Below are 40,774 nucleotides of genomic sequence, written 5' to 3'. Positions count from 1 at the left end.
CCCCCGAGGCCCCCAGCCGAGGAGCTGAGCGGGCCCTATATTCGGCCCATGCTCCGCATCCCGAAAACCGCCGTGGTGGTGCTCGCGCTGGCCCTCGCTTCCGGGGCCCTGGCCGCGAGCGGCAGTCCCCAGCTGCAGACCTACTTCCAGGGCTCGGTGGACAGCCCCACCTACCAGCAGCAGGCCTTCCAGCGGGTGGCGAAGGCCTGGAAGCAGCCGGGCCCCAAGGGCACGCCGGCCCTGGGCAAGAAGACCATCGTCCAGGCCGTGCTCGACAAGGACGGCAAGCTGGTCTCCACCGCCATCCTCACCGAGTCCGGCGCCAAGGCCTGGGACGCCGCCGCGCTCGCCGCGGTGAAGAAGGCGGCGCCCTTCCCGCCCATGCCCAAGGGCACCACCACGCCCACGGTGGAGGCCCACTTCCACTTCGCGTGGGTCAGCTCACCTTGATGACAATCTTCCCGAAGTGCGCGCCCTGCTTCATGTGCTCGAAGGCGGCGCGCGCTTCCGCGAAGGGGAACACGCGGTCCACCACCGGGTGGACGTCATGGAGCGTGAACGCGCGCGTCAGCGCCTCGAAGGACTGACGGTGGCCCACGAACACGCCCTGCACGCGCAGGTTCTGCATCAGGATGGGGACCAGGGACACGGAGCCCGCCCCACCGGACAGCACGCCGATGACGGACACGGTGCCGCCCACGCGCAGCGCCTTGAGTGACTTCTCGAACGTCCCCGAGCCGCCCACCTCCACCACGTGGTCCACGCCCACGCCTCCGGTGAGCGTGCGCGCCGCCTTCTCCCAGTCCGGGGTGGTGACGTAGTTGATGCCCTCCTGCGCGCCCAGCTTCAGGGCCCGCTCCAGCTTGTCGTCGCGGCTGGACGTGGCGATGACGTGCGCGCCGAACAGCCGGGCAATCTGCAGCGCGAAGATGGACACGCCGCCCGTGCCCTGGACCAGCACCGTGTCCCCGGCCTTGAGCGCGCCTTGCGTGACGAGCGCGCTCCACGCCGTCACCGCCGCGCACGGCAGCGTGGCGGCCTCCTCGTCGGTGAGGTACGCGGGCGTGGGCACCACGCCGTCCTCGTGCAGGAGCATCGTGTCCGCGAGCGCGCCATCCAGCGGCCCGCCCAGCGTGGTGGCGGTGATGGCCTTCGTCGGCTCACCGGCCTGCCAGCCCTGCGCGAACAGCGTCATCACCCGGTCGCCTGGCTTCACGCGGGTGACGCCCGGCCCCACCGCGTCCACCACGCCCGCGCCGTCCGAGTTGGGCACCAGCGGCAGCTTCTGGCGCGGGTTGTAGCGGCCCTCCACCATCATCAGGTCGCGCGAGTTGAGGCTCGTGGCCTTCACGCGCACGCGCACCTGGAAGGGGCCAGGCACGGGGTCCGGCCGCTCCGCGCGCACCAGGTTGTCCAGACCGAAGGCACCGCGAATCTCGTAGACGTTCATGGCTCAAGAACTTAGAGCCGGGACCTTCCACCGAACAGGGTCCCACCATGTCACTGCTCCAGAAGTTGATGGAACACGCCTCGCTCCACGAGCCCTGCGGGACGGCCGGGAAGCGGGCCCAACTCAAGGCCGGACTCCCAGCCTCCGCCGCGACGAAGCAGGTGGATGGAGACCTGACGCTGACGGAGGGAACGGACCTCGTCTTCGAAGAGGGCCGCGTCCACGTGAAGGGCCACCTCCTCCTGGAGGACCAGTCCCGCCTGCTGGTCGCGGGGGACCTGGTGGTGGAGGGCAACATCATCCACGAGGGGTTCGACTACGCCCTGCTCTTCGCGGGCGGAGCCATCCAGGCGGACAACCTCCTCTTCCACGGCGAGCTGGTCGCGCTGGGCGGCCTCACGCTGCGCGGCGCGGCCTGGACCTACTACAACGACTACTCCACCTACGCGGACACGCTGACGGCTCGCGCGGTGGTGGCCGACGACCGCGCGGACGCCGTGGACCAGGTCCACGCGGACACGCACCTCCAAGGACACTCCCAGGTCATCGCGGGGGCGCTGGAGCAGTTGCTGCACCCCGAGGCGTGGGCCAGATACCAGCAGGGCTCCTACGCCGCGCTGGCCAGACACCTGCGCCAGGGTCAGCCTTTGCTGCGCGATTCACCTCCACGGCGCAAGTAATTGCCGGGAGCACCCGGGACGTCCTTCTTCTGGAAATACAGGACCGGCATGTTCGTTCTGTCTTTCGCCCAAGGAGGGCTTTACCCATGTCACGTTTCTTCAGTCGTCCCGCGGTGCTGGCGTGCGCGCTGGCACTGGGGCTCCAGGCCTGCGGCGGCAGCGAGCTTCCCCCCGAGTCCATCGCCCCGAGCGCGCCCGAGGTCCAGGCGCAATCCCTGACACAGGACGCGGCGCCGGACATCCTGGCGCAATTGCAGGCGGTTCCCGGCCTCACGGTGTTGCAGGAGCGGCCGCCCAGCCCGTCGGGCGCGCGCATCTTCGTGCTGGCCTATGACCAGCCGGCGGACCACCTGCACCCCAATGGCACGCGCTTCCAGCAGCGGATGACGCTGGTCTTCCGGAACGCGGAGGCGCCCATGGTGCTGGCCAGCACGGGCTACGGCATCAGCACGTCCCCCGGCCAGACGGAGCCCGCCTTCCTGCTGCAGGGCAACCAGCTGCAGGTGGAGCACCGCTTCTTCGGGCCCTCCATTCCGCAGCCCGCGAACTGGCGGCTGCTCAGCATCGAGCAGGCGGCGGCGGACCACCACCGCATCGTCCAGGCGTTCAAGCCGCTCTTCCCGGGCAAGTGGATCAGCACCGGCGGCAGCAAGGGCGGCATGACGTCGCTCTATCACCGGGCGTTCTTCCCGCGAGACGTGGATGCCACGGTGGCCTACGTGGCGCCCAACAGCTACGGCACGCAGGACCCGCGCTACGTGAAGTTCCTGAGCAAGCTGGGCACGCCCGCGTGCCGCGAGAGCATCCGCGGCTTCCAGCGTGAAGTGCTGGAGCGGCGCACGGAGACGGAGCCGCTCTTCCAGGCGACGGCCGCGGCGTACTACGGCAGCACCTACGACTTCCTGGGCGTGGACAAGGCGCTGGAGTTCAGCGCCCTCGAGTTCGCCTTCGCCTTCTGGCAGTACGGCGACGCGTCGCTGTGTGACGAGATTCCCCCGCCGGGAGGCTCCGCGCAGGGGCTGGTGGACTTCCTGGATGATGTGGTCGGCCTCTCGTACATGAGCGACGGGGACCTGGACTACTACGCGCCCTACGACTTCCAGGCCGCCACGCAGCTGGGCAGCTACGCGTCCGACGAGGCCCACCTGCGCGGCGTCCTGCGCTATCCCCGGGGCTACGACCCGCGGGCGCTCGTGCCCTTCGACATGCGGCCGTACCCCTTCAACCCCTTCGTGATGCCCATCGTAGAGGGCTGGGTGAAGGCGTTCGGCGAGCGCATCCTGCTCGTCTACGGAGAGAACGACCCCTGGTCCACGGGCGCGTTCAGCGTGAGCGCGCGCAATGACTCCTACCGGTTCTACCAGCCGGGCGGCAACCACGGCTCCCGCATCACGGGCCTGCCGGAGGCGGAGCAGGCCGTGGCGCTGGAGCGGCTGCGGAGCTGGGCGGGGCTGCCCACGGAGAGCGCCGCCACCCTGAGCCTGCGGGCCCGGAGCGCGGCGTCCGCGGACCTGCCCGTCACCACGGGCGTGGTGGACCGCCGCCGCGGCCCGCCGCGCGACTGACCCTTTCAGGGCCGTTCGGCCGTCACCTCGCGGGCCACGTCCAGGAAGGCGCGGAACGCGGGGGACACCTGGGCGCGGCTGGGGAAGTAGAGGAACAGGCCTTCCATCCACGCCGCGTAGGGTTCCAGGACCAGCTTCAGGGTGCCGCGCTTCAAGCGCGGCACGATGGTGGGCTCAAAGGCATACATGAGCGCCAGGCCCGCCTCCGCCATCGCCACCAGCACCTCCTCGTTGGTGGCGAGCACGGGGCCGCGCACGGGGATGCGCCAGCTCTTCTTGCCGCGCTCCAACTCCCACGCGTACTTCGCGCCGGTGGTCGGCAGGAGGATGTTCACGCAGTCGTGTTCCAGCAGGTCCTCCGGACGCTGGGGCGTGCCCTTGCGCTTGAGGTACGCGGGCGAGCCCACCACCACGTAGCGGAACCGCTTGGACAGACGCACCTGCACCATGTCCCGCTCGACGGCCTCGAACGGGCGGATGCCCGCGTCCAGGCCCTCCGCGACGATGTCCACGAAGCGGTCCTCGATGCGCAGCTCCACCTCCACCTGGGGATGGCGCTGGGCGAAGCGCAGCAGGATGGGCGTCACCACCGTGGACAGGGAGATGGTGGGCACGGACAGCCGCACGCGGCCCGTGACCTCGCTCGCGCTGGGCGCGCACGTGACCGTCTTCAGCCACACGGACCGCAAGAAGCAGGACGCGCTGCGGATGGGCGCCCACGAGGTGGTCGTGTCATCGAGGCCGGAGGAGATGGCGGCGAAGGCGAACAGCCTCGACTTCATCCTCGACACCGTCTCCGCGGCCCACGACGTCAACGCCTACCTGGAGCTGCTGCGGCGCGACGGGCACCTGGTGCTGGTGGGCTTCCCGGCCCGGCCGCTGGAGGTGGCCCCCCTCTCGCTCCTCTCCCGGCGCGCGAGCTTCTCCGGCTCCGGCACCGGCGGCCTGCCGGAGACGCAGGCCATGCTCGACTTCTGCGGCGAGCACGGCATCGTCTCCGACATCGAGCTGATTCCCATTCAAGGCATCAACGAAGCGTTCACGCGGCTGGAGAAGGGCGACGTGAAGTACCGCTTCGTCATCGACCTCAAGAGCCTGGGTTGACCTTCATGGCGAGCATCGGGCGGTACGCCGCCCGGTAGGACCAGGCCAGGAAGATTTCGGCCGCCAGGAGCATCACGGCCAGGCCCAGGCCCGACGGCGCGAGGAAGGCGTGCGTCAGGAAGATGTTCACGATGACCGGGGCGATGAGCGCCAGCGCCAGCGGGACGAAGCGGTTGGCCAGCAGCAGCAGGCCCACCACCGTCTCCGTGCCCTTCACCAGCGCGAACAGGAAGCCCGTCGCCTTCATCGCGATGCCAAAGGCCACCGCCGGATCCGCCGGGTTCAGGTCCTTGGGCATGGGAATGAACTCCAGGAACCCGTTCAGGCCGAAGACGAAGAACACCAGCCCCATGAACACGCGGGCCGCCGTCGGCAGGAAGCGGGCGAACGACTTCTTCTTCGGGGTGGCGTCCACCCCGGGGGTGGAGGAGGAAAGGGTGGCGTCCATGACGTGCTCCGTTCAGGTGGAAATCGCGGGCCTTCTACTCCACGTCGAATCGGGCCCACACGAATCGACACTCCCCGCGTTTTTCAGCGGTTCGGCACTCCGCCTACATGGCCGTACGTCCGAGCGCGCAGCCGCAGCACCTGGTACGTGGCGCCGCAGAGGAACAGGCCCAGCAGCGTCGCCAGGGCGGCCTGCACCAGGGGGGACTGCGGGCTGTCGGCCAGGGGCTTGCCGGCGGGCAGCCGGGTCAGCGTCTCGTTGATGCCCGGCACCAGCAGCACCATGAAGCTGGCGGAGTACGTGAGGGTCCGCACGTACTCCGTGGCGCGGCCGAACACGCCCAGGCCTGGCGCCGCCGCGCCCACCGCCATGAGCAGCAGCGCCACGAGCCCCAGCGCGTGGCCCGGGTTGAAGCCGCCCGTGCTGGACAGGCCGAACGACGTCACCACCGACGTCACCATGCTGGCGACGTACGCCTTGCCGACGCGCGTCCCCGGGTCGATGCGACCGTCGCGCACGAAGGCCCAGACGCCGAAGACGATGGGAGGCACGCTCACGAGCGTGTGGATGATGCCCAGGATGGACAGGGGGTTCGCCATGACAGGACTCCAGATGAGAGGGATTGAGCTTCAGGCCAGCAGGTATTCGCGGATCATCACGCGGGCGCGGTGCAGGCGGCTCTTCACCGCCGCCGGCTCCAACGACAGGCGCTCGGCCATCTCGCGGATGGAGAGCGCTTCGAAGTCGCGCAGCACGACGACCTCCAGGTACTGCGGCGGCAGCGACTCCAGCGCGGACGCCATGTCCAGCCGCAGCGAGTCCGGCGTGTGCGCGGACATCCACTGGTCCACGAGCGCTTCCTCGTAGGGGTCGTTCCTCAGCACCGTGCGGGCCAGCCGGCGGCACTCGCGCTGGACGATTCGGAACATCCACCCGGAGAACGACGCCAGCTTGCGCACGGCGGACAGCTGGCGGGACATCACCAGCAGGGCCTCCTGGACCGCGTCGTCCACGTCGCTGATGAGGCAGCGCTTCTGCGCGTAGCGCCGGAGGTTCGGCTGCTGGAGCTGCAGCAGGTGCACCATCGCGTCGCGGTCGCCGGCGTGGGCCGCGAGCAACAGCGCGTCGGGAGTGGTGGTCGAACCCATGGAGGCGGCCTCATGCGACGGGGAAAATCCCCATTCGCCAGATAAGAGGCGGCCACGAGGCGAATGGATTCGCGGCCCTGCTGATTTTTCTTCGGCCCCGTCCAACCGCTGGAAATGCCAGGGGTTTCAGCGCCAGAGGTTGGTGCGCGCCAGCTCCAGCACCTCGTTGGTGCGGCCGTTGAGCAGGGCCTTGATGCCGAACAGGGTGAAGCCCGCGGCCATGGCAGCGGTGATGCGCGGTGGCATCACCAGCTCCGCCTTGCTGACCACCGCGTCCACCAGCACGGGGCCGGGCGTCGCGAGCGCCAGTTGGACGGCTTCATCCACCTGCGCCGGGTCCTCCACGCGCAGGCCCTTGACGCCCACGGCCTCCGCCAGCGCGGCGAAGTTCGGGTTCTGGAGCGCCGTGCCCACGTCGAGCATGCCGCCCACCTGCTGTTCCATGGCCACGAAGCCCAGGGAGCTGTTGTTGAACACCACGACCTTGATGGGCAGCCCCAGCTGCACCAGGCCAATGAAGTCCCCCATCAGCATCGTGAAGCCGCCGTCACCGGAGAAGGAGATGACCTGCCGGTCCGGGAAGGCCTTCTGCGCGCCAATGGCCTGCGCCAAGGCGCTCGCCATGGAGCCGTGGTTGAAGGAACCCACCAGCCGCCGGCCGCCCTTCATGGTCGCGTAGCGCGCGGCCCAGACCGTGGGCAGGCCCACGTCGCAGGTGAAGATGGCGTCGTCCGCCGCCTGGAGGTCGAACGCGCGGGCCACCTGCGGCGGGTGGATGGGCTTCCTGCCCACCGTGCCCTGCCCCAGCGAGTCCAGCTCCTCGCGCGTCTTGCGGTAGTGCACGAGCGCGCGCTCCAGGTGCTTCGTGTCGCGCTTGGCTTCGATGCGGGGAAGGAGCGCCTGGACGGTGGCGGACACGCTGCCCACCACGCCCAGGTCCACCCGCGTGCGCTTGCCGATGTTCTCCGCGCGCACGTCCACCTGGATGATCCGCGTATCGGCGCTGTCCGGGTAGAACTGCCGGTAGGGGAAGTCCGTGCCCAGCATCAGGAGCACGTCGCAGTCGATCATCGCCCAGTATCCAGACGCGTAGCCGATGAGCCCCGTGAGCCCCACGAAGTGGGGGTTGTCCTTCTCCACGAACTCCTTGCCTCGGAGCGCGGAGACGACGGGCGCCTGGAGCCGCTTCGCCAGCTCCACCACCTGAGCGCCCGCGCCCTCGCAGCCCGCGCCGCACAGCAGCGTCACGCGCCCGCCGCGGTTGAGCAGCGCGGCCATCTGCTCCACCTGCGCGGATGAGGGCATCAGCTGGGACAGCGACGCGCGCAGCGACTCCGGGGTGGGGGTGCGCGCTTCCTCGGCCTTCAGCATGGCGATGTCGCCGGGGAGCACCACCACGGCCACGCCGCCCTTGCCCACCGCGCTGCGGACTGCGATCTCCGCGGTGCGCTGCATCTGGTTGGGCCCGGAGACCAGCTCGCAGTAGTGGCTGCACTCCTTGAAGAGCGACTCCGGATGGGTCTCCTGGAAGTAGCCGGTGCCCAGCTCCACGGTGGGAATCTGCGCGGCGATGGCCAGCACCGGAGCCCGGTTGCGGTGGCAGTCATACAGGCCGTTGATGAGGTGCAGGTTGCCGGGGCCGCAGCTCCCCGCGCACACGGCGAGCTGCCCGGTGAGGTGCGCCTCCGCGCCCGCGGCGAAGGCGGCGGCCTCCTCGTTGCGCATGGGCACCCATTCGATGTCGCCCCGGCGGCGCAGCGAGTCCGTGAGGGCGTTCAGGCTGTCGCCCACCACGCCATAGATGCGCTTCACCCCCGCGAGCGCGAGGACCTCCACGAACTGGTCCGCCACCGTCTTCTTCATGGTCCATCCCTCGCTTGGGCCGGTTCACCCCGGGCGAAGATGTGCACCGTCCCGCTGGCTCGCGACCGACCGTGCAGCCGGGCCCCAAGCAAGGCTGGCTGCCCGGTGCAGTCGGGCGGTCGCCATTCGCCGCGCCCCGAGCACCGTTCGCCGCGCCATTCAGGTCACTGGCGGCATGGCCCCTGGAGGCAGGTACCGTCCGCGACATCGTGGGGCCATGCGAAGCCCCCTGCTGTTGTCCGCTGTCACGGCGCTGCTGCTCACCCTGCCCGCCTCCGCCGCCGAGGACCCGGGCCGCGCCCACGTCCGCACCGCCGCCGAGGCCATGGGCGGCGAGGCCCGGCTCCGCGCGCTCAAGGGCCTGCGTCTTCGAGGCGTGGGCCACTGGAACCTGCTGGAGCAGTCCGAGCGCCCCACGCCGCCCTTCCTCGTCATGTACGAGCAGTTCGAAGAGGTCCGCGACCTGCGCCGGGGCCGCCTGCGCCAGAAGTCGGAGAGCCGCGGGATGGTGATGGATGAGTGGAAGGGAGTGACGATGCTGCTCGCTGAAGGTGTCGCGGCGGCGGACTTCCAGGGGAAGTGGAGGCCCCTGGGCGCGGCACAGCTCCAGGACATGCAGGAGCGGCTGGCCTTCGCGCCCGAGCACGTCTTGCTCGCGGCCCTGGACGCCAAGGACCTGCGAGCCCAGGCGGACACGGTGCTGCAGGAGGTGCCCCACCACGTCGTCGCCTTCCACCAGGACCGCGCGAGCGTGCGCCTGTTCCTCAACGCCCGCACGGGACTGCCCACCGCCGTGGAGACGGTGGACGCGCATCCGGAGGACCCGTTCTGGAGCGTCTGGGGAGACGTGCGAACCGTGTTGTCCTTCCAGGCGTGGACGTTGGAGCCGGGAGGCCTGCGCTACCCGCACCACTGGGAGTGGGCGCGCAACGGCCAGCTCCACCATTCCGTCACGGTGACGGCGGTGACGGTGGATCCGCCGCTCGCGGACGTGGACTTCGCCGTGGCGGATGACGTGAAGCAGGGCTTCGAGGCCCGCCGCGCGAGGAAGCTGGACGAAGCCCCCGTGGTCCGTCCGGAAGCGCCGCCCGTGGAGGTGGCGCCCGGTGTGGTGCAGCTGCCGGGAGCATGGAACGTGGCGCTGGTGGCGCAGGACGACGGCGTGGTGGTGGTGGAGGGCCCGCTCGCGTCCGGCTACTCGGCGCGAGTGATGGACGAGGCCGCGAAGCGCTTCCCGGGCCTGATGGTGAAGGCCGTGGTGTCCACCAGCGACGCATGGCCGCACATCGGAGGACTGCGCGAGTACGTGGCCCGGGGCATCCCGGTGTACGTGCTGGATCTCAATCGCGCGTTGGTGGAGCGGCTGGTGGCGTCGCCGCGCACGCTCGTGCCGGATACGCTCGCCAGGAAGCCGCGAGCAGCGAAGCTCCAGGTCGTAAACGGGCGGCGCGTGCTGGGCGCCGGGAAGAACCGGCTGGAGCTCGTCCCGGTGCGCACGGAGACGGGTGAGCGGATGTTGTTCGCATGGCTGCCGGAGCACCGGCTGCTCTACACATCCGACCTGGTGCAGCCCCAGCCGGACGGCTCGTTCTTCAACGTGCAGCAGGTGGACGAAACGGTGGAGGTGGCCGCGCGAGAGAAGCTCCCGGTGTCCCAGGTGTTTGGCATGCACCTGAAGCCCACGGATTGGAGCGCCCTCACCACCGCAGTGGACAAGGTCCGCAAGCCCTGAGGCCCTCGGCCAAGAAACCTGTCGCCACCGATGAGAAGGTGAGAACCCAGCCGGGCCTCCCCGTCGGCGGCGCACAGCGAAAACCTGTCCGACTGTCGGACAGGTTTTGGAAGACCGCGCCCGGCGGGCGGTGGACAACCTGGGCTGTCTGGAGGCTTCAGCGGGCCCGGCCCAGCCGCCGCTCCAGGTGCTCGCGGCGGCTACGGCTTACTCGCAGGCGCATGCCGCTTCGCAGCACCACCACCTGCTCCGTGGGCGAGGGCCGGTGCACTTCTTGAATGCACGCCACGTTGACGATGGCGGAGCGGTGGATGCGCACGAAGCGCTCCGGGTCCAACCGCGCCTCCAGCGCCGCCAGGCTCTCGCGCAGCACGTGGGCCTTGCCGTCCGCGTGCAACGTGACGCAGTAGTCGTCCGCCTCCACCCACTCGATGTCCGCGACGGGGACGAGCACGGAGCGCAGCCCCACGCGCACCAGCAGCCGGTCCGCGGGATGCTCGGCGCGCCTTGGTGCCGGGCCCGCGTCCGCCAACAGGTCCGCGAGTCGCCGGCCCAGCTCGGCGGCCTCGCCGGCGCGCAGCCTCTGACGAGCCCGGGCCAGCGCCTCGTCGAAGCGCGTGTCGTCGAAGGGCTTCACCAGATAGTCCACCGCGTGCACGTCGAAGGCCTTCACGGCGAAGGTGTCGAACGCGGTGATGAAGATGACAGCGGGCATGTGCTCCACGCCCACTTCGCGCAGCACTCCGAAGCCATCCAGCTCCGGCATCTGCACGTCCAGCAGCACCAGGTGGGGACGCTGGGCACGGATGGCATCCACCGCTTCGCGGCCGTCGCGGCACTCGCCGCACACCACCGCGTCTGGATGGCGTGCCAGGGCCTGCCGCAATCCCTTACGGGCCAGCGGCTCGTCATCCACCAGCAGCACCCGCAGCTCAGCCATGCGCCACCCCAGCGGCGCCCGGCTTGGAGCGCCAGGGCAGCAGGACCGTGGCCACGGTGCCCTGCCCTTCCGCGTTGGCGACTCCCAACCGTCCCGCTTCGCCGTAGAGCTGCGACAGCCGCGCGCGCGTGTTCGAAAGGCCGATGCCCCTCGCCGCTTCCAGGTCGAAGTCCCAGGGCAGCCCCGGACCATCGTCACGCACGGTCAGCTCCAGCGCGTCTCCGCACCGCCGTGCCCCGATGCGCAGCACCCCGGATGCGGAGCGCACGCCGATGCCGTGGCGGAGCGCGTTCTCCGCGAGCGGCTGGAGCACCAGGTGGGGCACTCGGGCCTCCAGCGCTTCCGGCTCCACCGCCCACTCCACTCGCAGCCGGTCCGCGAAGCGCAGCTGCTGGAGCTCCAGATAGCGCGACAGCACGGCCACCTCGTCGCGCAGGGACACCTCCTGGGTGGCTCCCTGCTGGAGCAACTGCCGGAGCAGGTCGCTCAGCAGCACCAGCATGCGCGCGGCCTCCTCCGTCTCCTTCTCGCGCACCAGCACCACGATGGCGTTGAGCGTGTTGAAGAGGAAATGCGGCTGCAATTGCGTCTGGAGCGCGAGCAACCGTGACTCGGCCAGCTGCACCGCGAGCACCGCGGCCTGCCGCTCGCTGTCCCTCGCCCGCTGGGAGGCCCGGGTGGCGGAGGCCACCGCCAGCACCGTCGCGTAGGCCATGCCCATCATCGGCAGCCAGCCCCACCATGCACGCAGCCAGCGCGCGGCCCAGGTGGCATCACGCCCGGGCATGAACTGCGCCGTCGTCAGCGCGTACACGGCGGCGAACAGGGCACCCATGCCCAGACACGCCGCCAGGTGCACGAGGACGGAGCGCGGCCTCGGAGGACTCAGAGGCTCGCGCGCGGCGAGCCGGGTGAGCCACGGCGTGAGGGGCAGCCACACGTACCAGGCGGGCATCTGCGCCGCGAACACCCGCCACAGCGCGGGCGCCCCGGCCATGTCCCGGCTGAACGTGTACGTCTCCAACGCGGAGAAGAGCGCGGGCACGGACCACGCGGCGGCCCGCTTCGCCCAGGCACGCCACGCGCTTCCAGAGATGTCTTCCACGGTGCCCACGAGGCCCGTGAGTCTACCGGCGGGCGCCACGGACTTCACCGCCTGCGCGAGGGCTCAGGGGAAGCCGCTGAGCACAATCTTGCCCAGCGTGCGGCCCGTCTCCACCGCCGCGTGCGCGCGCCGGAGGTTCGCGGCGGAGAGCGGACCGAAGTCCTGCGTCATGGTGGTCCGCAGCGTCCCCGCCTCCACCAGGTCCGCCACCGCGTCGAGCAGCCGCTGCTGGGAGAGCGGATCCGCGTCGTAGAGCGCGCGCGTGAACATCAGCTCCCAGTGGAGCGCCAGGCTCTTGCGCTTCATCGCGTTCACGTCGAGCGGAGTCTGCGGGTCGTCGATGATGCCCAGGTGTCCGAAGGGCGCCATCAGCTCCACCAGCTGCGCGAAGTGCTGCTCCGTCGCGGTGAGCGCCATCACGTAGCGCACGCCTCCCGGCACCAGCGCCTTCACCTGCTCGGCCAGGGGCTGGCGGTGGTCCACCACGTGGTGCGCGCCCAGGGACTTGCACCACTCCACCGTCTCCGGCCGCGACGCCGTGGCGATGACCGTGAGGTCCGTCAGCTTGCTGGCGATTTGAATCGCCATGGAGCCCACGCCGCCCGCGCCGCCCACCACGAGCAGCGCGTCCTTGCGAGTGCCCGTCTTCTGTCGAGGCACGCCCAGGCGCTCGAACAGCAACTCCCACGCGGTGATGGAGGTGAGCGGCAGGGCCGCCGCCTGGGCGAACGTCAGCCCCTTCGGCTTGCGGCCGACGATGCGCGCGTCCACGACGTGCAGCTCGGAGTCCGTGCCGGGCTTCGCGATGGAGCCCGCGTAGAAGACCTCGTCACCAGGGCGGAAGCGCTTCACGTCCTTGCCCACGGCCTCCACCACGCCGGCCGCATCCCAGCCGAGCACGCGCGGCGAGGACTCCACCTTGTCCTTGGGCGCGCGCACCTTCACGTCCACGGGGTTCACGGACACGGCGCGCACGCGCACCAGCAGGTCTCCGGGACCGGGCGTGGGGTCCGGCAGCTCCACGTCGGCGAAGGCTTCGGGATGATCACTGGGGAGGTACTTCGTGAGGGCGACGGCTCGCATTGGGGGCTCCTTTGCGTGCAACATCGTCCCGAAGGTCGGAACGGACAAGTACGCAGGATTTCCGCCCATACGCACGAAAAGGGAACCATGGCCCGGCACAAGACCTATGACTGCTCCGCCGGTTGTCCGGTGTCCGCGACGCTGGATGTGATTGGGGGCAAGTGGAAGGGGCTCATCCTCTACCACCTGCTCGAAGGCACCCTGCGCTTCGGCGAACTGCGCAAGCGCATCCCGGACGTCACGCAGCGGATGCTGACGCAGCACCTGCGCGAATTGGAGGAGAGCGGGCTCGTGCACCGGCAGGTGTACGCGGAGGTGCCTCCGCGCGTCGAATACAGCCTCACGCCGCAGGGCCAGACGCTGCGAGGCGTGATTGCCGCGCTCAAGTCCTGGGGAGAAACGTACCTGGGCCGGAAGGCTCCAGAGCCCGCGGCCTCGAAGCGCCGGCTCGCCGTGGCGGGGCGCTGAAGGGAAGCGCGCCCTACCCCGCCGCGCGCACCAGGCGCAGCACCAGCACGAAGTGCAGCCCCGCGCCCACCAGCGTCATGGCGTGGAACACCTCGTGGTAGCCGAAGACGCCGGGCAGGGGGTTGGGCCGCTTGAAGGCATACGCGAGCGCGCCCAGCGTGTACGCCAACCCCCCGGCGATGATGAGCACGATGGCGGAAGACCCCACCGCGCGGAAGACGTCGCCGAAGTACGGCATCATCGTCCACCCCACCCCGATGGCCAGCGCCGCCGTCACCCACTTGGGCGCGCCCACCCAGAACATCGACTGGAGGATGCCCAGCAGCGCCCCCGCGTAGAGCCACGCCATCAGCGGGTTGCCCACCTCGGGAGGCAGCCCCAGCAGGATGACCGGCGTGTACGTCCCCGCGATGAGCAGGAAGATGGCCGCGTGGTCCGCCCGGCGCATCCACGCGCGGGCCTTCGGCGACCAGTTCACCCGGTGGTACGTCGCGCTGATGGTGAACAGCCCCACCAGGCTCAGCGCGTACAGCGCCGACGCCAGCATCGTGCGAGGCGTGGGCGCCATCGCCACCAGCACCACGCCCGCGCCCACCGAGAAGGCCGCCGCCCACTGGTGCAACACCCCGCGCAGCTTCGGCTTCTCCATTCCCAACACCACCGCGCTCACGCGCGCCCCATGACGGACTCGACACCCTTCGAAACGAAGCATTTCATGACGGTGGCGACTCCACGCCTTCCCTACGGAATGGTAGGTTTCGGTCCGGTAAGTTACCGACGGGTAGGTTAGAGGTCAACTTGAAGAAGAAACAGCGGCTCACGGGCGCGGAACGCCGGATCCAGTTGATGGAGATCGGCCGGTCGGTCTTCGCCTCGAAGGGCTACGAGGCAACCTCGATTGAAGAGGTCGCCCAGCAGGCGGGCGTGTCCAAGCCCATCGTCTACGAGCACTTCGGCGCGAAGGAAGGGCTGTACGCGGCCATCGTGGACCGGGAGCTGGAGGACCTGGTGGCGCGCGTGTCCGCGAGCATCGCGCAGGGCACGCCCCGGCAGCGCTTCGAGGACGCGGTGCTGGCGTTCATGTCCTACGTGAAGGAGGAGCCGGCGGGCTTCGCGGTGCTCACGCGCGACTCACCCACGGCGGCGGCGCGGCGCGGACTGACGCGTGTCATCGACGACCTGGCCCAGCGCGTGAGCGACGTCTTCCGCAGCGAGTTCGAGCGCGCCGGCTACCCGTCCAAGGTGGCGCCCATCTACGCCAACGCGCTGGTGGGCATGGTGACGCAGGTGGGCCACTGGTGGGCCGCGGAGGGCAAGTCCTTCTCCACGGAGAACGTGGCCCGCCATGTCGCCGCGCTCGGGTGGATGGGATTGAGACACCTGCCCAAGGACCCGGCGGCCCCCGGCGCGAAGCGCGAGCCGAAGCGCCGGAGCTGAGGCTACGCCTTCGGAGGCCGCGCCTTGAGCGCCGCCTGGATGCCTTCCAACGCGCCCGGGTCCTCGATGGTGGTGAGGTCGCCCGGCTCGCGGTCCTCCGCCACGGCCTGGATGCTGCGGCGAAGCAGCTTGCCGGAGCGCGTCTTGGGCAGGTTCGCCACCACGTACACCGCCGCCGGGCGGGCCACGGCGCCCAGCGTCCGGCCCACCGTGTCCATCACCTCGCGCGAGAGGGCATCCCGGTCCTCCTCGCGTTGCAGGCGCACGGGGTCCTTGGGCACGGCGAAGGCCATCACCACCTGGCCTTTCAACTCGTCCTTCACGCCCACCACCGCCACCTCCGCGATGGCCGGATGGCCGCTGATGGCTTCTTCAATCTCACGCGTGCCCAGGCGGTGGCCCGCCACGTTGATGACGTCGTCGGTGCGGCCCAGGATGAAGTAATCCCCATCCGCGTCGCGCGTGGCCCAGTCGAAGGTGTTGTAGAGGGGCGTGTCGAAGCTCGCGAAGTACGTGGAGACGAAGCGCGCATCGTCGCCCCACACCGTGGACAGACAGCCCGGCGGCAGCGGCGGCTGAATCACCAGCACGCCCTTCTGGTCCGCCGCCGTCACCTCTTCGCCGCTCAGCCCATCCACCAGCTTCACGCGATAGCCATAGATGGCCGCGCCCGGTGAACCCAGCTTGCGCTTGCGCGGCTCCACCCCGGGAACGGGCCCGAGGATGGGCCAGCCCGTCTCCGTCTGCCAGTAGTTGTCCAACACCTGCGTGGACGGCAGCGCGTCCGAAATCCACGCGTGCGTGGGCGCGTCCAGCGGCTCTCCCGCGAGGAACAGGTAGCGCAGGCTGGACGTGTCGTGGCGCTTCAAGAACGCCGCGTCCTGCTTCTTCAGGATGCGGATGGCCGTGGGCGACGTGAACATCACGCTCACCTTGTACTGCTCGATGAGCCGCCACCAGACGGCGGCATCCGGGCGGATGGGCAGGCCCTCGTAGAGCACCGTCGTCATGCCGTTCAGCAGCGGGCCGTAGACGATGTACGAATGGCCCACCACCCAGCCGATGTCTGAGGCGGTGAACATCACCTCGCCGGGCTGGCCCGTGTAGATGTGGCGCATGGACGCGGCCAGCGCCACCGCGTAACCGCCCGTGTCGCGCTGCACGCCCTTGGGCTTCCCGGTGGTGCCGGACGTGTAGAGGATGTAGCTGGGCTCCGAGGACTCCATCCACTCCACCGGAACCTGGGCGCCCTCGTGCTCGCGGCCCAGCGTGGCGAAGTCCACGTCGCGCTCCGGCGTGACGGGGCTGTTGGGCACGAGCCCCCGGTCCACCACCAGCACGCGCGCGGGAGGGTGCTTCGCGAGCGTGAGGGCCTCATCCACCAGCGGCTTGTAGGGGACGACCCGGCCCGCGCGCATGCCCGCGTCCGCCGTCACCAGCAGGACAGGCCTCGCGTCGTCGATGCGCGTGGCCAGGCTGTGCGCCGCGAAGCCGCCGAACACCACCGAATGGATGGCCCCCAGGCGCGTGCAGGCCAGCAGCACGAAGACGGCCTCCGGCACCATGGGCATGTAGACGATGACGCGGTCCCCGCGCTTCACGCCCAGCGAGCGCAGCATGGCCGCCGTCCGGTTCACCTCCGCGTGGAGCTGCGCATAGGTGTACTGGCGGCGCTGGTCCGTCTCGGTGGACTCGAAGACGAGCGCCAGCTGGTCCGCGCGGGTGGCCAGGTGCCGGTCCACGGCGTTGTGGCACAGGTTGGTGCGCCCACCGACGAACCAGCGCGCGAAGGGCGGCCGGGAGTCGTCCAGCACCGCATCGAAAGGCCGCTCCCAGTCGATGAGCCGGGCCTGCTCCGCCCAGAACGCCTCCGGCGCTTCGATGGAGCGGCGGTAGAAGTCCAGATAGCTGCCCATGCGGACGCTCCTGCGAAGGGGATGTGCCCGGACGATAGTGGCGGGCCCGCGAGGGTGGGAAGGACGGCTTCCGGAAGATGCCCGGGACTCATCAGCGCGACGGGCGTAACCCCATCAGCACCGACACCGTCCAGCGCATCTACTGCCGCACGTCCGCGGACGCAGCGGGCAATGAGTCGGTGCGGTGCTACGCCGTGTCCGCGGCGAACGTGTCCGCGACCTGCTACTCGGCCCTGCCCGCGCACGTGCGCAGCGCGCAGTCCGCTGGCGACGCGTCCTTCATCGATTTCACCTGGGACGTGAACGGCGTCTGTCAGTCCATCGACGTGCTCAAGGGCTCGCACCTGGAGCCGAAGGCGCCGTAGTCCCGCTGCTTGCGCCACGCCCCCGGAGCCTCTTGATGAAGACCTTCCTCCAGACACGGACGATGATCAGCGGCGCTTCCACCAGGCCCTCCGCGCCGGCCCGCGCGAGGAGGTCGAAGCGATGGAGCGCGACCTCTCCCTGGCCATCAACAGCGGGCAACTCCGGCCAGCGCTGGGCGACGAGCGGTAGCGCGCGACACGACGCAAGCGCGTCCTGTCAGCACGCAGCGTGGGGCGCGTGCGCGGGCCGTGGATGTGATCACGCGGGGTTGAGCTCTGGTCCTGACCTTGCAGTTGGAGAGGGTGCGTCCGTGAAACAGGTTTTGTTTCACGGCAGGTGTCCCCCTCCCGCCAGGTCCTTCCGTGACGATCTCCACGACCCTCACCATCCAGAACAACTCCGGCTGCCCCATCGATGACCGCGGCACGCCTGACTACAAGGACGGCACGCTCAGCGGATCCGCGCCCGCCACCAGCATCGCGGCGGGCTCCAGCACGACCTTCAAGATCGAGCAGAAGAACTCCGTCTCCCCCGGCCCCGAAGGCACGGTGACGTACAAGCTGGAGACGGGGAACGAGCAGGTGCCCCTCTCCTTCTACTGGGACTTCGCCAGCGGCCCGGTGCACGAGGAGCACTACACCGCCACCACGAACGCCAGCCTCGCGCCGGTGGTCATCACCCAGACGGACGCGAGCGGAGACCACCACGCGACCACCTACCGGGTGGACTTCAAGCCACGCGCGCCCCATGAGTGGGACCTGGTGTGGGCGCTGTCCGTGGGCCTCATCAACAAGCAACTGCACGCGCTGCGCTACTACCAGCTCATCCCGTCCTCCTTCACGCAAGCCGCCAGCGGAGGCGCGCAGCTCACCGTGACGGCCATGGGCGACCCGACCGTGTCGGTGCCCGACGACCAGACGACCCACCTGGACGTGCACCTGCCCTTCACCACCGCGACCCTCCAGTACGTGGAGTCAGGCGCGACGAAGACGCAGGACCTGTCGGGGACGACGGTCATCGTGTCGCTGGACCTGTCGCAGGCGCAGGTGACGGACCCCAACACGCTGGCCGCCACGTCGGAGGCGAAGCAGCACATCCAGGGCCTCCAGTCGCTCAACTACTCCGTCTACCGCCTCTTCCTGGACCTGGCCCAGCCGTCGCTGTTCCGCGCGCTCCAGGTGGTGAACGCGAGCAACCAGTCCGTGTCACTCAGCCAGGCCGCGCAGAGCGCGCTCCAGGCCACGCTGGCCGGCGTGGGGCACATGGACGTGGCGTACACGACGCAGGCCCCGGGCAGCCCCGCGAGCATCATCCCCACGCTCGCGAAGGAGCGCACGACCCGCTACAGCACCAACGGGAACTTCAGCACGCTCAACGTGTGCATGATGAGCCGGGGCCGGAAGGAGCCCAACTGGAGCTCGCGCTTCGGCTTCACCGCGCCGCTGGCCGCGACCACCAACCCGGACGGCACCCCGGCGGAGGCCCGCGCGAGGCTGTTCCTCAGCCAGGACACGCTGGGCGAGGGCTACCTCAAGCCGACGGTGCTGCCCGCCATCCTGAGGGCCTCCGGCATCCCCGGCACCCTCTCGCGGCTGGCGCCGCTGATGTACCAGTGCGTCGGCTCGCGCGACAACTCCAGCAAGAACGACGGCCGGGGCGAGTTCGTCCAGGTGGACAACGGCTTCGACCAGTACGTGCGCGGCACGGAGACCGTCGTCTTCACCACCCAGCCCAACCTCACCCAGACCGACCGCTGCACGGTGGCGATGAACGGCCAGTTCCAGGTGAACATCGAGGCCAGCCAGTATCCCCTGGACTTCATCGGGCTGGGCCTGAAGGACGTCCTGGGAAAGGCCACCTACGTGCAGCCCTGGACGGGCACCATCACCATCGCGGCCGGAAACGGCGGCAAGCTGGTGACGTCCGTGAGCATCGTGCTGGGCAAGGCCCCGGCGCCGGACGTGGACAAGACCCTGGATGGCTGGGTCTTCAACGCGTTGGACAAGCTGTTCAACTGGTCCTCCACGTCACCGCAGGACGAAATCACGCAGAAGGCGCAGGACTTCGCCAACAACCTGGCCGCGACCTTCCAGAACAACGCCTCCATGTCGCTGGATATCGAGGACTGCGTCGTGCTGCCCACGGGCTCCGCGCATGACTACAGCCAGTTCGTCTTCAACTCGGAAGGCGCCGTCCAGGTGGACGTGTCCTTCCCCGGCTGAAGCGCCCCCGTCCCTTCCAAAGACATCCAAGGAACCCATCCATGTCCCAGACTTCCCAGACGGGCTCGGCGACCGTTTCCTCCAGCCTGATGTACAACTACCTGGCCGCCACCTCCGTGGACGCGGCCTATCCCCTCGCCTCCGCGGAGGACACCGGCGGCTCGCCGCTGCTGTTCAGCGTGGGCGCGTCCTCGGCGAACACCGCGCGCAAGACGCTGTGGGTGATGTTGCGCGACACCACCGTGACGACCGGCTGGCGCCAGGTCGAGCTCAGCCCGGACGCGAACCACGACGTGCAGGGCTACGCGGTGGTCCAGGCCCCCTCCGGCCAGGTCATCATCGCCGTTGCCATGGATGACGGCGCGGGCGGCAGCCACGTGTTCGTCTCCCCCACCCTCACGCCCACGCCGGACGGCGGCCCGTGGAACACGCTCAACACGGCGTGGGTCCAGCGCAACGGCGCTCCCGGCGGCATGCCCGTGCAGCGGCTCCTGCTGGGCGACTTCGTCAGCGCCAGCGAGGCGCCGCTGCTGGTGGCGGAGGTGAGGAACACGAACGGCTCCACCGGCCGATACTTCGTGGACGCGTCCACGAGCGCCACGAACAGCGCGTGGGTGAACTGGGCGCCGCCCAAGGACATGCAGACGCTGCACGACGTGGTGGTGGCCCGAGCCTCCATCACCGGCATCTCCTACCGGGGCACCTGGTCGCTGTTCGACGACAACACCGGTAAGCGGTGCCTCACCTTCACCAGCCTCCTGGACCCGTCCACCAACACCACGCATTCGCTGTCGGTGACGGCGCCGTCGGGGGGCCGCTGCCTGTGGGCGCTGGAGGACCGTCAGAACCAGGGCCTGAGCGCGCTGTACGTGGGCGGTGACGGGCTGTCGTGGTTCCCCTCCACGGGGCTGAAGAACGCGAAGAGCACCGCGCTGGCCATCGCGTCCTCGGACGTGCTTTCCGGCGTCACCTCCGTGTTGGCGCAGCAGGACTCCCAGCGCGTCAGCGTGTGGGCAGTGGACGGAAGCCAGCGGCTGTTCTCCTTGAACAACACGGTGGGTGCCACGGAGGGCTGGTCCGCGCCGCTCCAGCAGCGCGAGCACGTGGCCCGGCTGGCCCCGCGCCGCAACCAGAAGCGCTCCACGGGGGAGCTGTTCGTGACCTCCACGGACAACAGCCTCATCACCTACCTGTGGCAGGACCCGGACACCACCGCCTGGCAGAACACGGACATGGTGTTGCCCACGCTGGCCAACGGGCAGGAGTTCCCCAGCTACACCACCGTGGTGCGCTTCACCGACGCGCAGGGCGCGGCGCTGGTGGGCCAGCCGGTGCAGGTGAACGCCTCCGAGTGGTCCCGCGTGATGGTGAACGGCTACTGGACGGACCTGGACACCAGCACGCGCGTGGAGGTGAAGACAGACGCCAGCGGCACGGTGACGCTCATCAACAAGGTGTCCGACGTGGGCACGCCCGTGTTCCGCTTCAGCGCGCCGTTCCTCGCGCAGGACGTGACGGCGGACCCCAGCGCGGAGCTGCGCGCGAACCTGGCCGCGAAGCTGAAGGGCCAGGACCTGTCCCAGTGGACGAAGTCGGACGGCACGCCCATGGTGCCCCCCGGCGCGGACCCGGACCTGGTGGCGCAGGTGCAGGCGTCGCTCCAGCAGCTGATGGACAACATGGACAGCCTGCCCGCGGACGGCTCGTCGGCGCCCCTGGAGCCGGCGGCGCCCACGGCGATGGCGAAGACCCAGACGTCCTTCGCGGTGCTGGGCAACGTGACGAACGCCATCGAGACGGCCGCGGGCGACGTGCTCCAGGCGCTGAAGAGCGCCGCGGGCACCGTCTACGAATACGTCATCCAGCCCATCCTCAGCGGCACGAAGACGCTGCTCCAGTTCTTCGTGAAGATTGGCGAGCAGGTGGTGACGTTCGTCGTGCGCACCATCAAGGAGGCGCTCCAGCTCATCAGCTGGCTGTTCCAACAACTGGCGGTGCTGCTTGAAGACATCATCGCCTTCCTGGGCTTCCTGTTCGCGTGGGACGACATCCTGGCCACCCAGCGCGTGATGGAGGCGATGACCAAGGACGTGGTCCTCGCGCTCGCGGGCAGCATGAAGGGCATGGAGGCCTCCATCACGGAGTACTTCAACGGGCTCATCGCGAAGTGGGACGGCGTCTGCCAGACGGCGCTGGGCATGCCGGACGTGACGACGCAGCAGGTGGTGACGCAGACACAGGCCGCGCAGACGCCGGAGCAGAAGTCCGCCACCGACTGCCTCACCACCAGCCCGGGCGCGACCTTCTCCACCTACCAGGTGTCCCACGGCGGCATCGGCGACAGCACGGCCGATGACTCCGATGCGCCGGTGGCGCAGGCCGTCACCGACTTCCTCCAGACGGTGGGGAACATCCTGTCGGACGTCGCGGACTCCGTGAAGGAGCTGTGCCAGGGCCTCCAGACGATGGTGCAGCAGGGCACCGTCAGCTTGCACTCCATCGTCCAGCTGCTGGCGGGCGAGGCCGCGAAGACGCTGCTCGCCGCCGCCAGGGACCTGCTGGTGGGCCTGTGCGAGGTCATCGCGGACGTGAGCCAGTCGATTCTCGACGACGTGCTCCTGCGCCCGTTCAACATCCCGGTCCTGAGCTGGCTGTACAAGAAGCTCACGGGCGAGGACTCGCTGACGATGCTGGGGGCCCTCAGCCTGCTCGCGGCCATCCCCGTCACGATTGTCTTCAAGCTGCTGACGGGCCATGCGCCCATCCCCGAACAGAAGCAGTCCAGCTTCATGCGCGTCATGACGCCCTGGCGGACGACGTCACTGGTGGCGCTGCCCGAGTCGAAGGACGACAACGGCGACAACGTGATTGGCGACTCCGCCCACAACTACTCGGTCATCGGCGGTGCGCTCTCGATCATCTCCTCGTTCTGCTACACGCTCTTCCTGACGGGAGGGCAGCTCACGAAGAGCGCGCCCGCGCAGCGGTGGTTCTCCACCGGGCAGACCGTCGCGACCTGGACGGGGGTGGCGGGGAGCTTCCCCTTCGACGAGGACGTGCCCTCGCAGCAGTTGGACCGGATGGTCTGGGCGCTCTATTCCCTGGAGGCCGTGGTCACCGGGCTCGTGTCCCTGCTGAGCTGGACGCGGGGCGCGGATGTGGAGGCGAAGGGATTGGCGAAGGCGCTGGAGATGACGGACAGCACGCTGCTCACGTTCATGGGACTCGTGAGCCTGGTCCTGTCTGTCGTCAGCTACATCCTGGAGCTGGATGGGGAGATCGCCCCCTCCGTGCCCTACCACTCCACCTTCTGGGACACGGAGAAGTTCGGCGCCAACGTCCTGTCCTTCGGCGGCATGACGGGAGAGGGCGTGGCGGGCCTCATCCCGGGCGAAGCCGACAAGGCGCTCATCCTCGCGGGCTCGGCGGTCGCGGAGTGGGGAGCGCTCCTGCTCGACGTCACGCGCTGGGCGGACGCCGTCCTCTACAACAACCCGGGTGACGGCTCGAACAAGAAGCTCTTCCAGCTCTGGTGAATCACACGCCCCCGTCCCCTGGCACGAAGCCGGGGGACGGGAGGTGTTTCACCGGAATGGCTTAGCGAGCCTGGGCGCCGTCGGCGCTGACCAGGGCAGTGGCCTCGTTCACGATGGTGTAGCTGCCGGCGGAGCCCTTCACGTCGATGCCGGAGAAGTGGCGGTAGGGATAGGCGCCGTCGCCGATCTGCTCCACCAGCTCCAGGGTGTCACCGGTGAGCTGCTGGCCATTCACCTGGGTGGTGAAGGTCTTGCCCTTGAGGCTCATGCGCCAGATGCAGGCGCCGTCCTCGGTCTGGGGCACGGAGTCCGCGCGCACGGCGAACGGGAACGGCAGGTGACGGAAGTCGATGGCCGCGAAGCCCCAGGCCATGTACACGTTGCCCATCCAGTCCGTGAAGATGACGACGCGGGCCGCGGGCTCATGGGTGCCGCCGCCCTGGAACACGCCGTCGCGGTACACGTTGACGCGATAGGTGGAGCCACCGGCCGTGCCGGTGAAGGCGGGCGCCACGGACAACTGCGACCCGTTCGCGCTCGGCGTGACGCTCAGGGTGCTGACCACCTGGTCCGCGTCACGCGCGGCCAGCGAGAACTGGCCCTGACCGCCGCCCAGGTTCATCCGCGCGGCCTGCTGCCAGCCCGTCGCGTTGGAGAAGTGGCTGGCCACGCCGTTCGCGGTCCCCTGCGCGAGCCCGAACACCTGGAGCCCCTCCGCCGTGGCGGCCAGCTGCGCGTTGCCCACCGCGCAGCTCTGGATGCCATTGAACCGCGAGACACAGCCCTGCGCCTGCGACTCCTGCGTGCCCGTGGGGGCCTGCGCGCTGTCGTCCGGCCCCTGGCAACCCGCCAGCGCCAGGAACGCCGCCGCCATCACGAATCCGGTCTTCATCGTCCGCATGTCTTCAACCTCGAAAATGGGGTGTGTTTCACCCGGTGGGTGAAACACCGCGCGCGAGACATCCGCCCCGCGAGCGGTGCCGACGGCTTCTGCACCCGCCGAGCCAGTAACATGCGAAAACAAATTTTCCGGATTCCCTCGGAAACACCGCTGACGCGGCAAGTCGCAGTAGCCCCGCATGTCACACGCGCCTGGGTCTGTAGCGTGCGCCGTCACCGTTGGGCCTCCACCGGTCTGGCTCGGGTACACTCGAGCGCTCGGGAAGGTCTTTTGTGCCCCCGTCCAGGAGTCGCCGCATGCACGCCGCCCCTTCCGACTCCGCGGTCCTTCCGCCCTCACTTCCCGCGGGGCTGCCGTGGGTGGGGCAGGGGCTGGAGTACCGGAAGGATCCGCTGGGCTTCTTCCTGCGCTACGCGGACCGGGGCGCGGTGGTGCGGGCCCGCTTCGTGGGGACGGACGTCTACCTGCTCAACACGTCGGAGGCCATCGAGCACGTGTTGGTGAAGAACTTCCGCAACTACCCGAAGGACGCGTTCCAGAAGCGCGCCCTGGAGGCGGTGGTGGGCCACGGCCTGTTCACCAGTCACGGCGACTTCTGGATGCGGCGGCGGAGGATGATGCAGCCGGCCTTCCACAAGAACCTGCTGGCGGCGCACGGGAGCGTGGCGGTGAAGGCCGCGAACACCTGGATGGCGTCACGGCGGGAGGGAGCGTCCTTCGACGCGTACCCGGAGATGATGGCGCTGACGTTGGACGTGGTGGCGGAGACGCTCTTCGGCGCGAACCTCTCCGCGCAGGCGAGGGAGCTGGGACGGGCCATGGAGGCGGTGATGCTGCATGCCCAGCACCTCTTCGACACGCCCATCACCCTGCCCGCCTGGGTGCCCACGCCGGGACAACTGCGGTTCAGGGCCGGCCTGCGCGCATTGCACGCCGTCGTGGATGACGTGGTGGAGCGCCGAAGGAGGCAGGGAGGCACGGGTGACGACCTGCTGGGCCTGATGCTGGAGGCCCAGGCCGAGGAAGGCGAGCACCTGACGGACGCGCAGCTGCGCGACGAATGTCTGACATTGATGATCGCCGGGCATGAGACGACGGCCGCCGCGCTGGCGCTCAGTCTGTGGTTGCTGGCGCGCCATCCGGAGGCGGAAGCAGCGCTGCGGCGGGAGCTGGCCACGGTGTTGGGAGGCCGCGAGCCCACGGTGGCGGACCTGCCGTCACTGCCGTACTGCGAGCAGGTGGTGAAGGAGTCGCTGCGTCTGTATCCGCCCGCGTGGGGCATGAGCCGGGTGGCGGAGCAGGACGACAGGATGGACGGCGTCCACGTGCCAGCAGGGACGGTGGTCGCGTGGTCCCAGTGGGCGCTGCACCGGGACGCGAGCCACTTCCCGGAGCCGGAGTCCTTCCGACCCGAGCGCTGGGCGGACGGGCTGGAGCGGCGCATCCCGCGCTTCGCCTACTGTCCCTTCGGAGGAGGGCCCCGGCTCTGCATCGGCGCGGGCTCCGCATTGATGGTCATTCGCCTGGTGCTGGCCACGGTGCTCCAGCGCCTCCACTTCGACGCCGCGCCAGGGCCCGCACCCGAGGTTCTTCCCGCCATCACCCTGCGTCCAAAGGGCGGCATCCCGCTCACGCCGAGTAAGGTGTTCCTTCGGGAGTGAACACTGCATCCGCCCCTGCCCCAGGGGTGAGCGATTTTCCGGCCCCGGACGCTTCCGGTTCCGGGGTGCCGGTCCCACTTTTGGCGGTGAGGAGTCACACACCCCATGGATGCGGACGGCACATCCGAGCTGGGAGCCGCGAAGGTTCCCCTCGTATCCAACCAGAAACAGCAGCGCACGCGGCGCACGCCCCGGAAGCTGAAGCCCTCGCGGCTGCAGGCAGTGGACTTCCGCTCCGTGGAGGAGCGCATGGACGCGGGCCGCGCCCTGCGCAAGCGCTGTCCCCGGAGCAGCCACGCCGCGTGGAAGGCCTTCCGGGGACGCGACCCGCTCGCGCAGCTCAAGGAGTCCGACGCCACGCGGTTGCCGTGGCTGGTGCCCGTGCGCCATGAGCGCATGTCCGAGTCCCCGTTCGCCTTCCTGCGCGGCACGCCCTTCGTCATGGCGCGCGACCTGGCCCACACGCCGCACAGCGGCCTGCGCAGCCAGATTTGCGGAGACGCGCACCTGGCCAACTTCGGCCTGTTCGGCACGCCCGAGCGCAACCTCATCTTCGACCTCAACGACTTCGACGAGACGCTGCCCGGCCCCTTCGAATGGGACGTGAAGCGCCTGGCCGCGAGCTTCGTCGTGGCCGCGAAGCAGAACGGCCTGGGTGCCCGCTGCGGCAAGAAGGCCGCGCGCAAGGCCGTGGAGTCCTACAGGCTCACGATGCGCGAGTTGACGACCCGAAGCCTCCTGGAGGTCTGGTCGCTCCACGTGGACGCAAAGGAGCTGAAGAACTCCGACTCCGTCGACACCGCGAAGCTCGCCGCGGAGGCGGTGGAGAAGGCGAAGCGACACACGAGCGCGCACGCGGTGGAGAAGCTCACCGTGGAGCGCAACGGCCAGCGACACCTGGCCTACCAGCCGCCCCTGCTCTTCCCGCTCAGCGCGGTGAAGATGGACGTGTCGGCCACGGAGCTGGACCGGCGCATCAAGCGGCTCACGGTGGGCTACCTGGAGTCGCTGGACGGCGCGGTGAGGGATTTGTGCCTGCGCTACCGGCGCAAGGAGTGGGGCTTCAAGGTCGTGGGCGTGGGCAGCGTGGGGCTGCAAGCCTACGTCGTGCTGTGTGAAGGCAACGGCGGGGAGGACCCGTTGGTGTTGCAGCTCAAGGAGGCCAAGGCCTCCGTGCTGGAGCCCTACGTGGGCCCCAGCGAGTTCCACAGCGCGGGCGAGCGCGTGGTGGTGGGCCAGCGGCGCATGCAGGCCTTCTCCGACCTGTTCCTCGGCTGGACGGAGGTGGAGGGCATGGGCGCCTTCTACGTGCGACAGCTGCGCGACATGAAGGGCTCGCTGGACGCGGAGAAGATGGAGGGGCCGGTGTTCCAGGACTACGCGGACGCGTGTGGAGCCACCCTGGCCCGCGCCCATGCGCGCACCGGCGACGCCGCGCTCATCGCGGGATACCTGGGCACCAAGGACCACTTCGACGAAGCCGTCACCGAGTTCGCCTGTGCCTATTCGGATCAGGTGGATTCGGACTACGGGCACTTCATCGACGCGCAGGCGAAAGCCCTGGAGGCCCTGACACACTGAGGTCAGGATGCGGCGCTTCCTGAGCTTGGGGAGCGCCATGAGGCTGGCCGGAGCCGTCACGCTGTTGCTGCTGCTCGCGACGGGGTGTGCGACCCGCCGCATTGTCCATATTGATACCGGGAGCGGACCCCGGGTTGTCCACGAGCCAGTGGAGGCCGCCCCGGTCCAGGTGAGCGAGGACGCATTCACGTCCGCCCTCACGCAGCTCATCCTGGACATGCGAATGGACGTTGCCATCCGTGAGGCGGAAGCAGCGGATGCGCGAGGGCGGGTGCGGTCCAGGACGCTGCTCGCCTCCGCAAAGGGCCTCGCGGACCCTGGCTCGGGGAGTTCGCCTGAATCGTTGTACGCGCGCCTCTGCCCCGAGAAGGATGACTGCCTGGCCCTGGTAGGCGGGACGGGGCTGACGTTCTCGCGCAAGGACCGGACGCTCATGGCCCTGTCCTTCGCGCTCGATAGCGTGTGGGAGAGCGTCGAGGCTGAGGTTGGCAAGATGCTCAACCCGGCGGTACTCAAGGCCATGGTGACGTCGGCCGCGCTGAGCGTGCTTCTCACCATGACGCTGCCCGAGCCTGTCACCAAGGTCATCGCCGTGGCGCTGACGGCCGCCATGGTGGCCTACCTGGGCATCGTGCCGGTCTGGGAGATTGGGCGGGGCTTCGTGCGGCTTTGGGACGACGCAGGGACGGCGACGAGCGTCATCGAATTGCAGGACATCGGTCACCGGTTCGGGCGGGTGTTGGGGACCAACGGCACGCGGGTCCTGGTGCTGCTCGTCACGGCGGCACTTGGCGGGAAGAACGCAATGGCGGCCCAGAGCCCCAAGCTTCCGGGCTTCCCCCAAGCCGCGCTCCGAGGGCAGGCCGAGGCGGGATTCTCACTCGGGGCTGCGCTGAATGGGGGCGTGACTTCCATGGCGATGCCCGCCGCGGGTGTGCTCAACGTCACGTTGGCGCCTGGAGCAACGGCTGCTCTCGCGATGTACTCGGACGGGAGGCATCCTGGCGATGCCGAAGGTCCCGTCCACCACATCTGCACGAACAAGAACAAAGTCTCCACTGCATCAGGGGGGCCTTGGACGCCAGCGTGTGAGGAAATCTTCGAGAAGGCCGGCATGACGCTTGAGGATGCCGCCAACAAGGTGCGGCTCAAGGGACACGAAGGGCCTCATCCTGAAATTTATCACAATCAGGTCGTGAATCGCCTGCAGACGGCCGTAAGGACGTGCAGAACCACGGAAACCTGTCGCGCGAAGCTACTGAATGAACTCGCCAATATCGCAAATGAGTTGCTTACAGCGGGTTCGGACCTGCGTAGCTACATCGTGAAGTAGGAGGGCAGCGTGGAACGGAACTTCTATTGGGTGAATATCGCGAATGTGCCTCAGTGGTACATCACGACACCTGTGCCCGCATCCGGCGGAGCGTTCGATGAGCCGTGGATGTTCGGAGAGGGCCACGCTCTTCCGGACCCTGGACCCATCAAGGCTCGGGTTAGAAACCCAGGTCAAAAGCGCACCCTTGTGTTTGCAGGAGTTGAACGCACACCCATCGGCAGTGAAGCGGTCGCGAACATTTTCAAGATGCACGCCCCCAACGATGCTCAATTATTCCCAATCACCATCGAAGGGGAATCCGAGCGACACTTCATTATCAACGTAACAAAGACAGTCGACTGCATCGACGAAGCGAAGTGCCGAGAAGTGCAGCACTACGCCGAAGACGACCCTTTTCCTGAGTATGCAGGGGAGTACCGCTGGATCTACGGCCTGCGGATCGACCCCTCGAAGACCGAGGGCGCACACGCCTTGCGGCCGACGAGATTCAAGACAGCGTTCATTGTCTCCGAGGAGATCAAGGCCGCCCTCGAGCAGGTGGGAAACCTGGGAGTGTCGTTCGAGAGCGTGACGGGTCCGCAACGCACACCCTGAGGGAGAAGCGCTCCACGGGCAAGAGAGCCTGAAGCGCCTCTCTTGGAGATGGCCGTCCCTGAAGGGCCCCTGCTACCATCACCGGGGTTCCCCGGAGCGGCACTCGCATGCGTCAACCCGCTCCCCCTTCGCTCCGGGTGCGCCGAGAGAATGCCTTCGCCTGAGCCGAGACGATTGCTTGCGATTGGAACTCTGGATGCGGCTTCCATTGTTGGTGCTGTCCCTGTTCTGGGCGGTGGTCGGGTGTAGCGGTGCGACGAAAGCCGTCCGGCTCGACACGGGGCGCGGTGCGCCTGTCGTCCATGTGCTTCGTGCGGATGGAACGGCCCGGCCGGTCCCGATTGAGTCGGGGGCGCTGAAGGAGGCCGTGGCGCGGCTGGCCCCGGGGCTTCGGTTGTCACCGAGGGCCCAGGATGCCGCCCGGCGCCTCTTCGAGGTGGAGCCCCGGAGCGGTTCGTACCTGGTGGATGTGCAGCGCCGCCGCATCACGCCTCTCGGGCCGGGTGAGCACCTGTCCTCCGAGCAGACTCAGCCAGACGTGGAGCTGACCCGCGCCTACTTGCGCTGGTGCGGACGGACCGGACGGGCCGGTGACTGTCTGGGGCTGCTGAAGGAGAGCCCGGTCATCACAGGGGACGCGCGCTTCGCCCTGGCGCTCGCGCTGGCGAAGGGGGCGGTGCTGGAGGAGCTGTGGGAGGCCGTGAAGGACATGGCGAATCCCGAAGCGCTGATGCAGGCCGCTCTGTGGACAGCGGTCACGTATGCGCTGCTCTGGACCGTGCCGGAGCCCGCGACGAAGGGCGTGGCGGCGGTGCTCTCGGCAGGGCTCATCGCCTACGTGGGCATCGACACGTTCTGGGCGCTCATCCAGGGCTTCCGGCACCTGATGGCGGAGTCAGATGCCGCGCTGACGTTCGACGAGCTGCGCGGAGCGGGAGAGCGATTCGGCAAGGTGATGGGCCGGCAGGCGGCGCGGGCCTTCGTGATGCTGGCGACGGCGGCCATTGGAAGCACGGGCGCGACGCTGGGGGCGAAGCTCCCGGGCCTGCCAGGGGCAGCCCAGGCCGCGGTCCGGTCCGAGACGGAGGCCGGTGTGCTCTACGCGGCCGTGGGACAGGTCGAGACGGTCGCCATCGCCGCGGATGGCTTCACGTTTGGCCTCGCGCCGGGCGCCGTGGCCATGTCATCGAATGGCCCGGCGAAGTCTCGCTTGAGGGCGTGGAAGTCCTTCAGTGGATTCAAGAACGCGATGGGTCCGGCGGGACCTGGAAAACAGTGGCACCACATCGTCGAGCAGACGCCCGGCAATGTGCAGCGCTTTGGTCCGGAGGCCATCCACAACACCGAGAATGTCATCGCCATTGATGAGCAAAAGCACAAGGTGCTCAGTGCGTTCTACTCATCGGTGCAAGAGGTCTCGGGAGGTCGAGTCGTTCGAGAGTGGCTTCGGTTGCAACCCTATGAAGCCCAGCGTGCATTCGGATTGAAAACCATGAGGAGGTATGGGGCCATCCCATGAGGACAAAGGACTTCAAGACGCTGACGCTGGAAGAGTTGATTGTGCGATTTCGCGAGCTTTCGGCGAAACACGGTCAGTTGTTGAACGCGCTCAATACTCGCGCCGCCAACAAGGAGTACAAGCACGCAGCCGCCGTCCGGCGAGAACTGCAAACGCGCGGGACTGAGGCGGAGGCGGCCTTGCTGGGTTTGCTCTCCGACCCCGAAGAAGGGACGAGGTATTGGGCGGCGACAGCTGCCTTGCGGTTCGCCCCCAGTGAGGCAGAGGCGACGCTCTCCTCGTTGTCTACGCCCGCGTCGAGTCTGATGGGGCTCAGTGCGGCCATGACCCTTGATGCGTGGAAGAACGGAACCCTTCCCCTTGAAGAGTAGAACCGCTCCAGTGGGTGGGCCGGAGAAGTATCTGGCGATGACTCTGGAGGGATGGGTCAGAGAATTCGCGGATAACGTCGCCGCCCAGACTGACGCGATCTGGCAGGGCGACGCGAAGGCCGGAAACCGACGCGCGAGGAAATACATCTCCGCTTTCGAGCAACTCCGGGCGCATGGGGATGCAGGCCGCGAAGCGCTCACGGTGCCCTTCAGTCATCCAAGGATGGATGTGCGAGTCATGGCCGCGGCCTACCTGCTTCGCTACCGGACGCATGAGGCACGCGAGGTCTTGATGGAGGCGGCCAGGGGCGAAGGATTCGTGCCTTTCAAGGCAGGACAGACCTTGAAACGCTGGGATGAGGGCACCTGGGCCCTGGATCCGAAATAGCGACGCGGGCGCTCAGCCCGCCATCCGCGTCCAGTCGTCCTCGTGAGCAAAGAGCCTCACGCCCAGGCGTTCGCAGACCTCCGCGTGCACCTGGGCGGCGGGGCCTCCCACCCAGAGGGGCAGGCCCTTGGGCAGCGCGGCCTGGATGCGCATGAGCAAATCCTCGAACACCGTGGCGCCCCGGTTCATCACCGCCGACAGGCCCACCACGTCTGGCTTTGCCCGGGCCACCATCTCCCCCAGTCCTTCCGCCGGCACGCGCTGCCCCAACAGCGTCACCCGCATGCCCGCGTGGCGCAGCCGCAGCGCCACGCCCAACAGGCCAATCTCGTGCTCCTCCTCCGGGAAGCACGCCAGCACCGCGTGCTTGCGTCCTCCCCGTGGGGCACCGTGCAGCAGGCTCACCAGCCGCTCGCGCACCACCTGCGTCACCAGGTGCTCCTGCGCGACCGTCAACGTGCCCGCGTGCCAACGGTCGCCCACCTCGCGCTGCACCGGCACCAGCACGTCCTCGAAGGCCTTCAACGGCGGTAGCGCTGTCAGCACCTCGTCCAGGATGCGCACGACGCGGGGTTGGTCATACGCCTCGGCCGCGGCCATCACCGCCGCGCGCCACGTCTCCGGCTGCGACCCGGTCCGCGCCTGAAGATTCTCGATGGGCGCGGAAGGCGCCACGTCCAGCTCCGCGCGCAGCTGGGGCAGCAGCTTCGCAGCCTCGCTGATGGCAACACCCTCGTCCGTCAGCGCCTTGAGCCGCTTGAGCAGGGCTACGTCACGGTCGGTGTAGACGCGATAGCCCGCGGGCGTGCGCTCCGGCTCGAGCACCCCGTAGCGGCGCTCCCAGGCCCGGATGAGCTCCACCCGGACCCCCGACAACTCCGCGGCGATGTGGATGCGATAGGTGCGCTCAGCCATGGTGTGCGTGCTTCACGGTCGGTTTTGCGCGTTTCGCGCCTGCTGCCAGACGGCGATGAGCTCCTCCGCGGACTCCGCGTACTGCGCGCCCAGGGTGAACAGCGTCTTCAGGTGCTCCCGCGCCCCAGGCCCGCCTACCACCACCGGCACCGGCGCGCACGCATGCATCGCTTCGGACAACACCGAGACGAAGTCGGCCGAGTCCCGGCGGCGGATGAACGACAGCGCCACCAGGTCCGGGCGCACCTGCAAACAGGCCCCCTCCAACGCCTCCGCGGGCGTGTCCGCCCCCAGCAGCGTCACCCTCCAGCCCCGCGCCTTCAGGTGCACGCCCAGCGCGAGCAGCCCGCCCTCGTGGTGGTCCCTCGCCGGACACGCCAGGACTCCCCGGGGCCCTTCGCCCACACGCTCCATCCCCGCCAGCAGCATGCGCAGCCGATGCCGCACCAGCGCGGACGCCATGTGCTCGCGCGCCACGTCCAGGCGCGAGGCCATCTCGCGCAGCAGCGGAATGAGGACGGTGTCGCAATACGTGGTCGCGGACAGCCCCACCTGGGCCGCTGACAGCGCCGCGTCCGCGGCCTCCGAGTCCAGCACCATCACCGCCGCCCAGAAGCGCTCCACATGCCGCGCCGACGGAGGGACGGACGTCCGGGGCTCGTCGCGCACCTGGGCGATGGCCTCGCTCACCGAGAGCCCCTCTTCCATCAGCTTCGCCACCCGGCGGACGGCCTCCACCTCGTCGCGTGAGTAGACGCGGTAGTTGTTCTCGCTGCGCTCCGGGCGCGGGAAGCCATGGCGGCGCTCCCAGGCGCGCAGGGTGGCCTCGCGGATGCCGGTGAGCCGGGCGATGGTGCGGATGCGCAGGCTCATGGGCTCAAGCCCCGCGCACGGTCCCAGCGCTCCGCCACGCCGCGTGCCCCCGCCATCTTCCGCGTGAACCCCTCCAGGCTCGTGGCCTCGGACACCCGCCGCACCACCGTCTCCAGCCCGCTCTGGAAGCGCTCCAGCGGACCGGCCTCGTGGACCTCGCCCACCTCCAGCAAGACGTCCGGACGCTCGTGCTCGAAGAAGGCGTAGCGGATGGCGATGGGCACGCACTCCGCCTTCGCCGCGCGGGCGAGCAACTCCACACCGCGCTCCAGCTTCAGCGGGTGGACGCCGAAGGGCCGGTGCTCGCCTTCCGGAAAGACACACACGGCCGCGCGCGGCTTGCGCAGCAACTCCTTCGCGTACCGCAGGGAGGACAGGGACGACATCGCGTCCTGCTTGCGAATGCTGAAGGCGCCCATCTTCGTGTGGAAGGGATAGCGGCGGAGGTTGTCCTCGTCCATGAGGCAGTACCCGTCCCAGCCCGCCGCCTGGCAGAGCTGGTGCAGCACGAAGCCGTCCCACCAGTTGGAGTGGTTCAGGTAGACGAGCCGGCCCACGCCGTCGGTGGGCAGCTCGCCGCGCACCCACAGGCCCCGGAACGTCGAGCGGACCTTCCACCCGATGTACCGGTCCACCGCCCACCCGAAGGGCCCACCCTTGGCCGCGCGAATCAAGACGCCCGAGCCTCCCGGAGCCGCAGGAGCGCCGTGAACAGCGCGAGCCCCAGCGACACCAGCACGCTCGTGATGAGGAAGAAGAGGATCTCCTCCAGAGGTACGGCGCCGATGTACACGCCCACGTGGCGTCCCTCTCCGAAGTTCCAGATGCCGGTGGAGATGGCCAGGTGATCCGCGACGGACAGGTACACGCCCACGACCAGGGCCGGGGGCAGCACCGCGCGCAGCACCTCGCCCGAGCGGGCCTTGTAGTGCATCACGAGCGCCGCCAGCTGGATGGCAATCACGGGCAGCGTCCACGCCAGCAGGTGGATGAGGTACGCCCAGCGTGTCTCCATCATGGCGACACCTCGGAGGGCTCCAGGGTCCGCTCCGCGCGGACGGACTTCCGCTCGTGAGACACGGGCTGAGGCTTCTTCGCCAGCACGCGCTCCAGCCGGTCGCGCGCCCACAGGCCCACGAGCAGCGTCTGGAGGCCGAAGAAGAGGTACTCCTCCAGCGGCAGGTAGCCCAGCTTCACGCCCCAGATGCGCTCCGGGTCGAAACCCCACAGGCCCCACTTCACGGCCATGTTGTCCCACGGCGACGTGGCCGCGTAGACGACGATGAACAGCAAGCCCATGGGCGCGAGCCCGCGCCACGACAGCGTGCGGCGATAGCGCACGAGCAGGAACAGGATGGGCAGGACGACGAAGATGCCCAGGAAGCGCGCGTAGGTCATCCCGGGCCTCCACTCCACTGCGACGCCACCCGCACCATGCGTCCCCCAGCTTCCAGCGCGTAGGTATGGCCGCGCCAGGTCACCCTTCCCTGCCGCGTCAGCGAGGCCGCGAAGGCCGCGAGCAGCAGCAATTCACCCTGCATCCAGTCCGTCAGCGCGTGGCCCCGGTCCACTTCCGAAGGCACACGGCTCAGCGCGGCGAGGCGCAGCGACAGCAACGTGCGCACGGCGACGAGCGCCGCCACCGCGAGCCACACAGCGGGCTCATGAAGCCACGCGGCGAGCAGCAGCAGCGGCACGGTGGGCGTGAAGAGCAGCGGCACGGTGGGATACAGACCGGGCCGGTGGCTCGCGAGCACCTGCATCCAGCGCGTGAAACGCTCCAGCGGCACGCGCCACGACGTCCCGTTGGCGACAGGCACCCACGCGGGCGCGGGGCTCAGGGCCACGTCCAGGCCACGCGCGTGCAGTCGCTTCGCCAGCTCCAGGTCCTCGCCAATGTGGTCCGACAGTCCGACCAGTTCTTCCGCCGCGCGCGGTGACAGCCCGAGCGCCTTGCCGCACACGGCCTGCGCGCCCGCGCTCATCGCGTGCAGCGCGCGGAAGCTGTGATGCGTGTAGCGAAGCAGTCCCGCCATCGCGCGGCCCGCCGCGTCCATCGCGCCCACGGGCGTGGGAGCAGCGGTGCTCAAGGCGGCGCCGGCCACGAGCGGAGAGGCCAGGCCCTCCACCAGCGCGCCCGTCACCGCCACGTCCGCGTCCACCGCGAGCACCACCCGTCCGCGAACATCAAGCGTCTCCAGGGCGTAGAGCAGATGGCCCACCTTGCGGTTGGGGCACACGGGGTCGCTCGGAAGCCAGCGCACGCCCTCGGCCAGGCGCGGCCGGTATGGAGACAGCACCACCTGCTCCAGCGGTCCCGCGTAGTCGATACGGTGCGCCAGGTTCTCCAGCTCCAGCGGCGTGGGCGCATCCACGGGGCGCAGGAGCAGCACGGAAGGCAGTGGCCCTCCGACCGTCACGGTTGCACGGCGATACAGCCGAGCCAGCGCCACCGCGCTGAAGCCACCGGCCATCGCCGTCCACCCGAGCGTGAAGAAGCCGAGCGCGTTCATGGCGTCCGCCCCTTGCGCTCGCATGAATGCAGCGCCTGCCCACGCGCGTTCATGGCGCGATTCGAACGCCGTGCGCACTCATGCCGACGCATGGCCGCCTTCATGCCGCCCTCCCCACGCGCGTGCGGAAGTGCGCCATCCAGCGGATGAACGGGGAATGGAAGCGGCGGAAGTCCGCCACCTCGCCCATCGTGTCCAGCGTGTCCCGCCGCGACTCCAGGCGCGCGTAGAAAGGCGACGACTCCAGCAGGCGCGGTACGCCCACCACCTCGTTGCCCGTGTGCAGCTTCGAGGGGACGCGCAGCCCCCAGCCCGTCAGGTTCGTGGGACGCGCCTCGGGGTTCGGGCCGCGCTCGCACACCACGCCATTCGCGCTCGCAATCATGCGCACCGGCGCCACGCCGTCCGGCAGGTGGTAGTCCACCACCGTGTGGTTCGCGTGGTGCGTGCGCGCCCAGTGCCAGCCGGACAGCCGCGCGCCCAGCAACTCCTGGCCGTGGTTCGTGTCGTGGTAGCCCATCCCCTCCGCCGTCACGCCCAGAGTGGACACCTCCAGCCGGGCCTCGGAGCGGGGCGCCAGGGCCTGCCAGTAATGCGGCAGGCCCGGCATGAGCCGCACCTCCGTGCCCCGCCCCGTCAGCGGCCGCAACGTCAGGCTGGCGCGCACTGGACGGCCCCACGGCGCCGTCCGGTCATCCACGTCCATGCGCACCGTGCCATCCACCGCGTGCGTCAACGTGGAGCGGCCGATGCGCAGCCGTCCCGGCCCCTGCAACTCCACGCGAGGGTACTCGCTCAGCACCCACAACTTGCGCACACCCTGGTGGTAGAGCGCGAAGTTCACCGCGCTGTACGCCAGCGGATGTCCGCCGCGCCGAGCCGCCACCGAGTAGCGCGGCGAGAACAATGACCCCAGCATGAAGATGCACACCGCGCTGTACGGCCCGGCGGTCACGTCCGCGTAGAACCAGCGGTACGCCCCCGCCAGGTCCGGCAGCGCGGGCAGCGCGCACGACTCCGCCGCGTCGGACAGGAGGTTCTGCGCGAGGACGGACTTCATGCCCCCTCCCTCAGGTGCGCGGATGCCATCTGGGCCGCGAACCGGCCCGACAGCATCACCAGCGGCACCCCGCCGCCCGGGTGCGTGCCGCCGCCCGCGAAGAACAGCCCCGGCGTGCCGCCCCGGATGCGCGGCCTGCGGAACGGACCGAAGCGGCCGTGCGGCAGGAAGCCGTAGATGGAACCACCCGGAGCCCCGCGCGCCGCCAGGTCCACCGGCGAGCGCTGCCCCACCACGCGCACGCGCCCCTTCAACGCCGGGTAGTGCCGCACGAGCTTCTCGAACATCTGCTCGCGCACGCGCTCCGCGCTGGATTCCCAATCACGCCGGGCCTGATCCGCCCTGCCCTCCTCCAGCGGCATGGCCGGCGCGTTCACCATCACGAACAGCCCCGTGCGGCCCGGCGGCGCCATGCTCGAATCCGTGGCGGACGGGTTGCAGACATACACCGTGGGATCCTCGGCGAGCTGACCCGCGAAGAGTTCATCGAACTCCTTCCGGTAATCTCCGCCGAACATCACCGCGTGGTGCGGCACCGCCGTGCGCCCCTCCACCTCCAGGAGCAGCACGAAGCCAGACAGCGACAGCGGCTCCGACTCCCGGCGCAGCGACGCCAGCGGATCCGCGTTCACCACCACGCTGTCGAACACCTCCGCGACCGGCTCCACGCGGTAGCCTTCGGTGACACGCTCGAAGCGGGCGCGCGTGTCCAGGTGCACCGTCACGCCCAGCCGCCGCACCGCCTGCCCCAGCGCATCCACCAGCGCGCCGATGCCGCCGCGCACGTGGTGCACGCCATACGCATGTTCGATGTGCGGGATGAGCGCGAACGCCGCGCTGGACGCATAGGGCGACCCGCCCGCGTAGGTGGCGAAGCGCCCCGCGTACTGCCGCAGGTGATTCGTCTGGAAGTGCTTCGCCGCCAGCGCGTGCAGCGTGTCCATCTTCATCCCGGCCAACATCGCGCCGATGCCCCGGCGGGCCACGCGCGCCATGAAGCCGGCCATGCCCTCGAAGGGGGCTTCCAGGTAGGGCTCGCCCGCCGCGCGCCAGATGGCCGCGGCCTCCGCGTAGAAGGAGTGCACGCCCTTGCGCTCCACGGGCCGCAGCTCCGCGGCGCTGTCCGCCATGCGCTCCAGGTCCTTGTACGCCGTGAAGCCGCACCCGTCCGTGAAGTGGTAGGTGCACTGCGGCTCCAGCTCCGTGAACGGCGGCAGCAGGTCCAGCGCGCCCAGCTGCTCGAACGTGCCGCGCACCAGCGCCGGCAACGTGAGCAGCGTGGGGCCCGTGTCCAGCGTGAGCCCCTCCACCATCACCGCCTGCGCCTTGCCGCCCAGCGTCGGGCCGCTTTCGAACAGCGTCACCGCGTGGCCCTCCTTCGCCAGGAGGCCCGCGGCCGTCAGCCCACCAATGCCGCCGCCAATCACCGCCACGCGCGAGGCCTTCATCGCGAGCCTCCCGTGCCCGTGGGCAACAGCGGCACCGGCGCGGACGGCAGGGCCAGGGGCGCCTCCGGCAGCGCGGCCCGGGGCCGAAGGAACACGGTCGCCGTCAGCTCCAGCTTGCGTGCCGTCGTCGTGTGCGCCCGGCCGCTGAACACGTCGTAATCCCGCGCCTCGATGTCGCGCAGGATGTCGCCGTAGATGGAGCCCATCAGCCGCACCATGCGCTGGCTGCCAAAGCCGGTGAGGTAGCGCACGCCCGCCGCCGCCCGCGCGTAGTACGCCCGCGCGCGCTGGATTTGAAAGCGCATGAAGTCGCGCCACTTCGCGTCCACCCGCCCCGCGCGCAGGTCGTCCTCGGTGATGCCGAAGGCCCGCAGCTCCTCCGAGGGCAGGTACACCCGGCCGCGCTCCAGGTCCTCGCGCACGTCGCGCAGGATGTTGGTGAGCTGCATCGCGCGGCCCAGGTCCGCCGCCGGCTCCACCGCGCGAGCGTCCACGCAGCCCAGCACCGGCGTCAGCATCAACCCGACCACACCTGCAACCCGGTAGCAGTACAGGTCCAACTCCTCCCACGTGTCGTAGCGCACCTTCGTCAGGTCCATCTCCATGCCGGAGATGAGGTCCTGGAAGGGCTGCTCGGGAATCCGGTAGTGGTGGATGGTGTGGCGCAGCGCCGCGAACTCGCTCGGGTCCCACGGCGACGGCGCGTCCGCGGAGGGCTGGCGCGCGGACGGCGGGCCCAGCTCCTTCGAGGCCAACTCCGGCAGCGACAGGTACACCTCCGCCACGCGCTCGCGAGCCCGGGCCAGGCGCGTCGCCAGGTCCATGGGTGCTTCGCCCGGCAGCGCGCTCTCGCCCGCGTCCACCAGGTCATCCAGCCGTCGGCAGAAGGCATACAGCGCGAAGGCCGCCTTCTTCCGCTGTCCGAAGAGGAGATACGACGCGAAGAAGAAGCTCTTCGCGTGGTGGCGCGTGACGACCCGTGCGCGCCGGTAGCCCTGCGCGATGAGCGCCGAGGAAGCGGTGACGCTCATGCCGCCACCTCCACCGCCGGAGCGCCCGCGCGAGGCGACAGCGCCACGCCCTGCTTCTGGGCCCACTCCGTCAGCCGTTCGGTGACGAGCCGCGCGGAGATGAGCACCGTGGGCAGGCCCGTGCCCGGCTGCGTGGAGGCGCCCACGAAGAAGAGGTTCTTCACGTGGGGGTCCACGTTGGCCGGACGGAAGGGACCAATCTGGAAGAAGTTCTGCGCCAGCCCGAACGCGCTCCCGCGCGCCAGGTTGTACGTGCCCGCCCAGTCATCCGGGGTGAAGACGCGCTCCACTTCGATGTCCGCCTCCAGGTCCGGGTACCCCAGCTCCGCCATCCGCTGGAACACCTTCGCGCGCACCTTCGGGCCCTCCACCTTCCAGTCCATCCCCGGGTGCTGATGCGGCACCGGCACCAGCACGTAGAGCGAGTCCTTCCCCTCAGGCGCCAGTGACGAATCCGTGCGCGTGGGCACGTTGACGTAGAAGCTGGGGTCCTCCGGCACGCGGAAGCGCTGGAAGATGTCTTCGAACGAGCCCGCGTAGTCTCGGCCGAACATCACGTTGTGATGCAGCAGGCCCGGCACCTTCTTCTTCATGCCCAGGTAGAGCATGTAGCCGCTGGAGGTGAAGCGAAGCTTCTCCCCTCGCTTGAACGGCGCGTCCTTCGGATCCAGCAGCTTCTCGTACGCATACGGCAGGTCCGCGTTGCACAGGACGGCGTCCGCGGACACCACCTCGCCACCCGCGAGCCGCACGCCCGTGGTGCGGCCGCCTTCGGTGAGGATGCGCTCCACCGCCTGGCCGTAGTGCAGCGTCACGCCCTCCTCGCGCGCCAGGCGCTCCAGCGCGAGCGGAATGGCATACAGGCCGCCCTTCGGGAACCAGATGCCCACGCCCAGCTCCGTGAAGGGCAACAGGCCATACACCGCGGGCGACTCGAAGGGAGACACGCCCAGGTACATGGTCTGGAACGTCATCGCCGCGCGCAGCCGGTCGTCCTGGAAGTAGCGGCTGACGTCCGCGTACATGCGGCGGTGCGCGCGTGCCTTGAAAATCTTCGCCAGCACCCGGGGGGAGAAGTAGTCGCTCACGCCGTTGAAGTTGCGGCCCACGAAGTGGTCCAGGCTGATGCGGTACTGCTCACGGCCCTGCGCCATGAAGGCCAGGTAGCGCTGGAAGCTGCCCGGCTCCACGCGCTCCAGCTCGCGGCCCATGGTGCACAGCTCGGACGTGAAGGTGACGTCCGAGCCGTCGCGGAAGTGCACCCGGTAGTTCGGGTCGCACCGCACCAGCGTGAGGTAGTCCTCGATGCGGCGGCCCAGCGCGCGGAAGGTCTCCTCGAACACCTCCGGCATCAGCACGATGGTGGGGCCCACGTCCCAGGTGAACCCATCCACCTGGAGCTGGTTGCACCGGCCTCCCGGGCCGTGCGTCTTCTCGAAGACCTGGACGTCGAAGCCCTGCCTCGCGAGCCTCGCCGCCGCATCGAGGACTACCTCACGCTGGTGCGGTGCGACCCGAAC

General features: G+C 69.3%; 38 protein-coding genes and 1 pseudogene. 17 read left to right on the top strand and 22 right to left on the bottom strand.

Going from position 1 to position 40,774, the window contains the following annotated elements; genetic code table 11:
* The coding region (locus D7V77_RS12260) for a TonB family protein (protein WP_368666189.1) at positions 1 to 450 on the top strand (450 nt) is incomplete at its 5' end.
* Here D7V77_RS12260 and D7V77_RS12255 read toward each other — a convergent pair.
* Positions 437 to 1,450, bottom strand: coding sequence for an NAD(P)-dependent alcohol dehydrogenase (locus tag D7V77_RS12255; RefSeq protein WP_120576453.1), 1,014 nt, complete (start codon positions 1,448 to 1,450; stop codon positions 437 to 439). The two genes, D7V77_RS12260 and D7V77_RS12255, sit on opposite strands and share 14 nt — an antisense overlap.
* 47 nt (positions 1,451 to 1,497) lie before the next feature.
* Here D7V77_RS12255 and D7V77_RS12250 point away from each other — a divergent pair, with 47 nt between their 5' ends.
* Positions 1,498 to 2,130 (top strand): hypothetical protein, encoded by a 633-nt coding sequence (locus D7V77_RS12250; protein ID WP_120576452.1) that lies wholly within the window; start codon positions 1,498 to 1,500, stop codon positions 2,128 to 2,130.
* 86 nt (positions 2,131 to 2,216) lie between these two features.
* A complete protein-coding gene (locus D7V77_RS12245) occupies positions 2,217 to 3,695 on the top strand; it encodes a S28 family serine protease (RefSeq protein WP_120576451.1) in 1,479 nt (492 codons plus the stop codon).
* A gap of 5 nt (positions 3,696 to 3,700) precedes the next feature.
* Here the strand turns inward: D7V77_RS12245 and D7V77_RS12240 are convergent.
* A pseudogene (locus tag D7V77_RS12240) lies at positions 3,701 to 4,336 on the bottom strand (LysR substrate-binding domain-containing protein); the annotation flags it as partial.
* Between D7V77_RS12240 and D7V77_RS12235 the strand changes: the two are divergent.
* Positions 4,221 to 4,799 carry a zinc-binding dehydrogenase gene (locus tag D7V77_RS12235; protein WP_368666188.1) on the top strand — a complete coding sequence of 193 codons (579 nt, stop codon included), beginning with the start codon at positions 4,221 to 4,223 and terminating at the stop codon, positions 4,797 to 4,799. The pseudogene D7V77_RS12240 and the gene D7V77_RS12235 sit on opposite strands and share 116 nt — an antisense overlap.
* Here D7V77_RS12235 and D7V77_RS12230 read toward each other — a convergent pair.
* The 4 genes from D7V77_RS12230 to poxB form a co-directional block, all read right to left on the bottom strand.
* Positions 4,783 to 5,247 (bottom strand): DoxX family membrane protein, encoded by a 465-nt coding sequence (locus tag D7V77_RS12230; protein WP_120576450.1) that lies wholly within the window; start codon positions 5,245 to 5,247, stop codon positions 4,783 to 4,785. The two genes, D7V77_RS12235 and D7V77_RS12230, sit on opposite strands and share 17 nt — an antisense overlap.
* Before the next feature lie 83 nt (positions 5,248 to 5,330).
* Complete coding sequence (locus D7V77_RS12225) at positions 5,331 to 5,846, bottom strand: hypothetical protein (RefSeq protein WP_120576449.1); 516 nt, start codon at positions 5,844 to 5,846, stop codon at positions 5,331 to 5,333.
* Between the two features lie 30 nt (positions 5,847 to 5,876).
* Positions 5,877 to 6,395, bottom strand: a complete 519-nt coding sequence (locus D7V77_RS12220; protein ID WP_120576448.1) for an RNA polymerase sigma factor — start codon at positions 6,393 to 6,395, stop codon at positions 5,877 to 5,879.
* A gap of 126 nt (positions 6,396 to 6,521) precedes the next feature.
* Positions 6,522 to 8,258, bottom strand: a complete 1,737-nt coding sequence (gene poxB / locus D7V77_RS12215; protein WP_120576447.1) for a ubiquinone-dependent pyruvate dehydrogenase — start codon at positions 8,256 to 8,258, stop codon at positions 6,522 to 6,524.
* A gap of 217 nt (positions 8,259 to 8,475) precedes the next feature.
* Here poxB and D7V77_RS12210 point away from each other — a divergent pair, with 217 nt between their 5' ends.
* Positions 8,476 to 9,990 (top strand): hypothetical protein, encoded by a 1,515-nt coding sequence (locus tag D7V77_RS12210; protein ID WP_120576446.1) that lies wholly within the window; start codon positions 8,476 to 8,478, stop codon positions 9,988 to 9,990.
* A 157-nt stretch (positions 9,991 to 10,147) separates the two neighbouring features.
* Here the strand turns inward: D7V77_RS12210 and D7V77_RS12205 are convergent, their stop codons facing one another.
* From D7V77_RS12205 to D7V77_RS12195, 3 genes are read right to left on the bottom strand one after another with little or no spacing between them, the layout of a single operon-like run.
* Positions 10,148 to 10,930, bottom strand: coding sequence for a LytTR family DNA-binding domain-containing protein (locus D7V77_RS12205; RefSeq protein WP_120576445.1), 783 nt, complete (start codon positions 10,928 to 10,930; stop codon positions 10,148 to 10,150).
* Complete coding sequence (locus D7V77_RS12200) at positions 10,923 to 12,074, bottom strand: sensor histidine kinase (protein ID WP_147452052.1); 1,152 nt, start codon at positions 12,072 to 12,074, stop codon at positions 10,923 to 10,925. Before D7V77_RS12200 ends, D7V77_RS12205 begins: the two co-directional genes overlap by 8 nt.
* A 24-nt stretch (positions 12,075 to 12,098) precedes the next feature.
* On the bottom strand, positions 12,099 to 13,118 hold the full coding sequence (locus D7V77_RS12195) for a zinc-binding alcohol dehydrogenase family protein (RefSeq protein ID WP_120576443.1): 1,020 nt from the start codon (positions 13,116 to 13,118) through the stop codon (positions 12,099 to 12,101).
* Positions 13,119 to 13,205: 87 nt separating this feature from the next.
* Between D7V77_RS12195 and D7V77_RS12190 the strand changes: the two genes are divergently transcribed.
* Positions 13,206 to 13,586 carry a helix-turn-helix domain-containing protein gene (locus D7V77_RS12190; protein WP_120576442.1) on the top strand — a complete coding sequence of 127 codons (381 nt, stop codon included), beginning with the start codon at positions 13,206 to 13,208 and terminating at the stop codon, positions 13,584 to 13,586.
* 13 nt (positions 13,587 to 13,599) lie between these two features.
* Here D7V77_RS12190 and D7V77_RS12185 read toward each other — a convergent pair whose 3' ends face one another.
* Entirely contained in the window at positions 13,600 to 14,235 is a 636-nt protein-coding gene (locus D7V77_RS12185) for a hemolysin III family protein (protein ID WP_120576459.1), read from the bottom strand.
* A 149-nt stretch (positions 14,236 to 14,384) separates the two neighbouring features.
* Here D7V77_RS12185 and D7V77_RS12180 point away from each other — a divergent pair, with 149 nt between their 5' ends.
* Complete coding sequence (locus D7V77_RS12180; RefSeq protein ID WP_169819916.1) at positions 14,385 to 15,023, top strand: TetR/AcrR family transcriptional regulator; 639 nt, start codon at positions 14,385 to 14,387, stop codon at positions 15,021 to 15,023.
* A 2-nt stretch (positions 15,024 to 15,025) separates the two neighbouring features.
* Here the strand turns inward: D7V77_RS12180 and D7V77_RS12175 are convergent, their stop codons facing one another.
* Positions 15,026 to 16,939, bottom strand: a complete 1,914-nt coding sequence (locus D7V77_RS12175; RefSeq protein ID WP_120576441.1) for a propionate--CoA ligase — start codon at positions 16,937 to 16,939, stop codon at positions 15,026 to 15,028.
* A 77-nt stretch (positions 16,940 to 17,016) separates the two neighbouring features.
* On the opposite strand from D7V77_RS12175, the gene D7V77_RS12170 reads away from it, so the two are divergent.
* The 3 genes from D7V77_RS12170 (at position 17,017) to D7V77_RS12160 (ending at position 23,063) form a co-directional block, all read left to right on the top strand.
* Positions 17,017 to 17,304 carry a hypothetical protein gene (locus D7V77_RS12170; RefSeq protein ID WP_120576440.1) on the top strand — a complete coding sequence of 96 codons (288 nt, stop codon included), beginning with the start codon at positions 17,017 to 17,019 and terminating at the stop codon, positions 17,302 to 17,304.
* Between the two features lie 363 nt (positions 17,305 to 17,667).
* Positions 17,668 to 19,527, top strand: coding sequence for a hypothetical protein (locus tag D7V77_RS12165; RefSeq protein ID WP_120576439.1), 1,860 nt, complete (start codon positions 17,668 to 17,670; stop codon positions 19,525 to 19,527).
* Between the two features lie 41 nt (positions 19,528 to 19,568).
* Positions 19,569 to 23,063: a hypothetical protein gene (locus tag D7V77_RS12160; protein ID WP_120576438.1), complete on the top strand. Its 3,495-nt coding sequence runs from the start codon at positions 19,569 to 19,571 to the stop codon at positions 23,061 to 23,063.
* Positions 23,064 to 23,124: 61 nt separating this feature from the next.
* Here the strand turns inward: D7V77_RS12160 and D7V77_RS12155 are convergent, their stop codons facing one another.
* Positions 23,125 to 23,955, bottom strand: coding sequence for a hypothetical protein (locus tag D7V77_RS12155; RefSeq protein ID WP_126934326.1), 831 nt, complete (start codon positions 23,953 to 23,955; stop codon positions 23,125 to 23,127).
* A gap of 305 nt (positions 23,956 to 24,260) precedes the next feature.
* Between D7V77_RS12155 and D7V77_RS12150 the strand changes: the two genes are divergently transcribed.
* The 7 genes from D7V77_RS12150 (at position 24,261) to D7V77_RS12120 (ending at position 31,414) form a co-directional block, all read left to right on the top strand.
* Positions 24,261 to 25,625, top strand: a complete 1,365-nt coding sequence (locus D7V77_RS12150) for a cytochrome P450 (RefSeq protein WP_120576436.1) — start codon at positions 24,261 to 24,263, stop codon at positions 25,623 to 25,625.
* 105 nt (positions 25,626 to 25,730) lie between these two features.
* A complete protein-coding gene (locus D7V77_RS12145; protein WP_120576435.1) occupies positions 25,731 to 27,206 on the top strand; it encodes a DUF2252 domain-containing protein in 1,476 nt (491 codons plus the stop codon).
* A gap of 37 nt (positions 27,207 to 27,243) precedes the next feature.
* The gene (locus D7V77_RS12140) at positions 27,244 to 28,539 is read left to right on the top strand and encodes an AHH domain-containing protein (RefSeq protein ID WP_120576457.1); all 1,296 of its coding nucleotides are present in this window, start codon (positions 27,244 to 27,246) and stop codon (positions 28,537 to 28,539) included.
* A gap of 9 nt (positions 28,540 to 28,548) precedes the next feature.
* A complete protein-coding gene (locus tag D7V77_RS12135; protein ID WP_172810496.1) occupies positions 28,549 to 29,136 on the top strand; it encodes a DUF1629 domain-containing protein in 588 nt (195 codons plus the stop codon).
* Between the two features lie 196 nt (positions 29,137 to 29,332).
* Positions 29,333 to 30,655, top strand: a complete 1,323-nt coding sequence (locus D7V77_RS12130; RefSeq protein ID WP_120576433.1) for a hypothetical protein — start codon at positions 29,333 to 29,335, stop codon at positions 30,653 to 30,655.
* Positions 30,652 to 31,026, top strand: a complete 375-nt coding sequence (locus tag D7V77_RS12125) for a DUF2019 domain-containing protein (RefSeq protein ID WP_120576432.1) — start codon at positions 30,652 to 30,654, stop codon at positions 31,024 to 31,026. Before D7V77_RS12130 ends, D7V77_RS12125 begins: the two co-directional genes overlap by 4 nt.
* A 37-nt stretch (positions 31,027 to 31,063) precedes the next feature.
* Positions 31,064 to 31,414 (top strand): DUF2019 domain-containing protein, encoded by a 351-nt coding sequence (locus D7V77_RS12120; protein WP_120576456.1) that lies wholly within the window; start codon positions 31,064 to 31,066, stop codon positions 31,412 to 31,414.
* Between the two features lie 12 nt (positions 31,415 to 31,426).
* On the opposite strand, the gene D7V77_RS12115 is transcribed toward D7V77_RS12120, so the two are convergent.
* The 10 genes from D7V77_RS12115 to D7V77_RS12070 form a co-directional block, all read right to left on the bottom strand.
* Positions 31,427 to 32,329 (bottom strand): MerR family transcriptional regulator, encoded by a 903-nt coding sequence (locus D7V77_RS12115; protein WP_120576431.1) that lies wholly within the window; start codon positions 32,327 to 32,329, stop codon positions 31,427 to 31,429.
* Between the two features lie 12 nt (positions 32,330 to 32,341).
* Positions 32,342 to 33,202: a MerR family transcriptional regulator gene (locus D7V77_RS12110; RefSeq protein ID WP_120576430.1), complete on the bottom strand. Its 861-nt coding sequence runs from the start codon at positions 33,200 to 33,202 to the stop codon at positions 32,342 to 32,344.
* A complete protein-coding gene (locus D7V77_RS12105) occupies positions 33,199 to 33,876 on the bottom strand; it encodes a lysophospholipid acyltransferase family protein (RefSeq protein WP_120576429.1) in 678 nt (225 codons plus the stop codon). The genes D7V77_RS12110 and D7V77_RS12105 overlap by 4 nt, the downstream gene beginning before the upstream one ends.
* Positions 33,873 to 34,220, bottom strand: a complete 348-nt coding sequence (locus D7V77_RS12100; protein ID WP_120576428.1) for a lycopene cyclase domain-containing protein — start codon at positions 34,218 to 34,220, stop codon at positions 33,873 to 33,875. The genes D7V77_RS12105 and D7V77_RS12100 overlap by 4 nt, the downstream gene beginning before the upstream one ends.
* On the bottom strand, positions 34,217 to 34,600 hold the full coding sequence (locus D7V77_RS12095) for a lycopene cyclase domain-containing protein (RefSeq protein WP_120576427.1): 384 nt from the start codon (positions 34,598 to 34,600) through the stop codon (positions 34,217 to 34,219). Before D7V77_RS12095 ends, D7V77_RS12100 begins: the two co-directional genes overlap by 4 nt.
* Positions 34,597 to 35,715 (bottom strand): glycosyltransferase, encoded by a 1,119-nt coding sequence (locus tag D7V77_RS12090; RefSeq protein ID WP_120576455.1) that lies wholly within the window; start codon positions 35,713 to 35,715, stop codon positions 34,597 to 34,599. Before D7V77_RS12090 ends, D7V77_RS12095 begins: the two co-directional genes overlap by 4 nt.
* 100 nt (positions 35,716 to 35,815) lie before the next feature.
* Positions 35,816 to 36,775, bottom strand: a complete 960-nt coding sequence (locus D7V77_RS12085; protein WP_120576426.1) for a carotenoid 1,2-hydratase — start codon at positions 36,773 to 36,775, stop codon at positions 35,816 to 35,818.
* Complete coding sequence (locus D7V77_RS12080; protein WP_120576425.1) at positions 36,772 to 38,223, bottom strand: NAD(P)/FAD-dependent oxidoreductase; 1,452 nt, start codon at positions 38,221 to 38,223, stop codon at positions 36,772 to 36,774. Before D7V77_RS12080 ends, D7V77_RS12085 begins: the two co-directional genes overlap by 4 nt.
* On the bottom strand, positions 38,220 to 39,254 hold the full coding sequence (locus tag D7V77_RS12075) for a phytoene/squalene synthase family protein (protein ID WP_120576424.1): 1,035 nt from the start codon (positions 39,252 to 39,254) through the stop codon (positions 38,220 to 38,222). The genes D7V77_RS12080 and D7V77_RS12075 overlap by 4 nt, the downstream gene beginning before the upstream one ends.
* Positions 39,251 to 40,774, bottom strand: a 1,524-nt coding sequence (locus tag D7V77_RS12070; RefSeq protein ID WP_120576423.1) for an NAD(P)/FAD-dependent oxidoreductase, incomplete at its 5' end; no start/stop codon positions are given. The genes D7V77_RS12070 and D7V77_RS12075, both read right to left, overlap by 4 nt.

It is taken from the genome of Corallococcus sp. CA041A, from assembly GCF_003612075.1.
Lineage (GTDB): Bacteria > Myxococcota > Myxococcia > Myxococcales > Myxococcaceae > Corallococcus > Corallococcus exiguus.
The sequence above is the reverse complement of the archived record's forward strand: the minus strand, read 5'-3'. Positions and strand labels throughout refer to the sequence as shown.

What these genes read in the sequence shown, in the direction of transcription:
- D7V77_RS12255 (WP_120576453.1), bottom strand. Translation starts at nt 1,450, where the DNA reads ATGAACGTCTACGAGATTCGCGGTGCCTTCGGTCTGGACAACCTGGTG.
- D7V77_RS12250 (WP_120576452.1), top strand. Translation starts at nt 1,498, where the DNA reads ATGTCACTGCTCCAGAAGTTGATGGAACACGCCTCGCTCCACGAGCCC.
- D7V77_RS12245 (WP_120576451.1), top strand. Translation starts at nt 2,217, where the DNA reads ATGTCACGTTTCTTCAGTCGTCCCGCGGTGCTGGCGTGCGCGCTGGCA.
- D7V77_RS12235 (WP_368666188.1), top strand. Translation starts at nt 4,221, where the DNA reads ATGCGCAGCTCCACCTCCACCTGGGGATGGCGCTGGGCGAAGCGCAGC.
- D7V77_RS12230 (WP_120576450.1), bottom strand. Translation starts at nt 5,247, where the DNA reads ATGGACGCCACCCTTTCCTCCTCCACCCCCGGGGTGGACGCCACCCCG.
- D7V77_RS12225 (WP_120576449.1), bottom strand. Translation starts at nt 5,846, where the DNA reads ATGGCGAACCCCCTGTCCATCCTGGGCATCATCCACACGCTCGTGAGC.
- D7V77_RS12220 (WP_120576448.1), bottom strand. Translation starts at nt 6,395, where the DNA reads ATGGGTTCGACCACCACTCCCGACGCGCTGTTGCTCGCGGCCCACGCC.
- poxB (WP_120576447.1), bottom strand. Translation starts at nt 8,258, where the DNA reads ATGAAGAAGACGGTGGCGGACCAGTTCGTGGAGGTCCTCGCGCTCGCG.
- D7V77_RS12210 (WP_120576446.1), top strand. Translation starts at nt 8,476, where the DNA reads ATGCGAAGCCCCCTGCTGTTGTCCGCTGTCACGGCGCTGCTGCTCACC.
- D7V77_RS12205 (WP_120576445.1), bottom strand. Translation starts at nt 10,930, where the DNA reads ATGGCTGAGCTGCGGGTGCTGCTGGTGGATGACGAGCCGCTGGCCCGT.
- D7V77_RS12195 (WP_120576443.1), bottom strand. Translation starts at nt 13,118, where the DNA reads ATGCGAGCCGTCGCCCTCACGAAGTACCTCCCCAGTGATCATCCCGAA.
- D7V77_RS12190 (WP_120576442.1), top strand. Translation starts at nt 13,206, where the DNA reads ATGGCCCGGCACAAGACCTATGACTGCTCCGCCGGTTGTCCGGTGTCC.
- D7V77_RS12185 (WP_120576459.1), bottom strand. Translation starts at nt 14,235, where the DNA reads ATGGAGAAGCCGAAGCTGCGCGGGGTGTTGCACCAGTGGGCGGCGGCC.
- D7V77_RS12175 (WP_120576441.1), bottom strand. Translation starts at nt 16,939, where the DNA reads ATGGGCAGCTATCTGGACTTCTACCGCCGCTCCATCGAAGCGCCGGAG.
- D7V77_RS12170 (WP_120576440.1), top strand. Translation starts at nt 17,017, where the DNA reads ATGCCCGGGACTCATCAGCGCGACGGGCGTAACCCCATCAGCACCGAC.
- D7V77_RS12160 (WP_120576438.1), top strand. Translation starts at nt 19,569, where the DNA reads ATGTCCCAGACTTCCCAGACGGGCTCGGCGACCGTTTCCTCCAGCCTG.
- D7V77_RS12155 (WP_126934326.1), bottom strand. Translation starts at nt 23,955, where the DNA reads ATGAAGACCGGATTCGTGATGGCGGCGGCGTTCCTGGCGCTGGCGGGT.
- D7V77_RS12150 (WP_120576436.1), top strand. Translation starts at nt 24,261, where the DNA reads ATGCACGCCGCCCCTTCCGACTCCGCGGTCCTTCCGCCCTCACTTCCC.
- D7V77_RS12145 (WP_120576435.1), top strand. Translation starts at nt 25,731, where the DNA reads ATGGATGCGGACGGCACATCCGAGCTGGGAGCCGCGAAGGTTCCCCTC.
- D7V77_RS12140 (WP_120576457.1), top strand. Translation starts at nt 27,244, where the DNA reads ATGAGGCTGGCCGGAGCCGTCACGCTGTTGCTGCTGCTCGCGACGGGG.
- D7V77_RS12130 (WP_120576433.1), top strand. Translation starts at nt 29,333, where the DNA reads ATGCGGCTTCCATTGTTGGTGCTGTCCCTGTTCTGGGCGGTGGTCGGG.
- D7V77_RS12125 (WP_120576432.1), top strand. Translation starts at nt 30,652, where the DNA reads ATGAGGACAAAGGACTTCAAGACGCTGACGCTGGAAGAGTTGATTGTG.
- D7V77_RS12120 (WP_120576456.1), top strand. Translation starts at nt 31,064, where the DNA reads ATGACTCTGGAGGGATGGGTCAGAGAATTCGCGGATAACGTCGCCGCC.
- D7V77_RS12115 (WP_120576431.1), bottom strand. Translation starts at nt 32,329, where the DNA reads ATGGCTGAGCGCACCTATCGCATCCACATCGCCGCGGAGTTGTCGGGG.
- D7V77_RS12110 (WP_120576430.1), bottom strand. Translation starts at nt 33,202, where the DNA reads ATGAGCCTGCGCATCCGCACCATCGCCCGGCTCACCGGCATCCGCGAG.
- D7V77_RS12100 (WP_120576428.1), bottom strand. Translation starts at nt 34,220, where the DNA reads ATGATGGAGACACGCTGGGCGTACCTCATCCACCTGCTGGCGTGGACG.
- D7V77_RS12095 (WP_120576427.1), bottom strand. Translation starts at nt 34,600, where the DNA reads ATGACCTACGCGCGCTTCCTGGGCATCTTCGTCGTCCTGCCCATCCTG.
- D7V77_RS12090 (WP_120576455.1), bottom strand. Translation starts at nt 35,715, where the DNA reads ATGAACGCGCTCGGCTTCTTCACGCTCGGGTGGACGGCGATGGCCGGT.
- D7V77_RS12085 (WP_120576426.1), bottom strand. Translation starts at nt 36,775, where the DNA reads ATGAAGTCCGTCCTCGCGCAGAACCTCCTGTCCGACGCGGCGGAGTCG.
- D7V77_RS12080 (WP_120576425.1), bottom strand. Translation starts at nt 38,223, where the DNA reads ATGAAGGCCTCGCGCGTGGCGGTGATTGGCGGCGGCATTGGTGGGCTG.
- D7V77_RS12075 (WP_120576424.1), bottom strand. Translation starts at nt 39,254, where the DNA reads ATGAGCGTCACCGCTTCCTCGGCGCTCATCGCGCAGGGCTACCGGCGC.